Here is a 57671-nt window from a genome sequence, read left to right on the forward strand (position 1 = left end):
CGAACTTGGTAATTGAGCAGTTTACAATTTTGCGAGAGAGGAAAAAGCCGCTCTCAACGCACGAAATGATGGGAATGGTGACCCGTGCTGGAAAGGCCTGCCCTACACGGCACAGAAGCCAAGCCGTTCAAATATGGACAGAGACAGAAAGAGGCTCTCCAATCGGAGAGCCTCTTCAATGAATGTGGATAGCTGTGCAAGTGTGAGTTAGACCGCGAGCGGCCTATACAGCCTCCGTCGACTTGCGCGCAGCATCGACCTGGCTTAAGAACAGCGCGGCGCGCTGGATATACTCCTTCGGCTTCGTACGGAACAGCAGCTCGTGAATGGCGCCTTCGACATACCATTCGCGTGAGAGCGAATTATACTGGCTTGCGGCGATTTTCTCAGCGGTCTCGATCGGCGCAATAGCGTCTTCGGTGCCGTGCATAATGAAGATCGGCATCGTGTAATTGGTGCTGAGCACCTGTTTAACCGGCAGCTGGTTGAAGCTCGATCCGGTGAAGAATGGCAGCATCCATTCGATGAGCGGAACGGATGGATAGCGCGGCAAATCCATGTACTGCTTCAGATTGTTGTAGAGCGAATCTGAGCTCGGCAGGAACAAGCTGTCGAGAATCATGGCGTCGATGCCATCGGTTTTGTCGGTTTGAAGCGCTGCCTGGAGCGCCGTTCCGGCACCCATTGAGAAGCCCCAGACGACGACTTCGTCAGCACCTTGCGAGCGTACATACTGGACGGCGGCGAGCAGCTGTTTCGATTCTTCCCGCCCGCCTGTGGCAGCCGTCCGTTTACCGGACGAAGCGTAGCCGTAATCAAACATAAACACATTATAGTGGAGGCCATGCAGCAGCGAAGCGAGCTCATACATCGGTACCCACGTTTCCTCGCGGTTCGCGCCGTAGCCGTGGCTGAAGACGACCGTCCGGTCGGAGGCTGCGCCAGAAGGAATATACCAGCCATGCACAGTGGTACGCCCGCTCTTGCTCGGGAAGGAGACATCGCTGTAAGCGAGCCCTTTCTCCGTCTGCGGGTTGGAGTAGAGCGCAGGCACGTAAGGATGGGCAATGACCCACGCGGCATACCCGTGAAAAGCAACAACGGCAAGCAGCAGCATCGCTGCAAGTGCTGATACGACGGCAAGCGCAGTATGCTTAAGTCGTGCTCCGACTAAATCAGGCGATTGCGGAGCGGGGAGAAGCGGAGGGAGTAAGCCGGGCGCGAAGCCTCCGGCAGCAGGTAACGACGGTGTCAACGATGTGCTCATGATAGAAGCCCCCCTCTTCGTATGAAATGGCGAACGAGCCGCCAGTAAATGTAAGCGCTTTATTAGTTCTCTATACCTATCCTATGGCGCATCGTAGCGGCCTGTCAATGCATGTCGAGAACTTGTTAAACTTCTGTAATCTGTCTGTAAAATAAGTCTAATAATACCCATATGCTTTACCCGCAGCACCCAGTTACGATATACTGGCTGTAACCAAGTTTCACTGAGTGAAACTTTTGAAAGAGGGATCGAGCTTATGGCGGAGGATGGAAAGTCGACTGTACGTGCCGTCGAACGAGCACTTGATATATTGCTTTGCTTCACCGCCAAGAAAGAATGGGCGATGACGGAGCTTGCGGATAATGTCGGACTGCATAAGAGCACCGTTCACCGGATGCTGAGCACGTTAGAGGAACGCAGCTTCGTCGTGCGTGACCCGGCATCGGAACGGTACCGGCTGGGCTTGCGAATTTGGGAACTGTCGGCGAATATGTCGGGCGCTGACGATCCGGCTGTTATTGGCCTGCCGGAGATGGAGCGGCTGCGAGACATGCTCGGTGAGACGATTAGTCTGTATCTGCGCGATGGCAACGAGCGGATTCGTATTCAAGCGGTGCAGAGCGTGCAGGCAATCCGCCGCGTAGCTCCGATCGGTGTGAGGCTGCCTCTCTATGTCGGAGCCTCCAGTAAAGTGCTTATCGCCTTCGAGGAACTGACAAAGCGTGAAGAGCTGCTTCAGGATCCATCCTGGCCGTCGAACTTTGACCGGCAGCTGTACCGTGAGCAGCTGGAGGATTGGCGTCGTCTCGGCTACGCGACGAGCGTCGAGGAGCGTGAGCAGGGAGCTGCGGCAGTCGCAGCGCCAGTCTTCTCGCGCACAGGCAAGCTCGTTGCCGCGCTGTCCGTCTCGGGACCGGCGAACCGATTCACGCAGGAGATTATGCGCTCGCAAGCGCCGGCTGTCATGGAGGCTGCGCGCCGCCTGGGCGTCATGCTTAAATAAAAACATGAAAGAGCCGAGCTTCTAGCCTCAGGCATATGCGTGCAAGCATACGTCTCACCGAGCAAACAACCATAATTGCATTCCTAAGCATAAAGCCGCCAGCAGTTTCAACCTGTTGGCGGCTTTTTTTTTGCATTCTCCTGCATGGACTACGGAGTGATGATTACGTCGGAGTAACCTGCGAAGATACAGAACGTACCTGGAGACGTATCCATCCATACACCGATGTAGCCGCCGGGAGGGACGCTAACGATATCAATATAGTCGCCGATGAGTGGAACAGGAGTTGGACTGCTGGCGTTGGGGTTGAACGAGGCGTTCGTAATTCGTGTGTTCGTGAAGGTAGCGCCGCCGTTAATCGACCTCGCTACATACACGTCGAGGAGCGTTTGCGTAATTTGGTTGCTGTAATAGATGATATTGACGACCCCCGTCAGCGGATCGACATCAATGGCTGGGAAGAAGTTTTGCGTTCCGGCTGGAGCGCCTGTAATGCTGACAGGCGTCGACCAGCTATTCGTGTCAGGAGCGCGCTTCGACATGAAGATATCGGCGTAGCCAAGCCGGTTATCCTGCCAAACAGCGTAAGCTTGATTCGTGAATGGACCTACAGACCGGTCAGTGGAAATATTAGCGAAGGTGAGTACGCGGAAATCCCATCCTGGTACGGGAAGCGGTGAAGGAACGGGAACGACGTTGGAGACGACGACGCCGTTGACGAATGTTGATCCGCCGTCCATGGATTGCCGAACGATGAAGTTGAAGCTCGGATCGACCGTGACATAGGCGACATCAACAACACCGGCGAGATCGACTGTAATATCGGGCCGCTCTACTTGATCAGCCTCGCTCGACAGCAGTACGGTCTGATCCCAAGTCGCGCCATTGTCTCTGGAACGGTTAAGCATAGCTGTGGAGTTTCCTCCATTATCTACGTTGAACTGATGGTTATATGTGACGTACATGTTGCCGAGATATGGGCTGGATTGCGAGGTGTCGATGGTGCAGTTCGTTTCATCATTGTTGATATAGGTGCCATAGCCTGATGCTACGATCTGAGGTGCGCTGAAGGTTGCGCCATTGTCAAACGATTTGTAGACGACCGTCGTACCGGAATCCTCGCCTGGGAAGACATGAGCCGATACGATAAAGATATTCGGGAATCCATACGCAACGACTGCTGCTTCCGCTCCGTTAAAGCCAGCTGGCAATGGAAGCAGACTATTTGCCCAGCTAAACCCTCCGTCTATCGAACGGTAAAGACCAATCAACGGGGGACCTGACGTCGTATCGACGGCAACCGAAATCATGATGCCGGGAATAAGCAGATTAACAGCTACGCTGGGTTCAAATTTAGGCGGCCCTGCAGGTGTCACCTGAAAGTTGAAGTTGGTCAAATCGAGAACCCTCCTATTTAGTCTGTTATACGATATTCTACGAAGCTACCTATGGAATAGCGTGTACTCCTATCTGTTTGATAGAAAAATAGGCTGAGTAAGAAGAAGATTAATCCCGAACTTCGAGAATTATTTGGAATAAAATGTAATTACTCTATTATGTAGGAGGTGAAGAATATGCCCTTTACAACGGGATTAATTACGAATACGCGCGCGATCGGTACGGCTGCATCGACTGTCGTCGTAAATACGCGTAACATTACCTCAACTCCGATTCTTGTACTGTTGGAAGTCTATGTTGTTCCGCCAGCTACAAATACGTTGACTCTTATTTATGTGACTGGTTTTAATCTGGCAGGTCACTCAAGCGATACTCGTGAGTTTAGTGTTGCAGGTGACATTGCTTGGGAAGTGCAGCTTGATCAATCAGGGATTCTTTCAGAGGTTGCTTTCTCTGTATTCGGATTGGACGAGTTCGGAAACCTTGTTCACGGACAGGATATTAAAGTTGAAGATTGGATGCCGATTACAGCCTTCTCATCACCGATTGTTTAGTTGATGGAGCCCTCGAGAAACGAAGGAGCTTAACGGAATGCCGTTAGCTCCTTTTTTTCACGAAAAGGCATGCGCCTCAAGGGATAGCCGCACAAGCAAACTCCTGCCATGCCAATACAATAGTACTAGGGTGGAGCAGCGGAAGGAGTGACAGTATGGTCGATTTAGGAGTTGTTATGCCTGTATATAAACAGAAGCCGGCTTTCCTTACGGCAGCGTTGGAATCCGTTCTGGGGCAGACGTTCCAGAAATTCAAGCTGATTATTGTCATCGACGGCGCGCCGGAGATGGAGCCGTTAATTAGGGAGCTCATTCAAAGCGACAGCCGCGTCCAAATCGTTTCGCATACCTTCAACCAAGGCGTCGCAACGGCGCTGAATACGGGCTTTGCGCAGCTGTACAGCATGCCAGGCATTGAATATCTAACATGGGTTTCCAGCGACAACATTTACTACCCGAGGTTTCTGGAGACACTGCGGAATGCGCTGGCCAAAGGGCCATCCGAGCTTGGACTTGTGTATAGCTCTTTCCAATCGATTGATAACGAGGGTCGGCCGCTGAACAGTGAACAGCAGCTAGCGACTCAGCGGCAGTATCAATCGCAGCCGAAAGTGAAGCTGCTCGACACGTCCATTGTCGGTGTATCCTTCATGTACAAGGCAGCATGCGCCAAGCAAATTGACGGCTATGGGCTTGCGCCTGTAGAGGATTACGACTATTGGCTTCGCCTTACGGAGCACTGTGAGATGAAGTATATCCCGGTAGAGCTTATGGACTACCGTGTCAATTCAACGTTCAGCGTGTCAGCTGCTCTGCAAGACACCGCTGCGCACCGCAAGTGGCGGTATGCGTATCATCTGGCCAGACATAAGGCCCGGATGCGCAGAGGTATTTCTCCATCCATTACCGTGCTATTGCCGTTGAAGGAATCTGGCGCGAAGGTGATCGAGCGTCTCGAGAACCTGTATGAGCAGACCTTCAGTAACTATACATGCTACATTATTGATCTGTCGGCGGATATGCGGGTGACTGCGGATTTGTCCAGCATTTCGCATCCGTCGACGGACTTCAAATGGTTCCCGTATGCAGCGGTAGAGACAGCCCTTTTCCATGCCGTCCAAATGGTGCAGACCCCGTACTGCTTCGTGCCCGGCGATCTATTATTCCTGGACGCCATGGATCTTACGGTTCTGTTTAATGAACTGGAGAAGGCGCCGCCGCTTGTCATGTCCAACTACTATACGGCAGATCACAGCCAGCTGGGATACCGCTTCGTCAGCTCGTTTAACCCGAAAGAAGGCTTGCACGATGAATTGTTCCGCACGCAGAGCCTCGTGAATTATTTGAAGGAGCATTTTGCAGGGGTGATGGGTTCGGGATGAAGCTACTATTCACCTTCTACAATCCAAGCGGCGGCATGGAGACACTGAACCGGATACGGTGCAAAGCGCTGATGCATATCGGGGTAGAGTGCCATTTGCTCTACAATTACGACGGCGAAGGGCGCAAGAACATTAAAGATATTCCGAACTTTGTCATCAGCGACGAAGCGGAGATTGGGCGGCATGTCATGCGGCATAACTACGATGCCATCATCGTATGTACGGATGTCCTCATGCTGCTCACAATCCGTAAGGCTGGCTACAGAGGGCATATGATATTCGAGATTCAAGGTCTCGGCACGATGCAGACAGCGAACGCTGTGCTGAAGGATATTTCGCCTCGTGTGCTGCAGAACGCGGACGCCTTGCTCTATCCGAAGACGAACCATCTACAGGAGCTGCTGACGAAGCACATGAACGACATCCCGCACTACTCCTTCGATGATCCGCTCGATACGGAGAGCTTCGGTTATAGTTCTTATCCAGCGAAGCCGTTTCCGATTATCGGCTGGGTCGGGCGTATTGAAGCGAACAAGAACTGGCGGGAGTTTCTGCTCATCGGCTCGAGGCTGCTGAACAAATTTCCGGAGAGCTACTTGTGGATTTTCGGAGATGCTACACTGAATGATCCAGATGAGAAGGAGCACTTCGACAGATGGGTGAACGGGCTGCAGCTGCAAAATAAACTCATCACCTACTCCAACATCCCCCACGAGCAGATTGCGGACTATTTCTCTATGATCGGCGACTCGGGAGGACTGCTCTGTTCCACCTCCATTCTGGAAGGGTTCGGCTATGCTGTCGCGGAAGCGATGCTCTGCCGCTGCCCGGTGCTCACCACAGATTCTGACGGTATCCGCAGATTTATGATCCATAACGTAACCGGTAAGCTGTATACCCGCGGCAATCTGGATCAAGCCGTCAAGGAAGCGGAGTCGCTCATGCACGATGCGCCACTGCGCAAATTAATTCGCAAAAATGCTGAGCGGCATATGAAGCTGAACTTCTCCGCTGATAAATACACCACGAACTTTATGAAGATGCTGGTAAGCTTGGCGAAGCTGCGTCCGAAGCCGGAACAGCATATTTGAATATATACCGTGTAAACGGCCGAAACCGTTCTCTGGCGGTGGAGGCTTACGTTTCACGGAGATGTACAAAAAAAGGCGGGCCTCCAAAGTGGGGACCCGCTTTTTTTTTTGTTACTTACTGTTTGCTGTGATGATATTACTTGCTCGCATTCGCTGCGATCATTTGGCGAAGAACCGTTTGGAGGATACCGCTGTTACGGTAGTAGTCCACGTCCACCATCGAATCAAGACGTACAGCCGCCGAGAACTCGAACGATGTGCCGTCTTCGCGAGTTGCGATGACTTTCACGACTTGGCCCGGCCCAACATCGTTGCTTAGGCCTACAATGTCGAATGTTTCACGGCCAGTGATGTTAAGGGACTTCCAGCTTTGACCCTCTGTGAATTGCAGAGGCAGTACGCCCATACCAACAAGGTTGGAACGGTGAATACGCTCGAAGCTCTCAGCAATAACAGCTTTAACGCCGAGAAGGAACGTTCCTTTAGCAGCCCAGTCACGGGAGCTGCCTGTTCCGTACTCTTTGCCTGCGATTACGACAAGGTTCTTGCCGTTCTCTTGGTACTTCATCGAAGCGTCGTAGATGGACTCAACTTCGCCAGTTGGCAGGTAAGTCGTTACGCCGCCTTCCGTGCCAGGAGCCACTTGGTTCCGGATACGGATGTTCGCGAACGTACCGCGCATCATGACTTCGTGGTTACCACGGCGGGAACCGTAGGAGTTGAAGTCTACTTTATCTACGCCATGCTTGATCAAGTATTCGCCAGCTGGGCTGTCAGTCTTGATGTTGCCGGCAGGCGAGATATGGTCAGTCGTAACGGAATCGCCAAGAAGCGCGAGTACGCTCGAGCCTTTGATATCAGCGATATCGCCAATGTCAGCGCCAAGACCTTCGAAGAACGGCGGGTTCTGAATGTAAGTGGATTTGTCATCCCACTCGTAGCTCTCGCCAGTTGGTACATCGATTGCGTTCCAACGCTCGTTCTGCGTGAACACGTTCGCGTATTTGTCGCGGAACATGTCAGGACCCATTGCAGTTGCAATTGTGTCCGCAATTTCTTTGGACGTAGGCCAGATGTCTTTCAGGTATACAGGCTCGTTCTTGCTGTCATAGCCGATTGGATCCGTGGACAGGTCGATGTTCACGGTTCCTGCCAATGCGTATGCAACGACAAGCGGTGGCGATGCCAGGTAGTTTGCTTTTACTTGTGCGTGAACGCGGCCTTCGAAGTTACGGTTACCGGACAGAACTGCTGCCACCGTCATATCGTTGTCTGCGATCGCTTTGCTTACTTCGTCTGGAAGCGGACCGGAGTTACCGATACATGTTGCGCAGCCGTAGCCTGCAACGTGGAAGCCAAGTGCTTCAAGCGATTCAAGCAGGTTTGCACGTTTCAAGTACTCTGTAACGACCAGGGAACCTGGCGTCAGGGAGCTCTTCACGTAAGCCGGCTTCTTAAGGCCGCGCTCTACCGCTTTCTTCGCAACAAGCGCTGCGCCGAGCATTACGCTTGGGTTCGACGTATTCGTACACGAAGTGATTGCCGCGATTACAACCGCGCCAGTACCCATCTTCGTTACTTCGCCGTTCGCGTGTTTCACTTCAACCTGCTCGGCGATTTTCTCGTCGGACAAGCCGTAGCCGCCTTTGTCGATCGGTGTGCGCGTGATGCTGTTGAAAGCTTCTTTCATGTTCGTCAGCTCAACGCGGTCTTGCGGACGCTTCGGACCAGCAAGGGATGGAACGATTGTCGACAGATCCAGCTCAACGATATCAGAGAATACAGGCTCTGGCGTATCGTCTGTGCGGAACATGTCTTGTGCTTTATAGTATGCTTCAACAAGCGCGATTTGGTCTGCGTCGCGGCCTGTTTGGTGAAGGAAGTTGATCGTTTCGCTGTCAACCGGGAAGAAGCCGACAGTTGCGCCGTACTCAGGAGCCATGTTGGCAACTGTTGCACGGTCAGCAAGGCTGATGTTGGAGAGGCCAGGGCCGAAGAACTCGACGAACTTGCCGACAACGCCTTTCTTACGAAGCAATTGTGTAACTGTCAGTGCAAGGTCAGTTGCAGTTGAGCCTTCTGCAAGGCTGCCAGTCAGACGGAAGCCGATAACTTCAGGCATTACGAAGTAAAGCGGTTGGCCAAGCATACCTGCTTCTGCCTCGATACCGCCAACGCCCCAGCCAACTACGCCAAGACCGTTGATCATTGTTGTATGGGAGTCCGTACCTACGAGGGAATCCGGATATACAACAGTTTCGCCGTCAGTCGTCTTCGTAGCTGCAACGGAAGCAAGGTACTCCAGGTTAACTTGGTGAACGATACCTGTGCCCGGTGGAACCGCGCGGAAGTTATCGAACGCTGTTTGTGCCCAGCGAAGGAAACGGTAACGCTCTTCGTTACGTTTGAATTCGATGTCCATGTTGTACTCAAGCGCTTCTGGTGTGCCGAAAGCATCAACCATAACGGAGTGGTCGATGACAAGGTCAACCGGTACGAGCGGGTTGATTTGTTTCGGGTCGCCGCCGGATTTCTTCACCGTATCGCGCATTGCAGCAAGGTCAACGACAACCGGTACGCCTGTAAAATCTTGAAGAACGATACGTGCTGGGATGAAAGGAATTTCTTTGTCTTCGCGGCCGTCAGCCCAAGTTGCAAGCTGCTTCACATGTTCTTTCGTAATTGCGCGGCCGTCGAATTGACGGACTGCAGCTTCGAGCAGCACCTTAATGGAATAAGGGAGCTTCGAGATCTTACCCAGGCCTTGCTCTTCCAATCCGCCCAGACGGTAGTAAGCAAATTGCTTACCGCCAACTGTAAGCGATTCGCGGACGGAGTATTCGTTTTGTTTAGTCATTGCGTGCGCGCCTCCTTGGCAATCTGTAATGTGCTTCATGCAGTAGGTTTCACAGAGTGAAACACAATTTCAAAAACCATTCAATACCCTAAGTATAGCTTTTTTTTGCTCATTTAGAAAGTGCAAATATCACCTATGGACAAGAAAAATAATGCCCAAATAACATGTCAGGCTGCTTCCTAACCCCTGTAAACGAAGCTTAAACTTTCGTATCCGCATGAAACGAACGGTTTGCTCATATAATGAACCAATTTTCCACTTATTTGGGCATTCCACATTTCTGTGACACACCCTGCACGCCTCTTACGATGAAGCGGCGGATGCCGCCCATTTTCGATAGAAGATTTCTATTGTGCTTAAGGAACAAAACCATGGCAGGAGGGATTGCAAGTGCCGCGATCGCGAGTACGTGTCGGAACAAGCAAGGCAGGCATGCGAAAAATAACGGAACATACGCCATCTGGCCGAGCGGCTGTCAGCGCGGCTGTCCCCAGAAGCAGCAGTTCGGTTACTGGCAGCGGCAAGCAGCGAAACGCTCCGCAAGAGTCTCTGCCTCTGCTAGGCTGGAAGGCCATCGTCCACAAGTACGTGAAGCTGTACAATCAGGCCGAAATCGACCGCTTTGCGCCGCCTTTCGAAGAAATTATTAGCGATACGGACCATCTCGTTCGCTTCACCGGGCGGCTTGCTCGGCTGCGCGAGCATGAGCTGCTGCGCGGCATCCTTCCTTCACGCAGTGAAACGAATGCGGAGCTCGTCCGTGTTAGCGAATCATCAGGCTCGCTCGGCGAAGTCGCCGTCTTGATTGAGCTGCGCGTCAAACGGACCATTGATCAGAACGGACGCACATATATCGAGGAGCGCTGCGACCGCGAACGGCTATGGCTGACAGCGGATGACGGCACGTATACGATCTCGCGCATCGAACCGATTGTGCTCGAGCGTCGTCCGAGGTACAGCTCGTCCGATCTGCATGAAGAGCTGGAGCCGACCCTTCCTGCAGCGAAGCCGCAATCCATACCTTATATAAATTATGATGTTTTGCCGAATTTCAAACATAGCCGCGCTGGTATAAGGTACCGCAGAGATTTGGTCGCTGCCTATGCCGACCGCTGGTGGAACGAACCGAATCCGGCTTATGAGAATTTCGAGGTAAACTGCACCAACTACGTCTCCCAATGCGTCTTTGCAGGGGGAGCGCCGATGGACTATACTGGTAGGAGGGATACCGGCTGGTGGTACCGCGGCTATAGCGGAGGCCGGGAAAATTGGAGTTATAGCTGGGCAGTGGCTAATGCGCTCAAAAATTATTTATCGGCGTCGCACAAAACGGGGCTGCGGGCAACAATCGTTGATTCCGCTGATCAGCTCGCGCTTGGCGATGTCATTATTTATGATTGGAGCGGCGACAACCGCTATCAGCACAGCACAGTCGTGACCGCATTCGATGCGGCGGGCATGCCGCTTGTGAATGCCAATACGGTTCCAAGCCGTCACCGCTACTGGGATTATCAAGATTCCTATGCATGGACGGAGAATACCAAATACCGGTTTTTTCACATTGCGGATGAGTTTTAATGTGCGCTTCAAGCCCAGATACGTATGAAGACCCACCTAGAGTGGGAAACTAACCTAACCGGAGGATTAACCATGGGGGAGATAGTGCGCGTAGGACTTGTTTACGGCGGGCGCTCAGGCGAGCATGAGGTTTCGCTGCAAACCGCACTGGCAGTTATGAAAGCTTTTGATTACAGCAAATACGAAATTAAACCTTTCTATATTTCCAAGACAGGCGAATGGCGTGCGGGCGATATGCTGCTTGCGGCTCCGACAGGGCTTGATCAGCTCCGCCTTGCTGGCAGCTCTGCTATCATTGGCACGGAAGCGCTCATGCCGGTGTTCGGCAGCAGTCAAGCGGCGGACGATCAGACTGCAGCGCCGGCAACGATTTCTTCGGTGCCTGCTGAAGTGACGATTTCTGCAGTATCTGCTGGCGTTCCAGCACCCGAAGCAGAAGCGCCGATTGATGTCGTATTCCCGCTGCTTCACGGCACATTCGGTGAAGACGGGACGATTCAAGGGCTGTTCGAGATGGCGAACATTCCGTATGTTGGCGCAGGTGTGCTTGCATCGGCAGTCGGGATGGACAAAATCACGATGAAGAAAGTATTCGCGCAAGAAGGATTGCCGCAGTGCATCTACCGGCATTTCAACCGGACGCAGTGGCAGAAGGATTCCTCGTACTTCATCATGGAAATTGAAGTGGCTCTCGGCTACCCTTGTTTCGTCAAACCAGCTAACCTGGGGTCGAGCGTCGGCATTTCCAAGGCACGCAACCGCGATGAGCTTATCCAAGCTGTCGAGTACGCGCTGCGCTTTGACCGCAAGGTCATCGTCGAAGAGTTCGTGGATGCCCGCGAGATCGAAGTGAGCGTGCTTGGCAATGACGAGCCGAGAGCTTCCGTTGTCGGCGAAATCACGTCCTCGAGCGAGTTCTACGATTATAAGGCAAAGTACATCGACGGCAAGTCGATGATGCATATTCCGGCGAACATTACGCAGGAGCAATCCGATTCCGTTCGCGAGATGGCGCTTCGTGCCTTCCTTGCAATTGACGGCTCGGGGCTGTCGCGTATCGACTTCTTCCTGCGCAAGGAAGATGGTCAAATCTTCATTAACGAAGTGAATACGATGCCGGGCTTCACGCCTTACAGCATGTATCCGCTCATGTGGAAAGAGAGCGGCATGCCGTACACCGAGCTGCTGGATAACCTCATTCAGCTGGCGATTGAACGCCATGCCGAGAAACAAACGATTGATTATAGCGGAGGCAGCCCGGCTTAATTGCCGGGTTCCTAGCTTTTTTTACATTTGGTACATAAAATTGCTGGCGAGAGGCTGGTCTTATAAATGGGTTTTCAATCTGAGTTTAATTCCGTATGCAAGTTCAAGTCGAAACAAGAATTGTACGAGCTGCTCGAGTACGGCCGCGGCAAAATGGTCAAAAGCGGCTTCCGTGTCTACCCAACCGGCCAGAAGGTGATTGCTTACACGCCTGACAATGAAGCGATTGCGATTGTGAAGATTCTCGTATCGATTGCGGAAATTAATTTCCAGGGCGAGGAAGTAACGCAAGTGGAGATGGAGCTCGTTCGCAAGCTGACGGAGGAAGAAGCGCGGATTCAGACTGCGCTTGCACATGAAATGTTCTTCGGAGAGCAAGCATGATTGTCCGTTTCGGCTTCGTTGCGATGAGTACGCTGCTGGAGAAGAATGTGTCCCCATCCCGTACAATGACCTATGCCACTTTCTCGAAGCTTGATGATCGTGAAGCGGGTCTGCGTAGGCTTGAGCGAATAGCGGAGGAGAATCTGCGCACGACGCTGCGGCTAATGAAGCACTGCGTCGGGCATGACGTATACGTGTACCGGATGACGTCGAAGATCATTCCTCTTGTGACGCATGATGCGCTGCAGGGATGGGACCCTTATCCAGCGCTTACGGAAGCATTCGCAGATATTGGGCGGTTTGCGAAGGAGAAGGGCATGAGGCTCTCCTTCCATCCCGATCATTTCTGCGTATTCAGCACGCCGAGACCGGAGGTGCTGGCGAAGTCGAAGGAAGACTTGAATTACCATGTCACGATGCTGGAGCATATGGGGCTCCCCGAGTCTTCTGCAAAATGCAATATTCACGTTGGCGGCGCGTATGGCGACAAAGTTGTTTCGGCAGAGCGGTTCGTGCAGCAGTTCAGCGAGCTTGAGCCGCGGCTGCGGAATCGGGTTACGCTCGAGAACGATGATAAGACGTTCACGACGCGCGAGACATTGGCGGCAGCCGAGGCTGTGGGTCTACCGATGGTGCTCGACATTCACCATCATGCCGTCAACGACGGCGGCGAGACGGATGCTGCGCTGTATGGCGAGCTGTGGCCGCGCATTCTGCGCACATGGACAAGCGCCAGCGGCGAGCCGGTGAGCGTGCCGCCGAAGCTGCATGTGTCGAGCCCGAAGAGCGAGAAGGATCCGCGCGGTCACGCCGACTTCGTTGATGTGGCGCCGCTGCTTCGATTTCTGCGCGGAATCGCCGGATCTACTTCACTGCTGGACGTCATGATCGAAGCGAAGCAGAAGGATGCGGCGCTGCTGCAGCTGATGGCGGATATGCGCAAGCTGGAGCTCGAAGGCGAAAGCATTCATGTTATCGACGGCGGCAGCATCGAAATTCGTTAAGATAGAAATTGTAACGAACTCCGGCTAACGAATCGTATAGCGTCGGCTAACGAACTGAGGACGCGCTATTGACCCGATTTTGCCACTCCAATGGCTCAAATGCGCGGAATAGCCTTGCCTGAGTGCGTTAGAATATCAAACCTGCCCAATTTGCTCCAATAACGCCTCCTGAGTTCGTTACAGGGAAGCAGGGCTGGGGAGAGCCTCAAATCATGAACCGGTTTGTTTGAAGGATCGGGACATACGAAGGGACAGGAAAAGCTTGATCTTTTCTGTCCCTTCGTTTATTTTTGGTTAAGGAAGCGCTATCATAAGACCTTCATCATGGATCACAAATACTTTTGTAGAGAGGATTGTGAAACAATGAACGGATTATTAACCGGTAAGAACATGCTTGTGATGGGGGTTGCGAATGATCGCAGCATCGCTTGGGCGATCGCACAGTCGCTTGCTGCGCAAGGCGCTCGGCTAGCTTTCACATATGAGAATGAAAGGGTGGAAGAGCGCGTCCGCAAGCTGGCGGAGACGATTCCCGGTTCCCTGCTGCTGCAGTGCAATATTACCGTCGATGAAGAGATAGATGCTCTTGTTCATCAGCTGAAGGAATCGTTCGGCGTACTGCACGGGCTGGTGCACAGCATCGCTTTCGCCAAGACAGAAGAGCTCGACGGTATGTTCGTGGATACGTCGCGCGCAGGCTTCGCGCTTGCACACGACATTAGTGCATATTCGCTAACAGCAGTCGCGCAGCGTGTCTATCCGCTTATGACTGAAGGCGGCAGCATTATGACGATGACTTATCTAGGTTCTGAGCGCGCTCTTCCGAACTACAATGTCATGGGCGTTGCGAAGGCGGCGTTGGAAGCGTCCGTCCGTTATTTAGCAGCTGATCTTGGCCCGCATAACGTGCGGGTGAATGCAATCTCGGCTGGTCCGATCCGCACGCTCGCGGCAAAGGGAATCAAAGATTTCAATTCGATTCTCCGCCAAGTCGAGGCAAAGGCGCCGCTGCGCCGGACGACCGATGCGTCAGAAGTGGGAGACACGGCGATGTTCCTTATGAGCCGACTGTCGCGCGGTATTACTGGCGAGATCATATATGTGGATAATGGCTACAATATTGTAGGTTAGCTTTTGGTGCGAAGAGAATGAGCGAGCGTTCCTAAGGGTTTGCCGGGAAACCGGACAAGCTTAGAGGAGCGCTTTTTTTGTGCTTATAATGGGGCATTTCGATACAAAAACACCGGACAATAATGGAACGGTTGCCTCAAATTCAGTTAATCCGACGGATCAACTGCCGATCATTTTTCAACCAGATGAATCGCTGGAAACGACTGCAGATGTAGCGATGATTACAGCAGCTGACAATACGTACCAAGGCTCCAAGGTAACGGCTGCGATATCGTCACTGGGCAACAAGTAATCCAGCCGTAAGCGGCTAGAGCCTCAAACAAGCGTGATAAATTTTAACCAGCGGGCACCGGATATCCGGTGCCCGCTTTTTGTTTCCGGCAAAAAGTAGCAATCGTTCCGTCAATTGGAGTAAAATAGGTATCACTGCTGCGAGCAAGTCTGGAACTTTGCGGTTCGTGCTACGTATAGTAGGTAAGCAATTATGAACTCATAGGAAAGTAGTGTGATTAACCGTGAGTGAGCACATTATTGGAGGCAAGAGCTTTACCGCTGTTGCAATCAATTGCGCAGCCAAAGCTGGAGAGTGGATTAAGACGAAGCTAGGCAACCACACGACCTTGTCGTTAAAATATTCTGCGCAGGATCTTGTGACCGAAGTCGATAAAGGCGCGGAGATGATGATTCGCAATTTGGTGCAAACGCATTTTCCCGATCATTCGTTTCTCGGTGAAGAAGGTGTTGAACCGGGGCCGGAAGCATCGACTCGTGCACTGCAATCCGTAAGAGATGCCGAGTATTTGTGGGTTGTGGATCCTCTTGATGGAACGACCAACTTCGTCCACAGCTTCCCGTTCTTCTCCGTTTCGATAGCGCTTGCGCATCGGGGAGAGATTATCGTCGGCGTCGTTTATGACCCGATTCGTGACGAGCTGTTCGTGGCTGAGAAGGGTAAAGGGGCTTATGTTCGTGGCCGGCGGATGGGCGTGTCCTCCGAACAGAGCCTGAGGGAGAGCTTGATCGCAACGGGCTTCCCGGCGGATCAGAACTACGCGCTTCCGCTGAATATGAAGGGGCTGCAGTCGCTTGTGCCTCAAGTGCGCAATATTCGCTCAGGCGGATCGGCTGCGTTACATATGGCCTATGTGGCGGCGGGACGGCTTAGCGGGTTCTGGGAGATCGGTCTGAATTCATGGGATTTGGCGGCAGGCTCGCTGCTGATCTCCGAATCGGGCGGACGCATTACCGATGTGAAAGGCAATCCGTATGACCTTGGTGTACGCCATGTCGCAGCGACGAATGGGCATATCCATGATGAGTTTCTGCATGTTCTCCAGCAGGCGGAATCGGGCAGCTAGAACTTTTTGATGTGAGGAACGTCTCTTGAACCGTCCAGGACCGGATGGGAGAAGAGGCGTTCTTTTGCATAGAATAGTGTATGGAGCTTCATGGAGAGGGGGCTGACAGCATGTTGTATATTGAGCTGGAAATACAAGGCGATGTGCCGATGCATGAGCAGATTGCGCAGCAAATTATTGCCGGAATCGCTTCCGGTTCCATTCAGCCGGGCAAAACGCTGCCTTCCGCGAGGCGGCTCGCTTCCGCGTTGCGGGTCAAATCGCAGGTCGTGAATAGAGCCTATCATTCGCTGATCACGGAGGGGTTTCTGTTAGAGCGTTATGACGGCAAATTAGGTGTGCTCGTACCTTCACCTGCGGAGATGCCAAGGGTGACTGAAGGGTATATGAATCGCTTGCAAAAGCAGCTTCGATCATTGGCGGCAGAAGGTCGAGCAAGGGGCATGACTGAGGCCGAATTCAGCAAAGCATGCGTGAAAATATATCGCAGCGACTTAACAAGGATGGGAGACGCTTTAGAATGACGGTTGGCATAAGCAGGCGGGGGCAAGCGAAAATCCCGGCAAGCTGGTATTTGATCCATTTCATCATCATCGCGGCATCCGTAATTGCGGCGGTGCTCATGTGGGATCGGATACCGGAGCGGCTGGCGGTTCATTATGACATTAGGTTTCATCCAGATCGGTATGATGATAAGAGCGGCGGCACCGTGTTTATTTTGAATGCGATTCAGCTGTTCCTCCTCGCACTGCTTATGGGTGCGGAACGTGTAGTTGCTTCTGGCGCAGCTGCGCTGGGAAAAGGGATGCCGCAGGAGAAGCAAGAGCAGTATCGCTATATGAATGGGCTGTTCTTATATGTCCTGTCGCTCCTGCTCGTCGTATTCTTCAGTTATGTACAAGCGACGATGTTGTACGGCTGGCCGGTTGTAGGCGCTATGGTGGCGACGATTGCGCTTATTGTTCTGATCATCGCAGGGATTGTTGCGCTAATCGTTTATGTAAGAAGGCTGGGACTGGGTGCGGTGGCGGACTTTGGCGATGGTGACGCAGAGGGCAAGTGGATCGCAGGCGCCATTTATTACAACCCGCAGGACCCCGCACTATTCGTGCCAAAGCGGTACTGCATCGGCTGGACCGTGAACTTCGGCAGACCACTCGGCTGGGTGATTCTGCTCGGTATATTGGCGATACCGTTTGTTATTGTTGGAATTGCGGCTTGGGTGAAATAATGCAAAAAGACGCGGCCACCTCAGGTGTGCCGCGTCTTTTATTTAAGCTCTATCGAGCCATCTGAGCAAAAGCCTTCTCCGCCGCCGTGATCGTAGCGGCGATATCCTCGCTCGTATGCGCTGTGGTGAGGAACCACGCTTCATACTTGGATGGCGCGAGGCAGATGCCTTGATCGAGCATCAATCGGAAGAACTGCGCGAAGCGCTCGCCATCCGTGTCCTGCGCCTCATCGTAGTTCGTTATCGGATGATCGCAGAAGTGGGCCGAGAACGAGCCGCGGATGCGGTTGATCGTCAGCGGAATGCCGTGCTTGTCCGCTGATTGCTGAAGCGCGTCAGCGAGCTCCGCGGCGAGCTCATTCATCCGCCCGTACACGCCCGGCTGCTGGAGCACTTCCAGACAGGCGATGCCGGCCGAGATCGAGGCTGGATTGCCGGCCATCGTGCCCGCCTGATAGGCGGGGCCGAGCGGTGCGACTTGCTCCATCACATGCTTGCGGCCGCCGTAGGCGCCGATCGGCAGGCCTCCGCCGATGATTTTGCCAAGCGCCGTCAGATCCGGCTCGATTGCGGCATGGTCCGGGAACGCGCTATACGTCTGCGCGCTGCCATAGTGGAAGCGGAAGGCGCTTATGACTTCGTCGTAGATGACGAGAGCGCCGGCTTCACGCGTCATGCGGCATAAGCCTTCAAGGAAGCCGGGCTCCGGCATCACCATGCCGAAGTTGCCGACAATCGGCTCAACCATTACGGCGGCGACATCGGCGCCGAATGTCTCGAGTGCGATGCGCAATCCGTCCAGGTCATTGAACGGGACGGTGATTACTTCGCTCGCGATGCTGGCTGGAACGCCAGCGCTGTCCGGGATGCCGAGCGTCGAAGGGCCGGAGCCTGCCGCAACGAGCACAAGATCAGAGTGGCCGTGGTAGCAGCCAGCGAACTTAATGATCTTGCTGCGCTTCGTATAGGCGCGAGCGACACGGATCGTCGTCATAACTGCCTCTGTGCCGGAGTTGACGAAGCGAACCTTATCCATCGAAGGGATCGCTTCCTTCAGCATGCGAGCGAGTGTGATCTCAAGCTCCGTTGGCGTTCCATACAGCGTGCCGTTCGAAGCAGCGCGTGTAATGGCTTCTGTAATATGCGGATGTGCATGGCCGGTAATGATCGGACCGTATGCGCATAAGTAGTCGATATAGCGGTTATCGTCGACGTCCCAGAAATGAGCGCCACTAGCGCGTTTCATGAAGACAGGCGCGCCGCCGCCAACCGCCTTGAAGGAACGGGACGGGCTATTGACGCCGCCGACAATATGTTCGAGCGCTTCCGCATACAACTGCTCGGAGCGCGGCCTTAGAATAGACATAAACGTTAGAAACCTCCTGATCAAATAATATTCCTTATTGTACCGCTACGAATGCGGCGACACAACAAAGGAGAGGCATGCAGCCTCTCCTTAAAAGAGCTTATTTACTTGTGCCGTTCGCCGTGTTGCCGTTCGTATCTGACGAGTTGCTGCCAGTGTCTGTGTCAGTGCTGCCGTTACTGCCGTTACTGCCGTTCGTGCTTGTATTGCCCTCGCCCGAACCTGCCACAGCCGGCGCTGCATCTTTTGCAAGCTCATCCTGTACAAAAGTAAGCAGCTCGCTTGAGTCTCTTACAGCAAGCACGGATGCGCCGCCGACTTTCTTGCCGCCAAGCAGCTCCATCGGAGGTACTTGCGTTTGACCAGCTACGCTTGTTTTAACGCCAAGCTCGGCCAGCTTCATCATATCTGTAACTTCAATGTTAGACTCCACATACGGCTGAATGCTGTCCACAATCTTCTTCATCTTCAGAAGGTTCCAGCCGCTCTTCAGCTCATCGGATACCGCGGAGAGCAGCTTGCGCTGACGCTCTGTACGCGTGAAGTCGCTCATCGCATCATGACGGAAACGCACATATTGCAGTGCTTTCGTGCCATCAAGGTCTTGAACGCCTTTCTTCAAGTGAATATCGTAACGGTTGCCGTCGGCATTATCGACGTAGTTCATATCCTTCTCAACTTCAAAATTCTTAATGCCGCCGAGTGCATCAATTAGAGACTTGAATCCTTCGAAGTCCGTATACACATAATATTGAATATTAAGGCCAAGCAGGTCACCGATTGTCTTCATTGCAAGGTTAGGGCCGCCAAGCGCAAGCGCTGTGTTAATCCGGCCATCTCCATGTCCGTCAATGTCTACATACGTATCACGCAATACGGAGAATAAGTGCGCTTTTTTCGTTACCGGATCAACGGAAACGACCATCATCGAGTCGGATCGTGCGGTTTCATTCTTCTTCAGGCCGCGGTTGTCGCCGCCCATAATGAGAATGTTAACACGTTCAGTTCCTTGCCATTCAGGGGGCTTCTCAGCTGGCTTATCTTCGAATTGCCCGAACATGGAATCATCTTTTGACTTACTGAAGCCATCTAAGCCTTTCACGACTCCGACACCTTGATAAATAAAGAAGCCTGCAACTAACAGGACGGCTACGCCTAATCCAAGCAGCGCCCATTTCCAAGGCTTTTTCTTTTTCGGTTCTTTCGTACGTGCACGTGCCATTTTCGTTACTTTCCTCCTAGGACCGAATTTTATTTTTTGTATAGTCGAGTACAACGCGGCGACATTTTTGGAGAACACTATAGCATTACATATCATAAAATTATAAAATGGTTTGTCGTAGAGAAGCAAGTTTTATCTGAAAATATAAGAAAGTAGCGAATTTTGCTAGACTAGCTTACATTTTTCCGCGAAACGCTTGCTTTTGCACGGGGCTGCGACAGTCGGTTGCCCTTTATAGCAGCGAAAATAGTTGATATTTCCCAGGAAATGTCGAGAAAAGAGAGGAGCTGAGCATAACCATATGCTAGCAATAGATGTAAGAGATTTACGCAAGCAGTTTCAGGTTCAGAAGAACCGAGTAGGTGTCGGCGGTGCGCTCAAAGACCTGTTTAAGCGTGAGTACAACGACATAACGGCAGTCAAAGACATTTCGTTCCAAATCCCGCAAGGTGAAATCTGTGGTTACATAGGCGAGAACGGAGCGGGCAAATCGACGACGATCAAAATGCTGACAGGCATTCTGGTTCCTACATCCGGCCATCTGCAGGTTAATGGATACGTGCCGTACAAGGAGCGGGAGAAGTTCGTGCGCGGCATCGGCGTCGTATTCGGTCAAAGAAGCCAGCTGTGGTGGGATATCGGCGTTATCGAATCGTTCCAGCTGCTGCGTAAAGTTTACCGAGTGCCGGAGGCGGAATTCCGGGGTAGGCTGGATGAGCTGGTGGAGCGGCTTCAGCTTGGCGATCTACTGAATCGTCCCGTGCGCAAGCTAAGTCTAGGCCAGCGGATGCGGTGCGAGCTTGTGGCGTCGCTGCTGCATAACCCGTCCATTCTGTTTTTGGATGAGCCAACAATCGGCCTCGATATCGTCGTGAAGACCGAAATCCGTGAATTTCTGAAAAAAATCAACCGGGAGCACGGCACGACGATTCTGCTCACAACACACGATCTGCAGGACATCGAAGCGCTCTGCTCGCGCGTCATTATGCTCGATGACGGACGCATTATCTACGACGGCAGCCTTGACGAGCTGAAGGCGAGATGGAGCAAAGGTCGCGAGCTGCAGTTCCAATTCGGCGAGCTGCCGCCGCTGGATGTGCTGAAACAGCTGACTGAAGGACTAGCCGGCGTGACGTGGACAATGGACAACGAGCTGACAGCGACGATGTGGCTGCCGCATGAAGTGAACGTGTCTGATGCGCTAGCACGCGTCGTGGGCAGCCGAGCGGACATTCGCGATATTAAGATTATGGAGACGAACACCGACGAGATCGTTCGTGAAATTTATCAATCCGGTTCTGCTTCGAGCGAAGCTGCGGATAAGCTGAGCCAGTCCTCTAGTATAGAGGAAGCGGTCAGTGAGACTAAGAGCGGCCTTGCAACAACAGCCGCCGCGTCTGACGAGGAGAAGGTGCCGCAATCATGAATAGCGCCTATCTCGAGCTGATCCGCATCCGGTTTCTCATGATGCTCGCATACCGCGTGAATTACTATAGCGGTATCGTCATCTACACGATCAACATCGGTGCGTACTATTTTCTATGGGCAGCGATCTTCGGCGATCAGAAAGTGCTTGCCGGCTTCACGCTTGCCCAGATGACCACTTACGTCGCGGTGTCCTGGATGGCGAGGGCATTCTACTTTAACAACTTAGACCGTGAAATCGCTAATGAAATTAGGGACGGCAGCGTAGCCGTCCAGTTCATCCGCCCATACAACTACTTGTTCGTGAAGCTGATGCAAGGCTTCGGAGAAGGGCTGTTCCGGCTCTTACTGTTTATGGGGCCGGGGCTTGCGCTTGTTTGCCTGATCTTCCCGGTGAAGCTGCCGACGGACCTTGGCACGTGGTGCATTTACTTTGTCATGCTGCTTTTCAGTTTCTTAATAAATACACAAATTAATATGCTGGTCGGCTTGTTTGCATTCTTCGTGGAGAACAATGAGGGAATGCTTCGCATGAAGCGAGTCGTCGTTGACTTGTTCTCAGGCGTTATTGTGCCGGTATCGTTCTTCCCGGGATGGCTTGCCGTAACGATGAAATGGCTTCCGTTCCAAGCGATTACGTACCTGCCGAGCTCCGTCTTCACAGGCCGGACGACAGGCGATGATGTGCTGCGAGTGTTCGGAATCCAACTGATCTGGTTCCTCGTGCTAATCGTTCCGATCACGTTAATATGGCGTCAGGCACGGACCCGGCTGTTCGTGCAAGGAGGTTAAGGCAGATGTTTTATTGGTCGCTTGCGATGGAATATATGAAAAATTATGCGAAGACAAAGCTGACGTATCGTGCGGATTTCTGGGTGGAGCTGCTGTCGGACTTGCTGTTTCAAGGGGTTAACCTGATCTTCATCCTGATCGTGTTCCAGCATACGCCTGCGCTTGGAGGCTGGTCGGAGGCTGAGGTTGTGTTCGTTTACGGCTACTTCATGGTGCCAGCGGGTATCTTCGGCGCGTTCTTCAACATTTGGAATTTCAGCGATCGTTATATTGTCAAAGGCGAGTTCGACCGCGTGCTTACGCGTCCAGCGTACAATCTGTATCAGGTGCTGCTGGAAAATCTCGATCCGCCGTCTCTATTCGGCTCGCTTGTCGGGCTTATTATTATGGTGCTTGGCTGGGGCGATCTCGGACTTACTTTCAACGTACTGGATATTCTGATGATGATTATTTTCACAATCGGGTCCGTCATGATCTATGCGGGGCTGTTCACTGCGCTAACGGCGATTTCGTTCTACTCGGATGCGCCGACAGGCATTTTGCCGCTTATGTACAACATTTCAAACTACGGACGTTATCCGGTTAATATTTATAACAAAATCATCCGGTTCATGCTGACGTGGCTGCTTCCGTTCGCTTTTGTCGGCGTCATTCCAGCTTCGTATTTCCTGGATACGGACCATGAGGGACTGTCGAAGCTCGCGCTGCTTACACCGGTTATGGGGATCGTTGTCTTCGGAATCGGCATTGGGATATGGAACGTCGGCGTGAAGAAGTATCGGGGAGCGGGATCGTAACAATAAGGGTTAAGGTTAGGGGATGAGTGAGATAGCTAGAGCGATTAAGGCAAAAGCGGTTGTAGGCAAAAAGGCACCAGATTTCACATTGCCGGGCAGAGAAGGACGCGAGGTTACCCTCAGTCAGTTCGTCGGGCGCAAGGTCGTCCTCTTCTTCTATCCGAAGGATTTGACGCCAGCTTGCACGCAGGAATCTTGCGACTTCCGCGATTCCTACTCGGCATTCGGGGAAAGCAATACGGTGCTGCTCGGGATCAGCATTGACGATGTAGCGACACATGAGCGGTTCAGGACGAAGTATGAGCTGCCCTTCGAGCTGCTGGCTGATCCGGACCATCGCGTATGCGAGCTGTATGGCGTCTGGCAGCTGAAGAAGCTGTATGGCCGTGAGTATATGGGGCTTGTGCGCTCCACGTTCCTGATTGACGAGAAAGGCAAGCTGGTTCAAGAGTGGCGCAATCTGCGTGTGAAAGGCCATGTGGAGGCAGTGCTGGAAGCGGCAAAAGCGTTATAAGGTGAGGAGGGGCAGGCGAGAGCTTGCTCCTTTTTTTAAAATGTCAGGGGGTGCACATGGTGGGGAAAAAGCTTGCATGCTTGCATGCGCACTATTCCAATATCGCTTATATCGAGCAGGCTTTTCCTGCTTCCGGGGAGGTTCAGTCAGTTCACTATGTAGACCCCGGGCTGATGAGCCGATTATCTCTAGACAGCGGGTTCCATGACGTGCAGGCACGCGAAAAAGTAGCAGAGCAGATCGAGTGGATCGCGGGTACGAAGGTAGACGCGATTCTCATTACATGCACGAACTATATTGCGCTGCTGGACGAAAATCGGCTTAGCACGACGACGCCCATTATCAAGATCGACGAGCCGTTCTTCGCCGCCATCTGCAGCTCGGACGGGCCACAGACGGTACTGTTCACGAATCCGGCGACGGTGGAAGGAACGATGAACCGGCTGTATGATTTTGCGGCTTCACGTGGTATAACGCTTGAGCAGGTTGACGTTCAGGTCGTCCCGAATACGTTCGAATTGATCATGCAGGGAAAGAAAGAAGCGTATATGGACGAGCTGACGAGCAGCATGAGAGCGTTCTTCGAAGTGAAAGGCAATAGCGCAAAGCTGTCAGTCGCTCAACTGTCTATGGTAGATGCAGCGCAACAGGTGGAACATGAGCTAGGTGTTCAAATCGTGAATCCGCTTCAGACACTGGCTGCTGCTTGGAATGGGAACGAGCCGAAATCATAGATGACCGAAATAATAGATACAAGTACAATCGCTCTTCCGCGCCGGAAGGGCGATTTTGTTATGCACGGGGGAGGTGTAAACGCGGCGTTTGCTGGCGAAACTAGTACAACCAGCCATTCATAGATTGCAAGAATAGGAGTTGAAACTAGTGATACCTAGACAAACGATACAGCAGGAGGAAACGATCGTTCCAGATATGTGGCCAGAGGCGGCGCAGCAGTCGCTGCGGCTGATGATGGCGCGGGTGAACAGCGTTCTGCTAGGGAAGAGCGATGTCGTGTCGCGAGTGTTTAGCGCTTTGCTCGCAGGAGGGCATGTGCTGCTCGAAGATGTACCCGGCGTGGGCAAAACATTGCTCGTTCGAGCTATCGCAAGAGTAATGGGCGGGGATTTCCGCCGCATTCAATTTACGTCGGATATGCAGCCGGCAGACGTCATCGGAGGCATGGTGTGGGACGGGAAGCGGGGCGAGCTCGTTTGGCGGGAAGGACCGCTCATGGCGAACGTCGTGCTTGCCGACGAGATTAACCGGACGCCGCCGCGTACGCAATCCGCGCTGCTCGAGGCCATGGAGGAGAAGAGCGTAACGGCAGACGGCGTCACGCGGAAGCTGCCGCAGCCATTCATGCTGCTCGCGACGCAAAATCCGCTGCGCGACGATGGAACCTACCCGCTGCCGGAAGCGCAGCTGGATCGGTTCATTATGCGGCTGTCCGTCGGCTATCCGTCTCCAGCGGACGAGATCAGCATGCTGGAGGCGAAGACGGCGCAGCGTCTCGTGCCCGAATCGCTCCGTCCGGTCATTATTCCGGAGGAGTGGCTGCGGATGCAGCGTGATGCGCAATCGGTGCATATCCACCCTGCGCTGATGGCTTATGCTGTGCATATCGTAGGGCAGACACGATCGGCGAAAGAGCTGCTGCTCGGCGCAAGTCCGCGGGCGACGCTCGACTGGGTCCGTGCGGCGCAGGCGACGGCATATATTGCCGGACGGCGGTTCATCGTGCCGGATGATTTGAAGGAGACGGCGGAGCCGGTGCTGGCTCACCGATTTATTTTGCAGGATGAGGCTGTAATTGGCGGGAAGAGCGCGCAAGCGGTGTTGGGGGAGATTCTATCCGCTTCTCCGGTTCCAATTCCGGCGTCTGACGGCGGGCGGCGCAGATGAAGCGTGCTGGAGCGGTGGGGAAAGCGGGACGGACGAGTGTTGAATCAGGGAAGCAAGGCAGTGCTGGGAAGAGCGATGAAGCTAGGAAGAAGGGCAAGGCTGTGAAGAGCGGTGAAGCGGGTATTCCTGACAAGGCTGGGAAGAGCGGCGTAGATCAGCCTAAGCTGCGCAGCAGGCATATGGCGCGCGCAGTTGTGCTGCTCATGCTCGCTATCTGTATAGCAGCGCTTTATGAACGAAGCGGGGCGGTCGAATGGCTGCTCGTAGTTGTGGTGGGGACGATCGCTTTTGGAAGCATTATTTTGCCGTATGCGGCGGTCGGAAAGATCGCGGTGGAGCGTTCCGTAGCGGAAACGTCGCAGCTCGCGGATGGCGGCGAGATGCAGGTCACGCTTGTGCTGCGATTAAGCGGACTGCTTCCGTTTATGTGGGTAGGCGTAAGGGAAGAGCTTGTACCTGCGGAGAAGGTCGGTGAAGCTCGGGTTGAGGGGAAGGCAGTTAAGGCAGATAAGACAGTGACGGCAGGTAAGGTGGGAAATCAAGATCAAGCTGGCGGCGCTGTGCTGGTTCAGCATGTGTTCTTGCCTGGATTTGGACGGCTGTTCCAGTTGAGCTATACCGTCAAAGGGCTGCGTCGCGGGGAAATGCTTTTTCAGCCGGTGCAGGTGTCGATGGGAGATATGTTCGGGCTCACGGTGCGAACCTTCGCCATGGATTGCGCTGGCGTTGTGCTAGTGAAGGCTGCGCCTCCGGCAGGCGAGATGATTGCGGACTTACCGGGTCACAAGCCCGGCATGCAGACGAGCGGCAAGCATGTGGTTGCTGCTTTGGGCGGTCAGATGCAGACCTCAGCGGCACGTTTTGGCCGGCATGGGGCAGGACCGGATGTGCGTTCCTATATGCCCGGCGACCCGCTCGGACGCGTCGATTGGCGTGCAATGGCGAGAGGGCTCGGTCTCCAGACCCGAACTAGCAATGCAGAATACAGCACCGAATTATTCGTCCTGCTGGAGACGAGCGAGCAGGCTTACGGCGGGGATATCCGTTTGTTTGACGCGCATGTCGGTCGTGCCGCTCAGCTGATCAAACAAGCGCACCGAGAAGGTCGAAGCGTCCTGCTGCTGACGAACGCTGTGGATGATTTAGGGCTGCAAGCTGATGCAGGCGATCGTGCCGCAATAAGAAGAGCGGAAGAACAATTAGCCAGACTTCGGTGGGGAAAGACTGGTTCGATGCCGCTGCGACTATCGGACGCGGTAGCGGGATTGTCACGCGGGGCGTCGCTCATATGCCTGACAGCTGGGGAGCTGCATGGCGATGAGTTAGGGGAAGCGGGTACGGTTCTGTACAGCGCGAAGCTTGCTGCTGTTCGAGGCGTGGAGCTGGTTGTGCTGCTGTCGGCGAGGGACACGCAGGCTGGTCAATCTGAGCGGCAATGGCGGGATCGGCTGCAAGCGGCGAAGTGCACGGTGCGAACGATGCCTGTGCCGCTGAGCTATTGCAGCATAGGGCCAGGCGTGGTGGAACTCGCGGTGACCACAGGCGAGGAAGGAGGCGTTATCCATGTCGGCAGTGCACGGAGCTGACGGCTCGCAGGGAACGCAGCCGAGGCGACAGCGAGAACGGGAGAGCTTGCATTTCTTCAGCATCTTGTCGCGGCGGCTGGTAACTAGCCTATTGTTATATGGGCTTATTGTGGAGTGGCTGCTGCCTCTTGCGCAGGTGAAAGATTTTACAGAGCTGGGTGAGCTTCGCCCGCTGATCATAGCCGTCGGCCTCTTTATGGCCGTCGGTTTGTTCGTGCCGCCGACCTGGGCTGCAGTGCTGCTGAATGCTGTCATTACAGCAGGTACTGTGCTTGTGATGTTCAGTGTCCACTACGCCTCTTGGCATGACAGTGTGACCGGGCTTATCGAGGGGCTGAAGCATGATGCGATTAATATGGCGAACGGCAAAATGACCCTTAGCGGTGAAACGCGAACCTTGCTCCTTGTCAGCGGGCTTGGGATGATGACTGTCGCTGTGCAATCGCTGATTTGGCTGCGACAGTGGGGACTTGGGCTAGCGGGACTGACTGCGCTCTATTTGCTGCTGCTTTATAGCTTCCTGGGGCTGGATGTGCTGCCGGGATTGAAGCGTGCTTGTGCAGAAGGGATTTTGCTAGGGGCTCTCGTAACGGTTCCGCGACTGGAGCGGCTGCTCGGCAGTTCAACGTTATTTGATGGCCGTGCGGTTAAAAAATCGCTGGCAGGTTGGGCTGTGAACTGGTGGAACGGTGCAGCATGGCTCGCTGTTATCGTGCTTGGTGCGGCGATTGTTGCTTCATGGAGCTTTGCGACGAAGCAGGTGTCGTCCGAGCCTGCCCCTTGGGCGGCTGAAGCTATCGAGTGGGGGCAGCACCGACTGCTGGAGAAACAGGGCGGTCATGGCAATCCGATCGGTCAAAGAGCGGTAGCGGAGGAAGCGATGGCTGCTACGGGCTTAGGGGTGCCTGGTATGACAGGCTACGGCTTCGATGATTCAGCGCTCGGGGGTTCGATCACGCCGGATCATACAGCCGTTTTTACCGTGTATGCGAAGGAGAATGCTTATTTGCGGGGGGAGAGCAAGTCATTCTATACCGGCAAAGGCTGGGAGCAGGTTGAGCATGCGTGGCATACGGTAAGCGTCTCGGATACGCAGGCTGAGCATCGCGATGTGTTGGGGAGTGGGAGTGCTTCCGGGAGCCAAGGGGCTGACAGCACTGAGGATGAGCAGCAGAGTAAGAGTGCGGGGGACGTTCAGGGCAAGGAAGAGCAACAGGGTGGCAGTTCGGCAGCGGTGGGTGAGCCGGGTAGCGGTAGTGGCGGTTCGGGAGCGGTGGGTGAGCAGGGTAGCGGGAGTGGCGACTTGGGAGCATTGAGTAAGCAAAATCTCGCGGGAGCTGCTGGAGGCGAGATTGACGATGGATCGGCCGGCGATGTGTTTGTGCAGACGATTACAGCGGCCTATCCGGCTGCCGGCTGGCCGCTGTTTGCTGGCAGCGCGGATGCGAAGGTGACCGATATCCGCGCGGTGAACGGGTCAGGCGATACAGCTTCGTATCGGCAGGACGCCGAGACTGGGGCGCTCTATCCGTCATCGGAGGAGGACCGCATAGTCCGTTACACGGTGGCGTCCGTTATGCCTGACGAAGCGTTAAAGCGGCTGCGGCAAGTGGAGTCTTCGGTTGACGCGTCGGCGGGAGTGGAGGATGGCGCTGGAGCAGGTGCGGGTGCTGGGGAAAGTGCTGGTGAAAGTGAAAGGGCAAGTGCTGGCGAAAGTGCGAGAGCAAATACGAATGCAAATGCAGATGCAGATGCTGCTGATGATGGAACAGATGCTGATGCGGGTGCAAATGTAGGGGCAAGTGCAAGTGCAAGTGCAAGTGCAAGCACGAGTGCCGGCAGCTCTGCTGGGGAACTTGATGGTTCTCAGTCTGCTTATGTTGAAACGGCTGCGTTGGATGATTCCTATACGCAGCTACCCGATAAGTTGCCTGCACGGATCGGCACATTGACTGCGGAAATATTAGCCGCAGCCGGGAATCCGATGAGCCGCTACGAGCAGGTGAAAGCGGTGGAAGGGTATCTCCGCAGCAACTACAAGTACACGCTGCATCCTAAGGTACTTGCATCTAACAGCGACTTCGTCGATGATTTTTTGTTTAATCAGCGTGAAGGCTATTGCGTTCATTTCGCTTCTGCGATGGCAATTATGCTGCGGACGCAGGGGATCCCTGCACGGTATGTGAAGGGCTTTGCGCCGGGTGAGCCAGCAGAAGGGCAGGCAGCAGGCGGAGCTGGGCTGTACACCGTTCGTGCAAGTGATGCGCACGCTTGGGTGGAGGTGTTCTTCCCTAGCGTCGGCTGGGTGGCATTCGAGCCGACGCCGGGCTTTGCGGCACCGGGCAGCGGTGCCGCTAGCGATGCCTTATCGGCTGCAGCAGCAGGCGATGGGGCGAAGCCGGCACTTGCCGCGGGCGACGCTGCGGCTGGCGGCGAAGCCGCGCGCGCCCGCACGCTGGCGGGGCGCGCGGCAGCGCAGCTGCGGGCGGCGGCGCTGCAAGCCGCCGCTGCCGCGCAGCGCGGGGCGCACGCCCTCGCGCAGGCGGCGCAAGGCGCCATGGCGGCTCCGCCGTGGGCCATGGCTGCCATCGCCGCAGGCGCTACCGGCGCTGCCGGGCTCGCGCTGGCAGCGCGGCGGCGCAGCGAACGCTTCGCGTTCGCAACGGCGCTGCACCGCTATGGCAGCGCCCTCCAAGCGGGCCGGCAAACCGCGGCCCGCAAGCAGTTCCTCCAGCTCGCGGACGCCTGCTGGCGCGAGCTGTACAAGCGGTGCGGCGCGAAGCCGATGCACCGCACGGCGCGGGAGTATGCGGCAGAGCTTAGCCTGCCGCCGCATACCGCGCAGCTAGTCGCGGATTTGGTGCGCTGGGATGAAGCAGCGCGCTTCGACGTCAGCTGGCAGAACCAGCCGACGAAGGAGCAATTGAGCGAGCTGGTCGCGAAGCTCCAGTCGAACGAGTGATCATTGCCTTAATCGCTAACGGTTGCCACGAATGCTATTACATCTCAATTGGCTCTTTTAGAATGTTAACGGTTGTCAGAGACGCTATTTGTCGATTGTGGCATCACAATGCATGCGATTTGACTAAATAACCTCTCCAGCAACCGTTAGATTTGAAGAATGGTTGTTTTGGTGCAAATAAGCGTTGTAGCAACCGTTACATGATGAAGGTGCTTGTTTGTAGGCAATAGTTGACCTAAAGCTACTCTACAAAAGCAAAAGAAAAGAGGGTGCAGACTCCAAGTCTGCACCCTCTTCTCCTATTACCAATTTCTAAGCAAAGCTGCGGCATCCGCAGCGTTTCGGTCATTTATCGAGTTACGATCCTGATGCTCCGGATTACTCGCGGGCTCGCTGCCATTCGCGCGGCTCTCGAACCCATAGTGATATACGTTGTTGGATTGCGGCTCGGTAACAATAGTCCTCGTGCTCTCTATCACCGGTTGAACCACTGTCTCAACCGCATCAGCATTCACGCTCGAAGTAGTTTCACCAGCTATCTCAACTACTTCCGAATTCCCGCTCACAACCGCATCCGCATTCAAGCCCTCATCGACTTCATTTGCATTCGTAACCGCATTCGCCTGCTGAATAGCAGCCGCCTCAACTGTCTCATCGCGCTCAACGCCTTCAGCTGTCTCAACGATTTCAACCGCTTCAACGGCTTCAACCGCTTCATCGCCAACAACGCCTTCAGCCGTTTCATCGATTTCAACATCAACCACACTGGCATCTGTGCTTTCTTCAATTGCAGCAGCCGCACTCGCCTCCGCAACAAGAATACCGCTCAGCACTGCTCGTTCCTCTGCATTCAACCCTTCGTTCAGCCGCTTGCTCGCCAAGTTCGATGCTGCTGCATTCCCGCCGAATTCTTTCGCGCCTTCAGCCATCCCACTGGATTCCTTCGTACTTCCAGCAATGCTATGTACAAAAGCTCTGCCGCTTTCTCTTAGCGGATCAGTTACGTTAATCACTTTACTCTCTTTGCTCTCTTTGCTCTCTCTGATCTCTCTGATCTCTTTAGCAGTCCCTGTCGACTCCAATTCTTCGGTACCATTAGCCTCGTCAGCCGCTGGCTTCTCGATCGCGCGATAGCTAATCTTCTTCGGAATGGCGGGTACTTCACCTACTGCCAAATCGCGGCGGTCCAACCCGCTGCGGCGTTCCTCGCCCGAATAGGGGAGGTTCGCCACTCGGCGGTCTGTGCCGGCGCGGCGCTCCAGCGGATACAAGGCATTAGGCTCAGCTTGATCCATCGCGCTGCTGCCTTGCAGCAAGCCGCCTTCTTCAATCGTTAGCGACGCTGCCGTCATATTGCCGTAAAGCTTGCCTGTCGACATGATCGTCAGCTTCCCTGTAATCGTCACATTGCCGTTCACTTGACCGGCAAGTACCACGTTATTGGCTGTAATATTCGAGACGGCAAAGCCGCTCTCCCCAAGAATGACGTCGCCCTCGCACGAAATATCGCCGCGAAGCTGGCCTTCCAGACGCAGACTGCCTGCCGAACGAATGGTACCTTCTACGATGGTGCCTTCACCGATAAAGGTATCAGTCATTTTGGAACTAACCTTGTCCTTTTTCCATTTGAACATTCGCTGAACTCCCCTTTATCGCCATTTTTAAATAAGGTCTTGGATCGACAGATACGCCATGCTTCACGACTTCAAAATGAAGATGAGGCCCTGTGCTTCTCCCCGTAGAACCGATTTCGCCGATGACATCACCTTGCTGAACGTGGTCTCCGGTGTGCGCTATTATTTTGCTGAGATGAAAATATCTTGTCGTAAGTCCCATCGCATGCGTAATCGTCACATAATTGCCGCGCTCGCTCATGGTGCCGGTATCTACGACGCGGCCGTCGGCTGCCGCAAACACGGAATCTCCTCTGTGTCCGGCAATATCAATTCCTTTATGTACGCCAGCTTCACCGGAGAATGGATCCATCCGAACGCCGAAGAATGAAGTAATCCGCTGGGATTGCGTAGGCCAGTATGTCGGTGTGACGCGAAGCGTTTGTAGACGTTTCTGTGCTTGCTCTCTCGTCGAAGTGAGCCGTTCCTTCAGGTCAGTAATGTCATCCCCAACCGAATCGAAGATCATCTCTGTATTGTGAGCCAGCCCTGCGATGTCGTCATCTTTAATTTCCACGAATTCACCGCCGACGCCATTGTCGTCCGACTTGGCAGCATCGTCTTCCTTCGGCAAGCCGACAAGCGATTTGACATCGGATTCTAGCTTGTTCAGCTCCTCGATGCGCAATTCCACCGACTCCGCCTGCTGTGCAAGCTGGGCCAGTTCACCTTGTAGCTGCTTAATCGTTCCTTCTTTCTTGGCTAGCTGCAACGTATATGCTTCGTTCGTGGAGGTAAGCTTACTGTGAAGTTGATCCAGCTGCCCGCGCGCACGGTCATGCAGCAGGTACAGCGTTGATGCTATAGCAATCAGCAATACGATGATGATCGGAAGCATAACCAGAAGGTAGGCGTTTACCCGAAAACGCAGTACAGGACTTGCGCCGTCCGGCAAGACAAGAAAAGTGAAATGCTTGTTACGAGGGACTACAGATTTTTTCATGTCTACCTCCTAAAAAATGTTTGAAGAGTGATTCATTCCCGCTCAATAAAGCATACACCGATATTCATCGGCAACTGTGGGGAAAAAACTTAGATTTCGTAAAAAAACGTCGAAAAAAAGGATTCTGTGCCGATATAGCGAATTGAATCAACTAACATTGCTAGCTTTACGTAAACGAACGGGGGATATTTGGTGATTAAACTCGCAGGCATAGATATAGGGAACGATAGTGTGAAACTGGTTGTAGACGGCTCTTCCGAGCCGATTGTAGTACCGAGCATCCTCTCTCCCGGCTATGAGAGACATGTGTTCCAGGAAGAAGATTCTCCGCTTAAGGCGCTTGACGTTCGGGTATACAGCCCGAAGCTGAAGAAGAACAATCAGCGCTATTTCGTCGGTCTCCTGGCGATGGAGGATCAAGATAATTCCGAGCTGGAAGAAACGGATAATAAAGCGACTAGCGATCAGGCGTTGATCGTCGCATTGACGGCGCTTGCTTATGCAGGTCTGACAAGCCAGAACTATGAGACGGCTGAAGGCCAGTCCACGCAAGTGGTGGAGTACATTATCGGCACAGGTCTTCCAGTGCGTACCTATGCAGGCTTCCATAAAAGCTTCGAAGAGCGTCTTGTCGGCGAGCATGAGGTGTCTTTCCTATCGACGCCAAAGCTGCGCGGCCGCTCGATTCGCGTCATCATTAAACGTGCAGTTATATCCATCGAAGGTGCTGCGGCACTGTTCCACATGGCGACACACGACAACCTGTCGGTTCGCAACGAAGAGCTGTATTACGGCTGCATCGGTATTTGCGAGATGGGCGCGCTCACGACCGATTTTCCAGTCATTAGACGGATGAGCATCGACAATCAGCACAGCACGGGCGAGCAGTTCGGCCTTGCCAGCTACCTCGATAACATTATCCGCGACGTCGAAGATGAGTTCGGCCACCGGTTCCAAAGCCGGACGAAGCTCATTCAGCGGATTAAAGCACGCGATTATGTCATCCAGCGTATTGGCGAAGGGCAGGCGGACATCCGTCCAATCGTCGACAACTACTTCACTCGTGCAGCGAACAAGGTTGTTGATCTGATTCTGAAGCGCTGGAAGAAGAATCCGGACATTCAATGCTTCTACGTACTCGGCGGCGGCGCAATCGCGCTGCGCGATTACATCAACGAAGCAGCGGGCAATGTGCGTCTCCGCTTCGTAACGGAGAGCGAATTCCAGAACGTTTACGGTTATTTGAAGCTTGCGCGCAATAAGCAGAACCAGGCGCTTGCAGCGCAGCAGCAAACAGCTGCATCGAGCGAGCAGCCGCAATAATTATACGAAATCAAAGAAGAAGCATGGGGCCTGGAGTCCCATGCTTTTTTTGTTCTGTAGCAGCTACTCTTCACCTTCCAAACAATATGAAACGTTTACATTTTTAAGAAGTTGCTGAAATGTCATCTCCTGTCCTTTTCTAAAGCTTCGAGCCGCCTTGACTGTCCCATACCGCCTATATATAATTGACACAATGATTTGAGGGAGGCCTCCGACAAAGTGAATAAGCCAAATGAAATGATCGTCGTCCTTGATTTCGGCGGACAGTACAACCAGTTGATTGCAAGACGTATCCGGGATTTAGGCGTATACAGTGAATTGCTGCCTTATAATACCTCGGTAGAACGAATCCGTGAGCTGCAGCCGAAAGGCATCGTGTTCTCGGGTGGACCGGCAAGTGTATATGAGGAGAAATCGCCGCTCGTAGATCCTGCGATTTATGAGCTTGGATTGCCAATCTTCGGTATTTGCTACGGCATGCAGTTGATTGCCCACCAGCTTGACGGTAAAGTTGAGCGTGCAGGCAAGCGTGAATACGGCAAAGCTGACGTTGCATTCGCAGCTGGCAGCGAGCTTGTGCAAGGCTTGGATTCGAACCAAACGGTATGGATGAGCCACGGCGACCACGTAACTGAATTGCCAGCAGGCTTCCGCGTAGATGCGAGTACGGACCATGCGCCAATTGCGGCGATGAGCCATCCGGACCGCAAGCTATTCGCGGTACAATTCCACCCAGAGGTTCGTCACTCCGTTCAAGGTAACGAAATGATCCGCAACTTCCTCTACAATGTGTGCGGTTGTGAAGGCAATTGGAGCATGAGCACATTTATCGACGATACGATTCGCGATATCCGTGCACAAGTCGGCAACGGCAAAGTGCTTTGCGCATTGTCCGGCGGCGTTGATTCGTCCGTTGTTGCGATCTTGCTTCACAAAGCGATCGGCGACCAGCTGACTTGTATGTTCATCGATCACGGCTTGCTGCGTAAAGACGAGGCGGAAGGCGTTATGGAGACGTTCGTCGGCAAGTTCGATATGAAAGTGGTTAAAATCGACGCGCGCGACCGATTCCTTGGCAAGCTGAAGGGCGTCGAAGATCCGGAACAGAAGCGTAAAATCATCGGCAACGAGTTTATTTACGTGTTCCAAGAAGAGTCCGCGAAGTTCGATGACTTCGAATTCCTCGCGCAAGGTACGCTATACACGGACATCGTTGAGAGCGGCACGGCTACAGCTCAAACGATCAAGTCGCATCACAACGTTGGCGGCTTGCCTGAAGATATTAAATTCAAGCTTGTTGAGCCGCTCAAGGCGCTCTTCAAGGATGAAGTTCGTAAAGTCGGCGAAGAGTGCGGACTTCCAGAAGCAATCGTATGGCGTCAGCCGTTCCCGGGTCCGGGACTTGCGATCCGCGTGCTTGGCGAAGTGACGGAGGACAAGCTGACGATCGTTCGTGAATCCGATGCTATTCTTCGCGATGAGATTGCTAAAGCAGGTCTTGACCGCGAAATTTGGCAATACTTCACAGCGCTGCCGAATATGAAGAGCGTTGGCGTTATGGGCGATGCGCGTACGTACTCGTACACAGTCGGCATCCGCGCAGTAACGTCCATCGACGGAATGACAGCTGACTGGGCTCGTATTCCGTGGGACGTGCTGGAGAAAATCTCCGTACGTATCGTCAACGAGGTCGACAACGTCAACCGTATCGTTTATGACGTAACATCGAAGCCGCCAGCTACAATCGAGTGGGAATAGGCTGAACTAAATCAATGCAAACAAATGACTCTCTTCTATGTGCGATAATTCGCATACGGAAGGGAGTTTTTTTATGACCATTTTTGCCCCATTCCAAACCAAATGGTTTATGTTTACAGACTATTGATATAGAATCCTAGTATGAAATCATTAAACGTCGTCAGAATAGCAGGAGGTTTATTAGGTGATTAATCGTAAAAGCATTCTATCTCGTAAAGTCGGAATAGCTTCGCTTATCGTAGTGGGATTGGCGCTTGCGGCAGGTGCGGGGGCATACGCTGCGACGAAAATGACGTTAATTGTAAATGGTCAGAAATCAACGGTAGAGCCTGTATCCATTAAAGGCGTTACCTACGTTCCGCTCCGCTCAGCCGCTGAGATGCTCGGTGCAAGCATCAACTACAATGCGACTTCCAATTCAGTCACGATTGCCAGCAAGCCGGACAAGTCTCCACTAGGCGATCGCGGCAATGAAGCGGTTGGATCGGTGAATGGCACAGCCATTACAAAGAACGAGCTGTACAATGCGATGGCTGCACTTGGCGGAGCGCAAACGCTAGACAACTTGATTCAAGACAAGCTTATTGACCAAGAGGCGAAGAAGAAGGGGATTGTCGTCACCGACAAGGATGTGGAAGCCGAAATCGCGCGAATCAAGAAGCAGTTCTCGTCTGAAAAGGAATTTGAGGCTGCCTTGCAGCAGGCGAGCATGACGCTCGAAGATTTGGAGAAGCAATCGTCGAAGCAGCTTCGCATTCGCAAATTAATTGAACCGCTTGCGAAAGTGACTGACGCAGATGTGAAACAATATTTTGAGCAGAATCGAGCGATGTTCGATCAGCCTGAGCAGGTGGAAGCATCGCATATTTTGGTCGCAACGAAAGCGGAAGCTGACGAAATTATGAAGCAGCTGATGGCAGGCTCGGACTTTGCGAAGCTGGCGAAAGAGAAGTCATTAGACACAGGCAGTAAGGATGCTGGAGGCGATCTCGGTTACTTTGGCAAAGGAGTAATGGTTGCTGAGTTTGAGAAAGCAGCATTCGCGATTAAGGTTGGCGAGCTTGGCGGACCGATCAAGACACAGTTTGGTTATCACATCATCAAAGTGACCGACCATAAGGCAGCGAAGGCGGCGAAGTTTGAGGAGCATCAGGCTGAAATTAAAGAGATGCTCATTAGTCAGAAGGTTTCGGAGCTTTCTGCTTCTTGGCTGGAAGAACTGAAGGCAAGGGCGCAAATTACGAACACGCTTAAAAAAGGGTAATTCAGGGAATCGTATCAGATAAACGGTCAAGGGCAATTTTTTTTTACGTTATGTCAGCTATTCTTTCATTTGTGACAAGCTTTGCCATTGACAGCTTAATCAGTTAGTCGCTATTATGTTCATTGAATCGTTACACAACAAACACAAACAGCATATGTTTTCGTATAATCTCAAGAATCGGCTTGAGAGTCTCTACGAGGTCACCGTAAATGACCTGTCTACGAAAAAGCAAGACTATTGAACGCGCGAACGGTCCATTCGCCCTGCGTTACGTCTTGTTTTGCGTGGAACCTAGATAGAGCAAATGCCGATCATATTTTTATGATCGGCATTTTTTTATTCTAAGTTCCTGTTTGTTCTGACACATTTTTTGGGGAGGGTATTTCAAAAATGGATAGTTTCTTTCGACTGAAGGAACGCGGAACAAATGTAAGGACAGAGATTATGGCGGGCCTTACAACTTTTATGACGATGGCATACATACTCGCCGTCAACCCAGGTATTCTGGGCAATGCAGGACTTGATGCTTACTCGGTATTTTTGGCAACAGCGCTCGCAGGCGGTATTTTCACAGCTGCAATGGGCTTGTTCGCGAACTTCCCGGTAGCGCTGGCTCCTGGTATGGGACTCAACGCTTACTTCGCAGCGACAGTACTCGCTTCGAAAGCAACGAACACGCCGATTTCACCATCGGTTGGTTTAACGGCTGTATTCATTTCCGGTATTATTTTCTTCATCCTCACGATTACGCAAATTCGTCAACTGCTCATCGTTGCTGTTCCTGACAGCTTGAAGCACTCGATTACAGTTGGTATCGGTCTGTTCATTACGATCATCGGTCTGAAGAACAGCGGCATCATGACAGTCGGCATAGAGAATACAGTTACCGACGTTCCTAAAGGTGTATTCACCGATGTGCTCGGTTTTGAATCCGTGTTCCACATGGGCAGCTTGGAAAACCCAAGCGTGTACCTGACGCTGATCGGCGTTCTGCTCATCGCGATTCTGCTCGTGCTTCGCGTGCCAGGCGCAATCTTGTTCGGTATTATCGGCGTTACGATCATCGCAATCATCACAGGCAACGTTGATGTTTCTGCAACATTGGAAGGCCAGAAGTGGACACCAGACTTCAGCAAAGGCAACTTCTGGGACTTCGACTTCAAAGGCGCTTTCGATACAGGGTTGATCTCCATCATCGCAACGTTCACATTCGTTGAGTTGTTCGATACATTCGGTACGCTCGTTGGTACAGCGAATCGCGCTGGCTACATGAAAGACCCTGAGAAGGGCAAGAAGCTGATCGGTAAAGCAATGCTCGTTGATGCTGTTGGCGTCAGCGGCGGTGCGGTACTCGGTACGAGCACAGTTACGGCATTTGTTGAGAGCTCCGCAGGTATTGCGCAAGGCGGACGTACAGGTCTTACTGCGGTAACGACTGGCGTAGCGTTCCTGGCAGCATTGTTCCTGTGGCCGCTAATCTCCTTGATCCCAGGCTCTGCTACAGCAGCGGCGCTGATCATCGTAGGCGTGTTGATGGTTCAGTCGATCAAAGAAATCGACTTCCAAGACATGGTGTATGCAATCCCTTCGTTCCTGACAATTGCTATGATGCCTTTCACGTACAACATCGCTAACGGTGTTTCGTTCGGTATCGTTGCATACGTCGTGCTTGCAACTGCTGCGAATGTAGCGGGCAAGAAGGGCGGCTACAAAGTGCATTGGCTCATGTGGGTGCTTGCGATTCTTATCGTCGCGCGTTACGCATTCATCGGCAGCCAAGGCTAAGGCTTATAGAGAGAATATAACAAAAGGACAGCGCTGGACCGGCGCTGTCCTTTTTATTTTGCGCATATGCGCTAAACGCGATAAACTCCGTACTTGATCATATCGAGGTAATCGTCAATTTCCTTCATGAGCTTCTCTTCCGCGCCGATGAGAGGATGAGCCTGCCCTTTGTGCAGCTGCAAATACTTCATCGACAACGCATTTAAGGTAAGTGTAACGAGGCCGAATACCTTCTCAGGTGTGAGACCATCCCGCAGTGGGACCGATTTGAGCAAATCGCCTCGATAGATCGACTCCAGCATGAAGGGGGTCGTGAACTTCGTCTGATAGTCGGCGATGAGCTTCTCGACTTCCGCTTCTACAGCCTTAGGCGGATGGCTGATGACGCGCGTTACAATCTCGGTCTCGTGAAAGTGCTGCAGCGTTACGCGCTGCTTCGCGAGCACCATCTCTTTGATGCGAACGAAGAAGTCTGTCGTCTCAATCGCTTCGACGGCTTGCAGCGTCTTCTCAATCAACACCTCCATCGCGTGATGAACGACGGCGAGATAGAGGTTCTTTTTGCTTTTGAAATAATGAAACAATATGCCTTTCGATATGCCGGCTCGTGCCGTTATCGTATCTGTCGACGTATTATTGTAGCCATTCTTGGCGAATTCCTCGATACAGATCGTTAAGATGAGCTCCTGCTTCTGTTCAGGCAGCTTCGCGAAGGCGGGATACACAGCATGCAACTCCTTTAAGAAACGCGACCGGCTAGACCGTAATGTCTTTTCTACTATAATACCAGTGCGACGTCATTACGCAACCGACGATGACTACGGCCATGGTCGCGGCGTATTGCGGATTGAAATAACGTTCGGTTATTATCGCTGCCGCTTCGGCATACTTAAAGGGACTGACATATTTCAGGAAGCTGAAGGTGTCCGATACGCCGGCAATAATGCTGAAGAAGTACATAATAAACACAAGGCCGAGCGACATAGATACGACAGTCCGGGTCCGTTTGACGATAGCGGAGATAAGAAAAGAGATGCTTGCAAACGTCAGATGCATAAGGACAACCGCCGATTCCAGCAGGAAGAAGGTGGAGTAGGAGACGTCGGCGCCTTTCGTGAACTGGAAGCCGATGACGCTCGCTGCCACGATGACGAGATTGAAAATAACTACGTTTGTGAATACTGCTGCCCATTTCTCCGTCATAATCTGTTGTCTTGTGAACGGCTTTGCAAGCAGGAACTCAATCGTCTTCTCGCCTTGTTCTTTAGCAACGATATTGGATGCAAGCATGGCGGCGTAGATGCTGCCGAGGAGCGTCGTCATCAGATGAATCTCAATCCCATAGAAGCCGAGCGCCGTGCTCATCGTAAGTCGGTCCATGCCGAATGCTTTCTTCATTCCCTCAGGCATGGAGCTCATCATCTCATCCAGACTGTGCTGCTGCTTTGCCATCTCGGGGAAGATGCTCAAATATAACAAAATAATGGCGGCTATTATAATGCTCCAGATGATCAGGCTCCTAAGGTTCCTTTTAAATTCTCTTCTAAACAGCATCGGTTATAACCCCCTTATTCTTTCTCATAATAATGAATGAAAATCTCTTCAAGCGACGGTTCTTCAATAAGGATATCGCTAAAAGGAGCATCCGCGAGCGCAGTAACCAACCTCTTCATATCGCCGCCGTACAGCAGCTTCAGATGCGTTCCGGCAGCTTCCTGCTTGATGACGCCGCTTAGCGCAGAAAGGTCGATTGCTGCTGGATTGGCAGCAGTCAGCGTCACGTTCTTCAGGTTGTTTTTGAGCAAATTATCGACGGATTCGACTTTGATGAGCGAACCTTCTTTAATGATTGCAACGCGGTCGCACAGCTTCTGCACCTCGCTAAGAATATGGGAGGAGAAGAAGATTGTCGTCCCTTTGCTCCGCTCCTCCTTCAGCAGCTCGAAGAAATGGTTCTGCATAAGCGGGTCTAGTCCGCCTGTCGGTTCGTCGAGAATGAGCAGCTTCGGCTCATGCAGCAGTGCCTGAACGATGCCGACCTTCTTGCGGTTGCCGAAGGAGAGGTCTTCGATTTTGCGGGATGTATCGAGATCGAGCCGCTGCGCCAGCTCATGAATCCGGCCGAGGTTCGTATAGTGATGGAAGGATGCCGAGTAGCGAAGCAGGTCGATCACCTTCATGTCGTCGTAGTAGAAGATTTCCGATGGCAGGTAGCCAATCTGCTGCCGAATCGCCTTCGCATGTTTCACGATATCTTTGCCGAAGATCGTCGCGCTTCCGGAAGTCGGGAAGATAAAGTTAAGCAAGGTTCGGATCGTCGTGCTTTTGCCAGCGCCGTTCGGTCCGATAAAGCCGAATACTTCCCCTTCTTCGATGGAGAAGGTGATATTCGAGATGCCGCGGCTTTTGCCATAGGTCTTGGTTAACTGTTGAATGTCCACGATAGGTTGCAACACGTTGGTAAGCCTCCTTAAATAATTCGATTGACTACCGGGTCAGTGTGATTGTAATCCTGGTTGACTGGCCAGTCAATAGTGATTTTTGTTTAAGGAACAGGTTAAAAGCTCCGTTAATTCCGATAGGAATTAGATTGTGTGCGAGTGAAAATACGAACTTTTTAAGTCAAATATAATTTAATGTTCGTGTTTTTGCGTTGACATTTGGCGTGAGCCTTGTTAAACTACTAATAGTTAATACGATAAACAAAGCTAAAAAATGAAATCCATACACACTCGTATATACTTGGGGATTAGGCCCGAGAGTATCTACCCGAGAACCTTAATTTTCGGACTACGAGCCTACGCTGGAAAGAACAGGTTGCCGCTAATATGGGGCAGCCTGATGTTGTCTTACTGCCCGTGTTTGCCAATATTTAGTTATAAATATTCGGTGCCGGGGAGAGGCTGCTTTCCGCTATGGTCTTGAAAGTCCCGAAGCCTTCCAATATTGGAATGTGTGCTTAGGGACTTTTTTTATAAACAGCTTAGTTGTGTGCGAGAATCATATTTCTTCTTAAAGCAAAGGTGGTCATTGGCAAATGTCAGTTGAAGTGGGCGTCATCATGGGCAGCAAGTCGGATTGGGAGACAATGAAACTAGCCTGCGACGTTCTGGATGAATTGCAAATCCCTTACGAGAAGAAGGTCGTCTCGGCTCACCGGACACCTGATCTGATGTTCGAATACGCAGAAACTGCCGCAGCCCGCGGCTTGAAGGTCATTATCGCGGGAGCAGGCGGCGCTGCACATCTACCCGGCATGGTCGCTGCGAAGACGATTCTGCCGGTTATTGGCGTTCCCGTTAAGTCTTCGAATTTGAACGGGCTGGATTCGCTGCTGTCGATCGTTCAAATGCCGGGCGGCATTCCGGTTGCGACAGTTGCGATTGGCAATGCAGGTGGAACGAACGCGGGGTTGCTTGCAGCGCAAATGATTGGCGCTTTTAATCCGGACGTTCAAGCGCGTGTACAAGCTCGCCGTGATCGCATTCAGCGTGAAGTGCTGGAAAGCAGTGAGACGCTATGAGTTCAGCCGCGAGTAAAGGGGCAGGTCAAGGGCGAGTTATTCTTCCAGGCGCAACGGTCGGCATACTAGGCGGCGGTCAGCTTGGCCGGATGATGGCGAATGCGGGCAGCGCGATGGGGTATCGCTTCGTCGCGCTGGATCCGACGCCGGATGCACCAACAGGGCAAGTCGCGCAGCAGATTGTAGCGGCATACGATGACCGCGATGCTGCTCGGGAGCTGGCGCAGCGCGCAGATGTCATCACGTACGAGTTCGAGAACGTCGACGCTGGTGTTGCAGCGATGCTGATGGAAGAGTCGTACGTGCCGCAAGGCAGCGAGCTGCTCTATACGACGCAGCACCGCTTGCGCGAGAAGCGTGCGATTGAAGCGGCTGGCGTGAAGGTCGCGCCTTACGCGGAAGTGCGCAGCGTGGACGAGCTTCGCGAAGCAGTAGGCCGATTCGGACTTCCATGCGTGCTGAAGACAGCAACTGGCGGCTACGATGGCAAAGGCCAGTGGGTCATCCGCAGCGCGGACGAGATTGATGAAGCGTTCGAGACATTGAAACGCGCCGGCGTGGATCTGGTGCTGGAGCAGTTCATCCGCTTCAGCAAGGAGCTGTCCGTCATTGCGGCAAGAAGCACGCAAGGCGAGATTCGCACATTCCCGGCAGCGGAGAATGTCCATGTCGATAATATCCTGCATCTGTCGATTGTGCCCGCTCGTATCGACGAGGCGCTGCAGCGCGAAGCAGAACGGCTTGCGGCTCGCATCGCTGAAGGGCTCGGCGCCGTCGGCTTGATCGCGGTCGAGCTGTTCTTGACCGAGGATGGCGAGCTGCTCGTGAACGAGCTTGCGCCGCGTCCGCACAACAGCGGACACTACACGATGGAAGCGTGCCGGACATCGCAGTTCGAGCAGCATGTGCGCGCGATATGCGGCTTGCCGCTCGGCGACACGTCGCTGCTGACGCCAGTTGTCATGGTGAATGTGCTCGGCGAGCATGTCGAGCCGCTGCTGGATCTGGCGGCTAAGCCGGATGAGAGCGCAGAACGCCTCGGCGTCGCGCCTAAAATTCATTTATATGGGAAACATGAAGCCAAACATAAACGGAAAATGGGTCATGTCAACGTGCTTGCAGCGAATGTCGATGAGGCGTTGGCGTGGATTTCCGAAACGAACATATGGAGGGTTTAAACTAGATGTTAGAACGTTACAGCAGACCGGAAATGAGAGCAATTTGGACGGAAGAGAACAAATTCAAAGCATGGCTCGAGGTTGAACTTTGCGCATGCGAGGCTTGGGTAGAGCTTGGCATTATCCCGCGCGAGGATGTTGAAGCGCTTCGCGAGAAGGCAACTTTCAGCATCGACCGCATCAACGAGATCGAGTTGGAGACTCGCCATGACGTTATCGCGTTTACGCGTGCGGTGTCCGAGACAGTCGGTCCTGAGCGTAAATGGGTACATTACGGTCTGACGTCTACTGATGTAGTAGACACAGCGATGGGATATCTGCTTCGCCAAGCGAACGAGATTCTTGTGAAGGACATCACGAACTTCATTGAGATCCTTCGTAGTCAAGCAGTTGTCTATAAAGATACAGCGATGATGGGCCGTACTCACGGCGTTCATGCCGAGCCAACGACTTTCGGTCTGAAGCTTGCTCTGTGGTACGAGGAAATGAAACGTAATTTGGAGCGCTTCCACCATGCGGCAAACGGCGTTCAATTCGGTAAAATCTCCGGTGCAGTTGGCACGTACGCTAACATCGACCCGTTCGTTGAAGAGTTTACTTGCAAGAAGCTCGGCATTTCGCCAGCTCCAATCTCGACGCAGACGCTTCAGCGTGACCGTCACGCGGAGTATGTCGGCACTTTGGCACTGATCGCAACATCGCTCGATAAATTCGCTACTGAAATTCGCGCTTTGCAGAAAAGCGAATTCCGTGAAGTGGAAGAGCCGTTCGCGAAGGGTCAAAAAGGCTCGTCGGCTATGCCGCACAAGCGCAACCCGATCGGCTGCGAGAACATCTCCGGTCTGTCCCGCGTTATCCGCGGTCACATGCTGACAGCTTACGAGAACGTAACGCTGTGGCATGAGCGCGACATCAGCCACTCGTCGGCTGAGCGCGTCATTCTGCCAGATTCGACGATGCTGCTCAACTACATGCTGAATCGTCTGGGCAACATCATCAAGAACCTGCAAGTGTTCCCTGAGAACATGAAACGCAATATGCAGCGCACGTTCGGCGTACCGTTCTCCGGCCGCGTCATGACGAAGCTGATCGATAAAGGCCTTAGCCGCGAGCAAGCATACGACACTGTACAGCCGCGCGCGATGCAAGCTTGGGAAGAGCAGCGCCAATTCCGCGACATTATTGAAGCGACGCCGGAAATTACGGCTCATCTGTCGGCGGATGAAATCGCAGATGCGTTTAACCCGGCTTGGCATCTGAAGCATGTGGATACGATTTTCAAGCGTTTGGAATTGATTTAAGGGCATGACTGCGCATGAGAAAACGTCTTCCGATCGCTGTTGTACATTGGATTTCTTTGAACTGTAGGAGACTAGAGGTAGAAATCCATGTACAAAGGCGAACGCTACGCTTCTACAGACTGTTTTCTCCTGCTCCGTCACAAACCCTAAAGATCAAAACCAAACTTTGAAAAAAAAGGAGAGGGACAGGAATGACACAAGCGTTGTCCACGGCTGTGGAGATTGTGAAAGCGCCGCTGCTGTATAAAGGCAAAGTGCGTGAGCTGTACGATCTTGGCGAGCATTATTTGATCGTCGTTACTGACCGCATTAGCGCGTTCGATTATGTACTGGACCCGGCGGTGCCGGAGAAGGGGAACGTGCTGAACCGGTTGTCGACGTTCTGGTTTGAACAGACGGCCGAGATGATGCCGAACCATATTGTGCACACCGATGTGTACAAGCTTGGCGATCTCGTTACAGAGCCTGAGCTGCTCAAGAATCGCATCATGGTTTCGAAGAAAGCCGAACGTATTGATATCGAATGTGTCGTTCGCGGCTATATCACGGGCGGTGGCTGGAGACAATATACGAAAACTTCGGCAATTAACGGCATCGGGCTTCCTGAAGGCCTGCGCAAGAACGAGCGTTTCGAGAAGCCGATCTTCACGCCTGCTGCGAAGAACGATGTTGGTCATGACGAAGATATTCCTTTCGAACGGATGCAAGAGATGGTCGGTGCTGAGCTGGCTGAAGAGCTTCGCGACAAGAGCATTGCGCTTTACGAATTCGCTCGGGCGCGCTGCGAAGAGCGCGGCATTATTCTAGCGGATTGCAAATTCGAGTTCGGACTTATTGAAGGCAAAGTCATTCTAATCGACGAAATCTTCACCCCGGATTCCTCGCGTTTCTGGGCGAAAGACAAGTACGCGTTCGACATCGAGATCGACAGCATGGATAAAGAACCGGTGCGCACTTATCTTCTCGGCTCCGACTGGGACCGCGACAGTAAACCGGCTCCACTGCCTCAATCGGTCGTAGATGAAACAACGAACCGCTACCTGGCAATCTACAAGGCTCTAACAGGCGAAGACCTGGTTTAAGATATGTCTAATCACGCGGGCCAAGCAAAGATGGCTCGCACCAAATAAAGGGCTCGCTCAGCGACGGTGGCGGAAGCCACCCCGCAAGCGGTGCCTGGATGCTCCCAGAGCATCCTGCACTAATGTTTTGCTTTTCACCCGGGATCAGGGTGGAGCAGAAAAGTGGTTTATCGAGACGGAGAGCGATAGCGATCGCCTTTGAACTTGGGAAACATCCGCAGGATACTAGTTCAAAGTTTCCCAAAGTTCAACAGCGACGAAGTCCGATAAATCCACGTTCTGCGAAAACACTCCCATCCCAATAATCAAACATCTCGCAGGAGGCGACCCCCCAATGAAGGCTAAAGTCTACGTAACAATCAAACAGAACGTGCTCGACCCGCAAGGCAGCGCAGTACAAGGCGCATTGCATTCCATGGGCTTCGATGAAGTCGGCAAAGTTCGTATCGGCAAGTTCCTGGAGCTCAACCTGAGCACATCGGATCGCACGGAAGCAGAAGCGCGCCTTACGGCAATGTGTGAGAAGCTGCTGGCGAACACGGTTATTGAAGACTACCGTTTTGAATTGGAGGGATAACCGATGAAGTTCGCGGTACTCGTATTTCCAGGTTCCAACTGCGATATTGACTGCTACAAAGCAGTAGAAGATACAATTGGCCAATCCGTTGATTACGTATGGCACACAGCGACAGACTTGTCTGCATACGATGCCATTCTTGTTCCTGGCGGCTTCTCTTACGGCGACTACCTGCGCTGCGGCGCAATCGCTCGTTTTGCCCCAGTAATGAGTGAAGTAGTCAAAGCAGCCGAGCAAGGCAAGTTCATTCTCGGCATCTGCAACGGCTTCCAAATCTTGACTGAAGCAGGCCTGCTGCCTGGCGCACTTCGCCGCAACAGTGGCATGAAGTTCATCTGCGCACAAACGCAGCTTGAGGTCGTTAACCATACAACAGCTTTCACAAGCGAGTACAACGCGGGTGAAATGATTGATATTCCAATCGCTCACGGCGAAGGCAACTACTTCTGCGACGAAGAGACGCTTGCACAGCTGAAAGCGAACAACCAAATCGTGTTCCGTTACGCGGGCGATACGAACCCGAACGGCTCGATTGAGAACATTGCAGGGATCTGCAACGAGCGCGGCAACGTTGTTGGCATGATGCCTCACCCCGAGCGTGCTGTAGATGAAATTCTCGGCTCCGCGGACGGCAAACGGATGTTTACATCGATTTTGAATGCATGGAGGGAACAACATGGCGCAGCAGTTAACGGCTAAGGAGCCAACAGCAGAACAAATCGCGGATCAGCGCATCTATACGCAGTTCGGCGTTACAGATTATGAATATGAGCTCGTTTGCGGTTTTCTAGGCCGTAAGCCGAACTATACCGAGATCGGCGTGTTCAGCGTCATGTGGTCGGAGCACTGCTCCTACAAGAATTCGAAGAAGATTCTGAAGAAATTCCCGATCACGGGACCGAAGGTTCTGATGGGACCGGGCGAAGGCGCGGGCATTGTCGACATCGGCGATAACCAAGCAGTCGTGTTCAAAATCGAATCGCATAACCATCCTTCCGCAGTTGAGCCGTATCAAGGCGCAGCAACAGGCGTGGGCGGCATTATCCGTGACATTTTCTCGATGGGCGCTCGTCCAGTAGCTTTGCTGAACAGCTTGCGTTTCGGAAACCTGGAAAATTCGCGTGTAAAATATTTGTTCGAGAACGTAGTTAGCGGTATCGCGGGCTATGGTAACTGTATCGGTATTCCGACGGTTGCAGGCGAAGTGATGTTCGACGAGAGCTATGAAGGTAACCCGCTCGTTAACGCAATGTGCGTCGGTCTGATCGATCATGACAAGATCCAACGCGGCGTTGCAAAAGGTGTAGGCAACCCGGTGTTCTACGTAGGTCCAGCAACCGGCCGCGACGGTATCCATGGTGCGACTTTCGCATCGGTTGAACTGTCTGAAGAGTCCGAAGAGAAGCGTACGGCGGTGCAAGTGGGCGATCCGTTCATGGAGAAGCTCGTTATGGAAGCAACGCTTGAGCTGATTAACTCCGGCATCGTTGTCGGTATTCAAGATATGGGCGCAGCAGGTCTTACTTGCTCGAGCGCCGAGATGGCATCCAAAGCCGGCAACGGCCTTGAGCTGTACCTCGACGAAGTGCCACAGCGTGAAGAAGGCATGACGCCTTACGAAATGATGCTTTCTGAGTCGCAAGAGCGGATGCTGTTCGTCGTTGAGCCGCATCATGAAGCGCAAGCTCAAGAGATTTTTGACCGTTGGGGCATTATCTGCGTGAAGGTCGGTAAAGTAACGGACGACGGCCGTCTGCGCCTGTTCCATCAAGGCGAAGAAGTGGCGAACATGCCGGTAAAAGCGCTCGTTGACGAGTGCCCGATGTATGACAAACCATCCGCTGAGCCGGCTTATTACGCGGCTAACGGTGCAATTGATACAGCAGCTTATCCAGAGGTTACAGACCTGACTGGTGCGCTTAAACAAGTGTTAGGTTCGCCTACAGTAGCGAGCAAAGAATGGATCTACAACCAATACGATTACATGGTGCGTACGAGCACAGCGGTTCAACCGGGCTCCGATGCTGCGGTTGTAACGATTCGCGGCACACGCAAGGCGCTTGCGATGACTACGGACTGTAACGGCCGTTACGTGTACCTCGATCCAGAGGTTGGCGGACGTATCGCGGTTGCGGAAGCAGCGCGTAACATCGTTTGCTCCGGCGCTGAGCCGCTTGCAATTACGGACAACCTGAACTTCGGTAACCCGGAGAAGCCGGAAGTGTTCTGGCAAATCGAGAAGGCGGCTGACGGTATTTCCGAAGCTTGCCGTACGCTCGAGACACCGGTTATCGGCGGCAACGTTAGTTTGTATAACGAAAATGCAAAAGGCGCGATCTACCCAACGCCGGTTATCGGTATGGTTGGTCTCGTGCACGACGTTGATCATATTACGACACAAGGCTTCAAGGCTGAGGGCGATGTTATCATCCTCGCGGGCGAAACGAAGCATGAGTTTGGCGGCAGCGAGCTTCAATATGTGCTGCACGGCAAGAGCGAAGGACGTCCTCCGGAAATCGACCTGGCAACAGAGAAGACGCTTCTTGACGGCGTGCTTGGCGCAATTCGTGAAGGTTATGTCGCTTCGGCGCATGACTTGTCCGAGGGCGGTCTTGCAGTAGCGCTTGCGGAATCCGCAATTAGCGGCAAGCTTGGCGCAGAAGTGAATGTAGAGACAAGCCTGCGCGCGGATGCAGCGCTGTTCAGCGAATCGCAATCCCGTATCCTGCTTTCGGCGAAGCCGGAGCATGCAGAAGAACTGACTAAGTATTTGACGGCGGCAAACGTACCAAACGTAGTTATCGGTACGGTTCGCGGCAACGAAGTTGTTGCATCGGTTAACGGCAAACCGGGCATTAACGCTAGCATTGCAGAACTGGAGAAGGTTTGGAAGGATGCGATTCCATGTCTGATGAAATAAAACAGCTGCCGAAGCTGTGGACAGGCGATCACTATAACGAAGGCATTGGCCGGGACGATATTTTTGATAAATTGCGTGAAGAGTGCGGTGTATTCGGGGTGTTCGGCATACCGGATGCGTGCTCGCTCGGCTACTACGGGTTACATGCGCTGCAGCATCGCGGCGAAGAGAGTGCCGGAATGGCAGCTGTCGAGTCTGCTACCGGCAAGTTCACGCATTACCGCGGCATGGGTCTTGTGAAGGAAGTGTTTGACCAGCAGAAGCTGGACGGACTTCCTGGTGACCGCGTTATCGGTCACGTTCGTTACTCGACCGCAGGTGAGAGCAAGCTGGCGAATGCGCAGCCGCTCATCTTCAAATACCGCGATGGCGATCTCGCCGTTGCAACGAACGGCAATATCGTGAACGCGCCGTCGATTCGCAAGGAGCTGGAGAGCCAAGGCTCGATCTTCCAAACATCGAGCGACACGGAAGTGATTGCCCACTTGATTGCACGCTCGAGCAAGGATTTTGTCAGTGCGGCAAAAGACGCGCTGCAGCGGCTCATTGGCGGCTTTGCTTTCCTTCTGATGACCAACGACAAGCTCGTTGTCGCATCGGACCCGTACGGCTTGCGTCCGCTCGTAATGGGCAGACTTGCCGGCGGATACGTGTTCGCGTCGGAAACATGCGCACTAGAGACTTGCGGTGCTGAATACGAGCGCGATGTACAGCCTGGTGAAATGTTAATTCTTGATCGTGACGGACTCCGTCAGGATCGCTTCGACAAACTAGAGCGCCGCGCGACTTGCGCGATGGAATATATCTATTTTGCCCGCCCGGATAGCGATATCAACGGTATTAACCTCCACTCGGCTCGCAAAAGAATGGGTCAGCGCTTGGCGCTTGAAGCCTTCATCGATGCGGACGTTGTTACAGGGGTGCCGGATTCGTCGATTTCGGCGGCAATCGGTTACGCGGAGCAGACGGGTATCCCGTACGAGCTCGGCCTAATCAAGAACAAGTACACCGGCCGGACGTTCATCCAGCCTTCGCAAGAGCTTCGTGAGAAGGGTGTCAAGATGAAGCTGTCCGCCGTGCGTAAAGTCGTCGAAGGCAAGCGCGTCGTTATGATCGATGACTCGATCGTGCGCGGTACGACGAGCCTTCGCATCGTGAACCTGCTTCGCGAAGTAGGTGCGACTGAGGTGCATGTGTGCATCACGTCGCCTCCGTTCAAGAACCCTTGCTACTACGGCATCGATACGCCGGACCGCAAGGAATTGATCGCTTCGCAGAAGACAGTGGAGGAGATTCGCTTAGCCATTAACGCGGATTCGCTGCACTTCCTAAGCCATGATGGCTTCATCGAGGCAGTTGGCGGTAACGACGGGGAGTACAACCGCGGCATGTGCCTCGCGTGTTTCGATAATGATTATCCGACGCCGGTTGATCCGACTTCGGAGAAGAGCTGCAGCTGCTAGAGGGATAGGTGAGAGTGGGTCGCCTTCGGCTGATATGAGTCTACGCTCGCTGTTGTAGATTGGGTTTCTTCGGATTATATAAGACATTTAGCGGTCGAAACCCAACTACAAAGGCGACCACTATCGTTGCTTCGACTTCATATCAGCCTTCGGCTTACTCCATCACCTGAGGTGAGAGAGCAATTTACCAATCGTCGTTAACCCGACTGGTTGGCAGTATAGAAGCAATAGGCGAGGCGGGACCTTGCAAAACATTTTAAGGAGTGACTATCGTGTCAGAAGCTTATAAACAAGCCGGCGTCGATATTGCGGCGGGTAATGAAGCAGTCGAACGGATGAAAAAGCACGTGAAGAAAACGTTCCGTCCGGAAGTGCTGACGGATCTTGGCGGTTTCGGTGCGCTGTTCGGTCTGAACAAAGACAAGTATGAGGAGCCGGTGCTTGTTTCGGGTACTGACGGTGTAGGCACGAAGCTGAAAATCGCTTTTGCGATGGATAAACACGATACGATTGGAATCGACGCGGTTGCAATGTGCGTGAACGACATCGTCGTTCAAGGAGCAGAGCCGCTCTTCTTCCTTGACTACCTCGCATGTGCAAAGGTAGAGCCTGAGAAGATCGAAGCAATTATCAAAGGAATCTCCGATGGCTGCTTGCAATCCGGCTGCGCATTGATTGGCGGCGAAACGGCAGAGATGCCTGGCATGTACCAAGGCGATGAGTACGATATTGCTGGCTTCACAGTCGGCATTGTAGATAAGAAGAAGATCATCGACGGCAAGAGCATCCAGCCGGGTGACGTGGTGCTAGGTCTTGCATCGAGCGGCATTCACAGCAACGGCTTCTCGCTCGTTCGCCGTTTGCTGCTTGAGCAAGCTGGCTATAGCCTGAACGACACGCTGTCTGAGCTTGACGGCAAGAAGCTTGGCGATGTCGTTATCGAACCGACTCGCATCTACGTGAAATCGGTACTGGAGCTTATCAACCGTGTAACGGTGAAGGGTATGGCGCACATTACGGGCGGCGGCTTCATCGAGAACATTCCGCGGGTGCTTCCAGAAGGCGTTAATGTAGACATCGAGATGGGCTCGTGGCCGATCCAACCTATCTTCAAATTGATGCAGGCAAAAGGCAGCATCTCTGACCGTGACATGTTCACGACGTTCAACATGGGTGTAGGTATGGTCGTTGTCGTAATCGCTGAGCAAGCTGAGGAAGCTCTTCGTACGGCGAAAGAGCTTGGCGAAGATGCATATATCATCGGCAAAGTGACTTCGGGAAGCAAGATCGTCACATTCGGAGGCGCCGAGCTGTAATGACGGACGGGAACTCGCCGCTGCGCATCGCCGTATTTGCTTCCGGCAACGGAGGCAATTTCCAGGCGCTTGCTGAAGCGGTCCGCGAGGAAGCGTTCCCAGCGGAAATCGCGCTGCTCGTGTGCGACAAGCCGGCAGCCGCGGTTGTGCAGCGCGCTGAGTCGCTGGGCGTCAAGACATATCTTTTCGACCCGAAGTCGTACGCTTCACGGGAAGCTTGCGAAGAAGAGATAGTCGGCCTCCTGCGGCGGGAAGGCATCGATCTGATCGTGCTTGCAGGTTATATGCGAATTATTACCGACGTGCTCGTGAAGCCCTATTATGGGCGCATTATCAATGTGCACCCGGCGCTGCTGCCCGCATTTCCGGGCGTGCGGGGCATTCGCCAAGCGCTGGAATACGGCGTCAAGCTGACAGGGGTAACGGTCCATTTCGTCGACGGCGGTATGGACTCGGGACCGGTCATCATGCAGCAGGCGGTTGAAATTCATGATGGCGATACGGAAGAGACGCTGGCTGAGCGAATCCATGCGGTAGAGCACGAGCTGCTGCCGCTTGCGGTCCGCCGAATTGCCGAAGGACGCGTTGTGCTGGACGGACGCAAGGTTACGGTACAAAGCGGCGAATAGGATGCATACCCGAGCAGTGAGCGTAGCTCGCGACCGGGGTAGCGCGAAGATGGGATACGAGAAAGGACGAAGAACGAACTTATGAGCGATATTAAAGAAATTGCTTTGCGATACGGTATGAACCCTCACCAGAAGGAAGCGAAAATCTACTCCGCGGACGGCCAAGCGCTTCCGCTAACTGTCGTTAACGGCGACCCTGGCTTCATTAACTTGCTCGATGCGCTGAACGCGTACCAGCTTGTGCGCGAGCTGCGTCAAGCAACAGGTCTTCCGGCGGCAGCTTCGTTCAAGCATGTAAGCCCAGCGGGCGTGGCTGTATATTCGCCGATTTCGCCAGAGCTGGCGAAGGCTTATTTCGTCGATGGCATGGAGCTGTCGGAGCTGGCTACCGCGTATGCGCGCGCTCGCGGCGCAGACCGTATGTCTTCGTTCGGAGACGCTGCTGCGCTTAGCGACATCGTTGACGCTTCGACCGCGCAGCTGCTTAAGCGCGAAGTGTCCGACCTCGTCGTGGCGCCAGGCTATACGCCGGAAGCGCTCGACATCCTCAAGCAGAAGAAGGGGGGCAAGTACCTCATTCTTCAGATCGATCCTGACTATGTAGCTGATCCGGTGGAGACGCGTACATTGTTCGGCATGAAAATGCAGCAAGAACGCAACAGCGCTGTTCCAGACGCTTCGGTGTTCGATAAAGTCGTTACAGCTAACAAAGAAGTGACGGACAACGCAAAACGCGACATGCTCGTTGCACTCGTTACGCTGAAATATACACAATCCAACTCGATCTGCTATACGCTTGATGGCCAGACAATCGGCATCGGCGCAGGTCAGCAATCGCGTATTCACTGCACGCGCCTTGCCGGCGACAAGGCAGACCGTTGGTACCTCCGTCAGCACCCTGCTGCGCTGAACATGAAGTTCCGCGAAGGCGTGTCGCGCGCAGAGCAGAACAACGCGATCGATCTGTGGCTCGAAGACGAAGTAACGCCGGTCGAACAAGCGGCATGGGAGCGTTGCTTCGAAGAAGTGCCAGCGCGTTTGACGCGTGAGCAGAAGCGCGAGTGGCTGAACGGCCTGCAAGGCGTTTCTTATGGCTCCGATGCATTCCTTCCGTTCCGCGACAATCTCGACCGGGCAAGCCGCAGCGGCGTGAAATACGTCATTCAAGCAGGCAGCTCGCTTCGTGACGAAGAAGTCGTGGAAGCGGCGAACGATTACGGCATGGTCATGGTTTACTCGGGCGTACGCCTGTTTCATCACTGATAGGAGGCGACGAGGATGTCCACGAACACAACGACAAAATGGAAGACGCTGGCGGATGCAACCGTTCAACGTTTGCAAGAGAATAGTTATCCAGGGCGCGGCATCGTTATCGGCTTAACGCCGGATGCGACGCGTTACGTGCAAGTGTATTGGATCATGGGACGCAGCGAGAACAGCCGCAACCGCGTATTCATTCCGGAGGAGAACGGCTTCCTCCGTACGGAAGCAGCCGATCCTGCGAAACTGACTGACCCATCGCTTATTATTTATTATCCGCTTCGCCACGAAGGCGGCGCGCATATTGTAACGAACGGTGACCAGACGGATACAATCTGGGAAACGATCAAATCTGGCGGCACGTTCGAGGGAGCGCTCGCGACGCGCACATACGAGCCGGATCCGCCGAATTTCACGCCGCGCATCTCGGGTATTGTTGATTTGAACGATGCACAGAACGCGTACAAGCTGTCGATTCTAAAATCGAACGAGAACGACGAATCGCAGACGAAACGCCAATATTTCCACTACGAGCAAGCGATTGCGGGTTACGGACACTTCATCTCCACCTATGTGGGTGATGGCAATCCGCTGCCTTCGTTCGCTGGCGAGCCTCAAGTGGCTCCGCTGTTCGACGATAGCCACGAGACAGCACGCTTCTATTGGGATCTGCTAGACGCGGACAACAAAATCTCGCTGCTCGTCAAAACGATTCGCATTGAGGACGGCGAGACGACGCTGACGGTTGTGAACCGTCCGGCTGAAGGAGGCGCGTAAGCGATGCGGATTATGGTTATCGGCGGCGGCGGACGTGAGCATGCGATCGTCTGGGCGCTGAACAAGAGCGATAAAGTAAGCAAAATCTTCTGCGCACCTGGCAACGCAGGCATTGCGGAGCTGGCAGAATGCGCGCCGATCCCGGTTAACCGGTTCGACGAGCTTATCCAGTTCGCTTGCGACAACGAGGTCGATCTCGTTGTGGTAGGACCGGATGATCCGCTCGCGGACGGCATCGTGGATGCGTTCGAAGCACGCAGCATTCCGATCTACGGACCTCGGAAGAATGCGGCTGAGATTGAAGGCAGCAAAATCTTCATGAAGGATCTGCTCAAGAAGTACAGCATCCCGACAGCCAAGTACGAGACGTTCACTGACTACGAGACAGCACTTTCCTACTTGCGCGAGCAAGCGATTCCGGTTGTTGTCAAAGCAGACGGCCTCGCGGCAGGCAAAGGCGTTACCGTTGCTTATTCGATGAAAGAAGCAGAAGAAGCGCTGCATGGCATGATGGTAGGCAAAGTGTTCGGCGAGTCCGGTGGACGCGTCGTGATCGAGGAATTCCTTGAGGGACAAGAGATGTCGATCCTCGCTTTCGTTGATGGCGAGACCGTTCGCGCGATGGTTCCAGCACAAGACCATAAACCGGTCTTCGACAATGACAAAGGCCCGAATACAGGCGGAATGGGTACGTACTCCCCGCTGCCTCACATCGATCCGGCGCTTGTAGAAGATGCGATCGAGAACATCATCAAGCCGACTGCACGTGCGATGGTCAGTGAAGGTCGCCCGTTCCGCGGCGTGCTCTTCGCAGGTTTGATGATTACAAAAGCTGGCGTTAAGACAATCGAGTTCAATGCGCGTATGGGCGATCCAGAGACGCAAGTTGTGCTCCCTCGCCTCAATACCGATCTGCTCGATATTATTCTCGCTTCGATGAACGGCCGACTCGATCAGCTTCAGATCGAGTGGAGCGACGAGGCAGCGGTGTGCGTCATCGCCGCATCGGAAAACTACCCGGCATCGTATCCGAAAGGCCGCGTTATCACTGGCCTTGACGCTGCTCGGGCGCAAGGCGCGCTCGTGTTCCACGCGGGCACAGCGCTAGCTGACGGCAATATCGTAACGAATGGCGGACGAGTGCTCGGCATCGTCGGCCGCGGCCGCGATATTGCGGAAGCTCGTGCGAGAGCGTACGAAGCGGTAAGCGCGATTCATTTTGAAGGTATGCATAGCCGTACCGATATCGCCGCGAAAGCTTTGCGATAATTCTAGTAGACATAGAGAAACCGCAGCCTGATGAGGGCTGCGGTTTTTTGTGTTGGCTACCCCAACGAACTTTGTATAAGTTGCTTAAGTGCAATAATCCGATTATTTTCGGCTGATGGAGTCCGATTCATGAAATAAATGCGAAAATCAGCTTATTTGCTAGTATTTCTGCTGTCATTGAGAAAAATGGCTTCGATAAGCCGATATTTACATCTATTTCACTAATAGCGGAGAGGCGTCGAGAAATAAGTGTATATATGCAGTTATGCTCGCGACCGCAGCCCCAGAAGGCTGCGGTCTTTGTGTGCTGTACAACCGTCTTCCAGCGTTGTGGTTAGCTTTCCCAGCCTCGTGTTACCTCTTTGTAACTACATATCACCCTCAACTCTATTAAGATAAGGTATAGTAGGTTCATAGAGTATTGTGAAAGTGTGGGGATTAAATATGCGGTTGCCGATTCGATTGGGAAGCAGAAGTAGAATAGCCGCAATGATTGTGGCAACCCTGATGATAGGAGCGCTGACGACCGGCTGCGGTAACGAGGCGCATTCGATAAAGCATGCATCCATTATTGATGTGAATATGCCGTTGAAGCAAGGCGATGGAAAAGCGAGTACAGAGCTGGCTCCTAATAAAACGCGGACAAGCGATGTGGTCACAGCGGATGTTGGGGCGAATGCTGGCGGCGGGGTTGCTCTCGTGACGGCAGCGCCTGCGAAACCGAGCAGCGCACAGGAGAAACCGGAGGCGACTCCGGCAAAAGGAAAAGCAGTGACCGGCGCAGATGCAGCTGCGAAGAAGCCGAGTACAACAGGCACAGGATCAGCGAGTCAGGCAGGTGCTGCTGCGGGTAGCGTGAAGAATACAGCCACAGCGTCCACGCAGAAGAAACCTCTGCAGACAAAGCCGCCACAGCTGATTCTGCTGCAGAAGCCAACCGAGCCGGCGGTGAACTATATACAGAAGCAGGGTGCGAAGCTTGTTGCGTTGACGTTTGACGACGGGCCGGATTCGCATTTTACACCTGCGATTCTGTCGATTCTCAAAGCCAGCAAGGTCCATGGCACCTTCTTTACGGTCGGCATTCAAGTGAACCGCTATGGCACGATGATGAAACGCATTAAAGCGGATGGCAATGAAATCGGCAACCATAGCTATTCACATAAGGACTTAAGCAAGCTTAATCGCAACCAGATTCTTAGCCAAATCAAGCAGGCTGACGGGCTTATTAGCAAACAGACTGGCTATGTGCCGCGTATTGTCCGTGCGCCGTACGGTGCGGTCTCGCCGCTGGTGCGGACGATAATGAAAGAAAATCACCGCGATCTGATCGGCTGGTCGGTGGATACGCGGGACTGGGCGGGCAGCTCGGTGGCTGCGATGCGGGCCAATGTGAACAAGAACACGCATCCAGGCGGCATTATTCTGATGCATTCATTCGGGAGCAAGCTCGACAACACGGTTCAGCTGCTGCCGCTCATTATTAAGGATTTGAAGAACAAGGGCTACACGTTCGTCACCGTAAGTGAACTGCTGGCTGCCAAAGCGGGTCATCAAAAG

General features: G+C 53.3%; 49 protein-coding genes and 2 riboswitches (1 of these 51 only partly in view). Of the genes, 39 read left to right on the plus strand and 10 right to left on the minus strand.

All coding sequences use genetic code 11. The features are described 5' to 3' along the window. Positions 1–223: 223 nt before the first annotated feature. Positions 224–1267: an alpha/beta hydrolase gene (locus tag AC0LWF_RS21455; RefSeq protein WP_474653576.1), complete on the minus strand. Its 1044-nt coding sequence runs from the start codon at positions 1265–1267 to the stop codon at positions 224–226. Positions 1268–1523: 256 nt separating this feature from the next. Here AC0LWF_RS21455 and AC0LWF_RS21460 point away from each other — a divergent pair, with 256 nt between their 5' ends. Then, positions 1524–2270 carry an IclR family transcriptional regulator gene (locus tag AC0LWF_RS21460; RefSeq protein WP_474653577.1) on the plus strand — a complete coding sequence of 249 codons (747 nt, stop codon included), beginning with the start codon at positions 1524–1526 and terminating at the stop codon, positions 2268–2270. 149 nt (positions 2271–2419) lie between these two features. Here AC0LWF_RS21460 and AC0LWF_RS21465 read toward each other — a convergent pair whose 3' ends face one another. Further along, on the minus strand, positions 2420–3667 hold the full coding sequence (locus AC0LWF_RS21465) for a sialidase family protein (protein ID WP_474653578.1): 1248 nt from the start codon (positions 3665–3667) through the stop codon (positions 2420–2422). A 177-nt stretch (positions 3668–3844) separates the two neighbouring features. Between AC0LWF_RS21465 and AC0LWF_RS21470 the strand changes: the two genes are divergently transcribed. The 3 genes from AC0LWF_RS21470 (at position 3845) to AC0LWF_RS21480 (ending at position 6695) form a co-directional block, all read left to right on the plus strand. Beyond that, on the plus strand, positions 3845–4222 hold the full coding sequence (locus AC0LWF_RS21470) for a hypothetical protein (protein WP_474653579.1): 378 nt from the start codon (positions 3845–3847) through the stop codon (positions 4220–4222). 155 nt (positions 4223–4377) lie between these two features. Then, the gene (locus tag AC0LWF_RS21475; RefSeq protein ID WP_474653580.1) at positions 4378–5604 is read left to right on the plus strand and encodes a glycosyltransferase family 2 protein; all 1227 of its coding nucleotides are present in this window, start codon (positions 4378–4380) and stop codon (positions 5602–5604) included. Further along, a complete protein-coding gene (locus tag AC0LWF_RS21480; protein WP_474653581.1) occupies positions 5601–6695 on the plus strand; it encodes a glycosyltransferase family 4 protein in 1095 nt (364 codons plus the stop codon). The genes AC0LWF_RS21475 and AC0LWF_RS21480 overlap by 4 nt, the downstream gene beginning before the upstream one ends. A 136-nt stretch (positions 6696–6831) precedes the next feature. Here the strand turns inward: AC0LWF_RS21480 and acnA are convergent, their stop codons facing one another. Then, complete coding sequence (gene acnA, locus AC0LWF_RS21485; RefSeq protein WP_474653582.1) at positions 6832–9552, minus strand: aconitate hydratase AcnA; 2721 nt, start codon at positions 9550–9552, stop codon at positions 6832–6834. A gap of 390 nt (positions 9553–9942) precedes the next feature. On the opposite strand from acnA, the gene AC0LWF_RS21490 reads away from it, so the two are divergent. The 9 genes from AC0LWF_RS21490 to AC0LWF_RS21530 all read left to right on the plus strand — a co-directional run bounded on the left by AC0LWF_RS21490 (position 9943) and on the right by AC0LWF_RS21530 (position 17504). Continuing rightward, positions 9943–11130 (plus strand): amidase domain-containing protein, encoded by a 1188-nt coding sequence (locus tag AC0LWF_RS21490; protein WP_474653583.1) that lies wholly within the window; start codon positions 9943–9945, stop codon positions 11128–11130. Positions 11131–11202: 72 nt separating this feature from the next. Then, positions 11203–12396 carry a D-alanine--D-alanine ligase gene (locus AC0LWF_RS21495; RefSeq protein ID WP_474653584.1) on the plus strand — a complete coding sequence of 398 codons (1194 nt, stop codon included), beginning with the start codon at positions 11203–11205 and terminating at the stop codon, positions 12394–12396. Positions 12397–12462: 66 nt separating this feature from the next. Continuing rightward, complete coding sequence (locus AC0LWF_RS21500; RefSeq protein ID WP_474653585.1) at positions 12463–12780, plus strand: hypothetical protein; 318 nt, start codon at positions 12463–12465, stop codon at positions 12778–12780. Beyond that, positions 12777–13784 carry a UV DNA damage repair endonuclease UvsE gene (gene uvsE / locus AC0LWF_RS21505; RefSeq protein ID WP_474653586.1) on the plus strand — a complete coding sequence of 336 codons (1008 nt, stop codon included), beginning with the start codon at positions 12777–12779 and terminating at the stop codon, positions 13782–13784. The genes AC0LWF_RS21500 and uvsE overlap by 4 nt, the downstream gene beginning before the upstream one ends. A gap of 363 nt (positions 13785–14147) precedes the next feature. Continuing rightward, on the plus strand, positions 14148–14915 hold the full coding sequence (fabI, locus tag AC0LWF_RS21510; RefSeq protein WP_474653587.1) for an enoyl-ACP reductase FabI: 768 nt from the start codon (positions 14148–14150) through the stop codon (positions 14913–14915). A 79-nt stretch (positions 14916–14994) separates the two neighbouring features. Further along, positions 14995–15207 (plus strand): hypothetical protein, encoded by a 213-nt coding sequence (locus AC0LWF_RS21515; protein ID WP_474653588.1) that lies wholly within the window; start codon positions 14995–14997, stop codon positions 15205–15207. A 223-nt stretch (positions 15208–15430) separates the two neighbouring features. Then, positions 15431–16273, plus strand: coding sequence for an inositol monophosphatase family protein (locus AC0LWF_RS21520; RefSeq protein ID WP_474653589.1), 843 nt, complete (start codon positions 15431–15433; stop codon positions 16271–16273). 110 nt (positions 16274–16383) lie between these two features. Further along, positions 16384–16797 carry a GntR family transcriptional regulator gene (locus AC0LWF_RS21525; protein WP_474653590.1) on the plus strand — a complete coding sequence of 138 codons (414 nt, stop codon included), beginning with the start codon at positions 16384–16386 and terminating at the stop codon, positions 16795–16797. Continuing rightward, positions 16794–17504 carry a DUF5808 domain-containing protein gene (locus AC0LWF_RS21530; protein ID WP_474653591.1) on the plus strand — a complete coding sequence of 237 codons (711 nt, stop codon included), beginning with the start codon at positions 16794–16796 and terminating at the stop codon, positions 17502–17504. The genes AC0LWF_RS21525 and AC0LWF_RS21530 overlap by 4 nt, the downstream gene beginning before the upstream one ends. Before the next feature lie 49 nt (positions 17505–17553). On the opposite strand, the gene AC0LWF_RS21535 is transcribed toward AC0LWF_RS21530, so the two are convergent. Together AC0LWF_RS21535 and AC0LWF_RS21540 are read right to left on the minus strand one after the other, a co-directional pair. Further along, on the minus strand, positions 17554–18870 hold the full coding sequence (locus AC0LWF_RS21535; protein ID WP_474653592.1) for a glutamate-1-semialdehyde 2,1-aminomutase: 1317 nt from the start codon (positions 18868–18870) through the stop codon (positions 17554–17556). Between the two features lie 100 nt (positions 18871–18970). Further along, positions 18971–20092 (minus strand): LCP family protein, encoded by a 1122-nt coding sequence (locus AC0LWF_RS21540; protein ID WP_474653593.1) that lies wholly within the window; start codon positions 20090–20092, stop codon positions 18971–18973. Positions 20093–20393: 301 nt separating this feature from the next. Between AC0LWF_RS21540 and AC0LWF_RS21545 the strand changes: the two genes are divergently transcribed. The 8 genes from AC0LWF_RS21545 to AC0LWF_RS21580 all read left to right on the plus strand — a co-directional run bounded on the left by AC0LWF_RS21545 (position 20394) and on the right by AC0LWF_RS21580 (position 30070). After that, positions 20394–21518, plus strand: coding sequence for an ABC transporter ATP-binding protein (locus AC0LWF_RS21545; RefSeq protein ID WP_474653594.1), 1125 nt, complete (start codon positions 20394–20396; stop codon positions 21516–21518). Beyond that, positions 21515–22309: an ABC transporter permease gene (locus AC0LWF_RS21550; protein ID WP_474653595.1), complete on the plus strand. Its 795-nt coding sequence runs from the start codon at positions 21515–21517 to the stop codon at positions 22307–22309. The genes AC0LWF_RS21545 and AC0LWF_RS21550 overlap by 4 nt, the downstream gene beginning before the upstream one ends. A 5-nt stretch (positions 22310–22314) precedes the next feature. After that, a complete protein-coding gene (locus tag AC0LWF_RS21555) occupies positions 22315–23106 on the plus strand; it encodes an ABC transporter permease (protein WP_474653596.1) in 792 nt (263 codons plus the stop codon). Positions 23107–23128: 22 nt separating this feature from the next. Next, on the plus strand, positions 23129–23620 hold the full coding sequence (bcp, locus tag AC0LWF_RS21560; RefSeq protein WP_474653597.1) for a thioredoxin-dependent thiol peroxidase: 492 nt from the start codon (positions 23129–23131) through the stop codon (positions 23618–23620). Positions 23621–23676: 56 nt separating this feature from the next. Next, on the plus strand, positions 23677–24354 hold the full coding sequence (locus AC0LWF_RS21565; protein ID WP_474653598.1) for an aspartate/glutamate racemase family protein: 678 nt from the start codon (positions 23677–23679) through the stop codon (positions 24352–24354). Positions 24355–24502: 148 nt separating this feature from the next. Continuing rightward, positions 24503–25522, plus strand: a complete 1020-nt coding sequence (locus AC0LWF_RS21570) for an AAA family ATPase (protein WP_474653599.1) — start codon at positions 24503–24505, stop codon at positions 25520–25522. After that, positions 25519–27108, plus strand: coding sequence for a DUF58 domain-containing protein (locus tag AC0LWF_RS21575; RefSeq protein WP_474653600.1), 1590 nt, complete (start codon positions 25519–25521; stop codon positions 27106–27108). Before AC0LWF_RS21570 ends, AC0LWF_RS21575 begins: the two co-directional genes overlap by 4 nt. Then, on the plus strand, positions 27086–30070 hold the full coding sequence (locus tag AC0LWF_RS21580; protein ID WP_474653601.1) for a transglutaminase-like domain-containing protein: 2985 nt from the start codon (positions 27086–27088) through the stop codon (positions 30068–30070). Before AC0LWF_RS21575 ends, AC0LWF_RS21580 begins: the two co-directional genes overlap by 23 nt. Before the next feature lie 302 nt (positions 30071–30372). On the opposite strand, the gene AC0LWF_RS21585 is transcribed toward AC0LWF_RS21580, so the two are convergent. Next, the gene (locus AC0LWF_RS21585) at positions 30373–31704 is read right to left on the minus strand and encodes a bactofilin family protein (protein ID WP_474653602.1); all 1332 of its coding nucleotides are present in this window, start codon (positions 31702–31704) and stop codon (positions 30373–30375) included. Further along, a complete protein-coding gene (locus AC0LWF_RS21590) occupies positions 31676–32686 on the minus strand; it encodes a peptidoglycan DD-metalloendopeptidase family protein (RefSeq protein ID WP_474653603.1) in 1011 nt (336 codons plus the stop codon). The genes AC0LWF_RS21585 and AC0LWF_RS21590 overlap by 29 nt, the downstream gene beginning before the upstream one ends. Positions 32687–32878: 192 nt before the next feature. On the opposite strand from AC0LWF_RS21590, the gene AC0LWF_RS21595 reads away from it, so the two are divergent. From AC0LWF_RS21595 to AC0LWF_RS21610, 4 genes are all read left to right on the plus strand, one after another. Continuing rightward, a complete protein-coding gene (locus AC0LWF_RS21595) occupies positions 32879–34009 on the plus strand; it encodes a ParM/StbA family protein (protein WP_474653604.1) in 1131 nt (376 codons plus the stop codon). A 219-nt stretch (positions 34010–34228) separates the two neighbouring features. After that, positions 34229–35767 (plus strand): glutamine-hydrolyzing GMP synthase, encoded by a 1539-nt coding sequence (gene guaA / locus AC0LWF_RS21600; protein WP_474653605.1) that lies wholly within the window; start codon positions 34229–34231, stop codon positions 35765–35767. Between the two features lie 184 nt (positions 35768–35951). Beyond that, on the plus strand, positions 35952–37031 hold the full coding sequence (locus tag AC0LWF_RS21605; RefSeq protein WP_474653606.1) for a peptidylprolyl isomerase: 1080 nt from the start codon (positions 35952–35954) through the stop codon (positions 37029–37031). Between the two features lie 140 nt (positions 37032–37171). Beyond that, positions 37172–37272, plus strand: a riboswitch (purine riboswitch). A 149-nt stretch (positions 37273–37421) separates the two neighbouring features. Then, positions 37422–38816 (plus strand): NCS2 family permease, encoded by a 1395-nt coding sequence (locus tag AC0LWF_RS21610; RefSeq protein ID WP_474653607.1) that lies wholly within the window; start codon positions 37422–37424, stop codon positions 38814–38816. 71 nt (positions 38817–38887) lie between these two features. Here the strand turns inward: AC0LWF_RS21610 and AC0LWF_RS21615 are convergent, their stop codons facing one another. The 3 genes from AC0LWF_RS21615 to AC0LWF_RS21625 are packed head-to-tail and all read right to left on the minus strand — an operon-like array spanning position 38888 to position 41269. Beyond that, entirely contained in the window at positions 38888–39541 is a 654-nt protein-coding gene (locus AC0LWF_RS21615; RefSeq protein ID WP_474653608.1) for a TetR/AcrR family transcriptional regulator, read from the minus strand. Between the two features lie 31 nt (positions 39542–39572). Then, positions 39573–40370 carry an ABC transporter permease subunit gene (locus AC0LWF_RS21620; protein WP_474653609.1) on the minus strand — a complete coding sequence of 266 codons (798 nt, stop codon included), beginning with the start codon at positions 40368–40370 and terminating at the stop codon, positions 39573–39575. Between the two features lie 14 nt (positions 40371–40384). Next, a complete protein-coding gene (locus AC0LWF_RS21625; protein ID WP_474653665.1) occupies positions 40385–41269 on the minus strand; it encodes an ABC transporter ATP-binding protein in 885 nt (294 codons plus the stop codon). 259 nt (positions 41270–41528) lie between these two features. Continuing rightward, a riboswitch (purine riboswitch) is annotated at positions 41529–41629 on the plus strand. 224 nt (positions 41630–41853) lie between these two features. Between AC0LWF_RS21625 and purE the strand changes: the two genes are divergently transcribed. The 14 genes from purE to AC0LWF_RS21695 all read left to right on the plus strand — a co-directional run. Further along, positions 41854–42339 (plus strand): 5-(carboxyamino)imidazole ribonucleotide mutase, encoded by a 486-nt coding sequence (purE, locus tag AC0LWF_RS21630; protein WP_474653610.1) that lies wholly within the window; start codon positions 41854–41856, stop codon positions 42337–42339. After that, a complete protein-coding gene (purK, locus tag AC0LWF_RS21635; RefSeq protein WP_474653611.1) occupies positions 42336–43517 on the plus strand; it encodes a 5-(carboxyamino)imidazole ribonucleotide synthase in 1182 nt (393 codons plus the stop codon). The genes purE and purK overlap by 4 nt, the downstream gene beginning before the upstream one ends. Before the next feature lie 5 nt (positions 43518–43522). Beyond that, positions 43523–44818 carry an adenylosuccinate lyase gene (gene purB, locus AC0LWF_RS21640; RefSeq protein ID WP_474653612.1) on the plus strand — a complete coding sequence of 432 codons (1296 nt, stop codon included), beginning with the start codon at positions 43523–43525 and terminating at the stop codon, positions 44816–44818. A gap of 191 nt (positions 44819–45009) precedes the next feature. Beyond that, entirely contained in the window at positions 45010–45900 is an 891-nt protein-coding gene (locus AC0LWF_RS21645; RefSeq protein ID WP_474653613.1) for a phosphoribosylaminoimidazolesuccinocarboxamide synthase, read from the plus strand. 334 nt (positions 45901–46234) lie between these two features. Beyond that, on the plus strand, positions 46235–46477 hold the full coding sequence (gene purS, locus AC0LWF_RS21650) for a phosphoribosylformylglycinamidine synthase subunit PurS (RefSeq protein ID WP_090582867.1): 243 nt from the start codon (positions 46235–46237) through the stop codon (positions 46475–46477). 3 nt (positions 46478–46480) lie between these two features. Then, positions 46481–47176 (plus strand): phosphoribosylformylglycinamidine synthase subunit PurQ, encoded by a 696-nt coding sequence (gene purQ, locus AC0LWF_RS21655; protein ID WP_474653614.1) that lies wholly within the window; start codon positions 46481–46483, stop codon positions 47174–47176. Next, entirely contained in the window at positions 47154–49397 is a 2244-nt protein-coding gene (purL, locus tag AC0LWF_RS21660) for a phosphoribosylformylglycinamidine synthase subunit PurL (protein ID WP_474653615.1), read from the plus strand. The genes purQ and purL overlap by 23 nt, the downstream gene beginning before the upstream one ends. Beyond that, a complete protein-coding gene (purF, locus tag AC0LWF_RS21665; RefSeq protein WP_474653616.1) occupies positions 49382–50860 on the plus strand; it encodes an amidophosphoribosyltransferase in 1479 nt (492 codons plus the stop codon). Before purL ends, purF begins: the two co-directional genes overlap by 16 nt. 272 nt (positions 50861–51132) lie before the next feature. Next, entirely contained in the window at positions 51133–52176 is a 1044-nt protein-coding gene (gene purM, locus AC0LWF_RS21670; protein WP_474653617.1) for a phosphoribosylformylglycinamidine cyclo-ligase, read from the plus strand. After that, positions 52176–52805, plus strand: coding sequence for a phosphoribosylglycinamide formyltransferase (gene purN, locus AC0LWF_RS21675; RefSeq protein ID WP_474653618.1), 630 nt, complete (start codon positions 52176–52178; stop codon positions 52803–52805). The genes purM and purN overlap by 1 nt, the downstream gene beginning before the upstream one ends. An 81-nt stretch (positions 52806–52886) precedes the next feature. Then, positions 52887–54068 (plus strand): phosphoribosylaminoimidazolecarboxamide formyltransferase, encoded by a 1182-nt coding sequence (locus AC0LWF_RS21680; protein WP_474653619.1) that lies wholly within the window; start codon positions 52887–52889, stop codon positions 54066–54068. A gap of 15 nt (positions 54069–54083) precedes the next feature. After that, on the plus strand, positions 54084–54842 hold the full coding sequence (locus AC0LWF_RS21685; RefSeq protein WP_474653620.1) for an IMP cyclohydrolase: 759 nt from the start codon (positions 54084–54086) through the stop codon (positions 54840–54842). 3 nt (positions 54843–54845) lie between these two features. Continuing rightward, on the plus strand, positions 54846–56111 hold the full coding sequence (purD, locus tag AC0LWF_RS21690) for a phosphoribosylamine--glycine ligase (RefSeq protein WP_474653621.1): 1266 nt from the start codon (positions 54846–54848) through the stop codon (positions 56109–56111). A 489-nt stretch (positions 56112–56600) separates the two neighbouring features. Beyond that, positions 56601–57671 carry the 5' portion of a polysaccharide deacetylase family protein gene (locus AC0LWF_RS21695; RefSeq protein ID WP_474653622.1) on the plus strand. 12 nt of this gene lie beyond the right edge of the window, so the window shows 1071 of its 1083 coding nt (coding positions 1–1071); its start codon is at positions 56601–56603; its stop codon lies beyond the right edge, outside the window.

Source organism: Paenibacillus sp. sgz302114 (assembly GCF_056120345.1).

What these genes read in the sequence shown, in the direction of transcription:
- purQ (WP_474653614.1), top strand. Translation starts at nt 46,481, where the DNA reads ATGAAGTTCGCGGTACTCGTATTTCCAGGTTCCAACTGCGATATTGAC.
- purF (WP_474653616.1), top strand. Translation starts at nt 49,382, where the DNA reads ATGTCTGATGAAATAAAACAGCTGCCGAAGCTGTGGACAGGCGATCAC.
- bcp (WP_474653597.1), top strand. Translation starts at nt 23,129, where the DNA reads ATGAGTGAGATAGCTAGAGCGATTAAGGCAAAAGCGGTTGTAGGCAAA.
- AC0LWF_RS21565 (WP_474653598.1), top strand. Translation starts at nt 23,677, where the DNA reads ATGGTGGGGAAAAAGCTTGCATGCTTGCATGCGCACTATTCCAATATC.
- AC0LWF_RS21480 (WP_474653581.1), top strand. Translation starts at nt 5,601, where the DNA reads ATGAAGCTACTATTCACCTTCTACAATCCAAGCGGCGGCATGGAGACA.
- purD (WP_474653621.1), top strand. Translation starts at nt 54,846, where the DNA reads ATGCGGATTATGGTTATCGGCGGCGGCGGACGTGAGCATGCGATCGTC.
- AC0LWF_RS21680 (WP_474653619.1), top strand. Translation starts at nt 52,887, where the DNA reads ATGAGCGATATTAAAGAAATTGCTTTGCGATACGGTATGAACCCTCAC.
- AC0LWF_RS21645 (WP_474653613.1), top strand. Translation starts at nt 45,010, where the DNA reads ATGACACAAGCGTTGTCCACGGCTGTGGAGATTGTGAAAGCGCCGCTG.
- purB (WP_474653612.1), top strand. Translation starts at nt 43,523, where the DNA reads ATGTTAGAACGTTACAGCAGACCGGAAATGAGAGCAATTTGGACGGAA.
- acnA (WP_474653582.1), bottom strand. Translation starts at nt 9,552, where the DNA reads ATGACTAAACAAAACGAATACTCCGTCCGCGAATCGCTTACAGTTGGC.
- AC0LWF_RS21470 (WP_474653579.1), top strand. Translation starts at nt 3,845, where the DNA reads ATGCCCTTTACAACGGGATTAATTACGAATACGCGCGCGATCGGTACG.
- purL (WP_474653615.1), top strand. Translation starts at nt 47,154, where the DNA reads ATGGCGCAGCAGTTAACGGCTAAGGAGCCAACAGCAGAACAAATCGCG.
- AC0LWF_RS21575 (WP_474653600.1), top strand. Translation starts at nt 25,519, where the DNA reads ATGAAGCGTGCTGGAGCGGTGGGGAAAGCGGGACGGACGAGTGTTGAA.
- AC0LWF_RS21475 (WP_474653580.1), top strand. Translation starts at nt 4,378, where the DNA reads ATGGTCGATTTAGGAGTTGTTATGCCTGTATATAAACAGAAGCCGGCT.
- AC0LWF_RS21495 (WP_474653584.1), top strand. Translation starts at nt 11,203, where the DNA reads ATGGGGGAGATAGTGCGCGTAGGACTTGTTTACGGCGGGCGCTCAGGC.
- AC0LWF_RS21535 (WP_474653592.1), bottom strand. Translation starts at nt 18,870, where the DNA reads ATGTCTATTCTAAGGCCGCGCTCCGAGCAGTTGTATGCGGAAGCGCTC.
- fabI (WP_474653587.1), top strand. Translation starts at nt 14,148, where the DNA reads ATGAACGGATTATTAACCGGTAAGAACATGCTTGTGATGGGGGTTGCG.
- AC0LWF_RS21550 (WP_474653595.1), top strand. Translation starts at nt 21,515, where the DNA reads ATGAATAGCGCCTATCTCGAGCTGATCCGCATCCGGTTTCTCATGATG.
- AC0LWF_RS21455 (WP_474653576.1), bottom strand. Translation starts at nt 1,267, where the DNA reads ATGAGCACATCGTTGACACCGTCGTTACCTGCTGCCGGAGGCTTCGCG.
- purS (WP_090582867.1), top strand. Translation starts at nt 46,235, where the DNA reads ATGAAGGCTAAAGTCTACGTAACAATCAAACAGAACGTGCTCGACCCG.
- purN (WP_474653618.1), top strand. Translation starts at nt 52,176, where the DNA reads ATGACGGACGGGAACTCGCCGCTGCGCATCGCCGTATTTGCTTCCGGC.
- AC0LWF_RS21500 (WP_474653585.1), top strand. Translation starts at nt 12,463, where the DNA reads ATGGGTTTTCAATCTGAGTTTAATTCCGTATGCAAGTTCAAGTCGAAA.
- uvsE (WP_474653586.1), top strand. Translation starts at nt 12,777, where the DNA reads ATGATTGTCCGTTTCGGCTTCGTTGCGATGAGTACGCTGCTGGAGAAG.
- AC0LWF_RS21580 (WP_474653601.1), top strand. Translation starts at nt 27,086, where the DNA reads ATGTCGGCAGTGCACGGAGCTGACGGCTCGCAGGGAACGCAGCCGAGG.
- AC0LWF_RS21525 (WP_474653590.1), top strand. Translation starts at nt 16,384, where the DNA reads ATGTTGTATATTGAGCTGGAAATACAAGGCGATGTGCCGATGCATGAG.
- AC0LWF_RS21460 (WP_474653577.1), top strand. Translation starts at nt 1,524, where the DNA reads ATGGCGGAGGATGGAAAGTCGACTGTACGTGCCGTCGAACGAGCACTT.
- AC0LWF_RS21530 (WP_474653591.1), top strand. Translation starts at nt 16,794, where the DNA reads ATGACGGTTGGCATAAGCAGGCGGGGGCAAGCGAAAATCCCGGCAAGC.
- AC0LWF_RS21610 (WP_474653607.1), top strand. Translation starts at nt 37,422, where the DNA reads ATGGATAGTTTCTTTCGACTGAAGGAACGCGGAACAAATGTAAGGACA.
- AC0LWF_RS21620 (WP_474653609.1), bottom strand. Translation starts at nt 40,370, where the DNA reads ATGCTGTTTAGAAGAGAATTTAAAAGGAACCTTAGGAGCCTGATCATC.
- AC0LWF_RS21590 (WP_474653603.1), bottom strand. Translation starts at nt 32,686, where the DNA reads ATGAAAAAATCTGTAGTCCCTCGTAACAAGCATTTCACTTTTCTTGTC.
- AC0LWF_RS21545 (WP_474653594.1), top strand. Translation starts at nt 20,394, where the DNA reads ATGCTAGCAATAGATGTAAGAGATTTACGCAAGCAGTTTCAGGTTCAG.
- AC0LWF_RS21555 (WP_474653596.1), top strand. Translation starts at nt 22,315, where the DNA reads ATGTTTTATTGGTCGCTTGCGATGGAATATATGAAAAATTATGCGAAG.
- AC0LWF_RS21540 (WP_474653593.1), bottom strand. Translation starts at nt 20,092, where the DNA reads ATGGCACGTGCACGTACGAAAGAACCGAAAAAGAAAAAGCCTTGGAAA.
- AC0LWF_RS21585 (WP_474653602.1), bottom strand. Translation starts at nt 31,704, where the DNA reads ATGTTCAAATGGAAAAAGGACAAGGTTAGTTCCAAAATGACTGATACC.
- purK (WP_474653611.1), top strand. Translation starts at nt 42,336, where the DNA reads ATGAGTTCAGCCGCGAGTAAAGGGGCAGGTCAAGGGCGAGTTATTCTT.
- AC0LWF_RS21685 (WP_474653620.1), top strand. Translation starts at nt 54,084, where the DNA reads ATGTCCACGAACACAACGACAAAATGGAAGACGCTGGCGGATGCAACC.
- purE (WP_474653610.1), top strand. Translation starts at nt 41,854, where the DNA reads ATGTCAGTTGAAGTGGGCGTCATCATGGGCAGCAAGTCGGATTGGGAG.